Annotated in this window: 44 protein-coding genes, 1 tRNA gene and 1 pseudogene (1 of these 46 running past the window's edge); 17 read left to right on the top strand and 29 right to left on the bottom strand. The window is 57.0% G+C overall.

Features of this window, described 5'->3' with window-relative positions; genetic code table 11:
- On the top strand, positions 1-1266 hold the 3' portion of the coding sequence (locus tag CKW32_RS25560; protein WP_032884939.1) for an ATP-binding protein. Its footprint begins 48 nt before the window's first position; the window shows 1266 of its 1314 coding nt (coding positions 49-1314); its start codon lies beyond the left edge, outside the window; the stop codon is at positions 1264-1266.
- A gap of 140 nt (positions 1267-1406) precedes the next feature.
- Here CKW32_RS25560 and rimK read toward each other — a convergent pair whose 3' ends face one another.
- From rimK to CKW32_RS25545, 3 genes are read right to left on the bottom strand one after another with little or no spacing between them, the layout of a single operon-like run.
- Positions 1407-2312 carry a 30S ribosomal protein S6--L-glutamate ligase gene (gene rimK, locus CKW32_RS25555; protein ID WP_003171022.1) on the bottom strand — a complete coding sequence of 302 codons (906 nt, stop codon included), beginning with the start codon at positions 2310-2312 and terminating at the stop codon, positions 1407-1409.
- The gene (locus tag CKW32_RS25550; RefSeq protein ID WP_177326413.1) at positions 2309-2758 is read right to left on the bottom strand and encodes an ATP-dependent zinc protease; all 450 of its coding nucleotides are present in this window, start codon (positions 2756-2758) and stop codon (positions 2309-2311) included. The genes rimK and CKW32_RS25550 overlap by 4 nt, the downstream gene beginning before the upstream one ends.
- A 46-nt stretch (positions 2759-2804) precedes the next feature.
- Complete coding sequence (locus CKW32_RS25545) at positions 2805-3584, bottom strand: EAL domain-containing protein (protein WP_095186288.1); 780 nt, start codon at positions 3582-3584, stop codon at positions 2805-2807.
- Positions 3585-3700: 116 nt separating this feature from the next.
- Here CKW32_RS25545 and CKW32_RS25540 point away from each other — a divergent pair, with 116 nt between their 5' ends.
- The gene (locus CKW32_RS25540) at positions 3701-4108 is read left to right on the top strand and encodes an RNA-binding S4 domain-containing protein (RefSeq protein ID WP_032884944.1); all 408 of its coding nucleotides are present in this window, start codon (positions 3701-3703) and stop codon (positions 4106-4108) included.
- A 63-nt stretch (positions 4109-4171) separates the two neighbouring features.
- On the opposite strand, the gene CKW32_RS25535 is transcribed toward CKW32_RS25540, so the two are convergent.
- Positions 4172-4975 carry a phosphatase PAP2 family protein gene (locus CKW32_RS25535; RefSeq protein ID WP_095186287.1) on the bottom strand — a complete coding sequence of 268 codons (804 nt, stop codon included), beginning with the start codon at positions 4973-4975 and terminating at the stop codon, positions 4172-4174.
- Positions 4976-5101: 126 nt separating this feature from the next.
- On the opposite strand from CKW32_RS25535, the gene hslO reads away from it, so the two are divergent.
- Both hslO and CKW32_RS25525 read left to right on the top strand, forming a co-directional pair.
- On the top strand, positions 5102-6004 hold the full coding sequence (hslO, locus tag CKW32_RS25530; RefSeq protein ID WP_032884948.1) for an Hsp33 family molecular chaperone HslO: 903 nt from the start codon (positions 5102-5104) through the stop codon (positions 6002-6004).
- Between the two features lie 179 nt (positions 6005-6183).
- Entirely contained in the window at positions 6184-7725 is a 1542-nt protein-coding gene (locus tag CKW32_RS25525; RefSeq protein ID WP_032884949.1) for a phosphoenolpyruvate carboxykinase, read from the top strand.
- A 57-nt stretch (positions 7726-7782) separates the two neighbouring features.
- Here the strand turns inward: CKW32_RS25525 and CKW32_RS25520 are convergent, their stop codons facing one another.
- The 3 genes from CKW32_RS25520 to CKW32_RS25510 all read right to left on the bottom strand — a co-directional run bounded on the left by CKW32_RS25520 (position 7783) and on the right by CKW32_RS25510 (position 9794).
- Positions 7783-8646: a DMT family transporter gene (locus tag CKW32_RS25520; protein ID WP_241089534.1), complete on the bottom strand. Its 864-nt coding sequence runs from the start codon at positions 8644-8646 to the stop codon at positions 7783-7785.
- 108 nt (positions 8647-8754) lie between these two features.
- Positions 8755-9111, bottom strand: a complete 357-nt coding sequence (locus tag CKW32_RS25515; protein ID WP_095186348.1) for a DUF1493 family protein — start codon at positions 9109-9111, stop codon at positions 8755-8757.
- A 269-nt stretch (positions 9112-9380) separates the two neighbouring features.
- The gene (locus tag CKW32_RS25510; protein ID WP_177434319.1) at positions 9381-9794 is read right to left on the bottom strand and encodes a hypothetical protein; all 414 of its coding nucleotides are present in this window, start codon (positions 9792-9794) and stop codon (positions 9381-9383) included.
- Positions 9795-10051: 257 nt separating this feature from the next.
- Between CKW32_RS25510 and CKW32_RS25505 the strand changes: the two genes are divergently transcribed.
- From CKW32_RS25505 to CKW32_RS25495, 3 genes are all read left to right on the top strand, one after another.
- Positions 10052-11227, top strand: a complete 1176-nt coding sequence (locus CKW32_RS25505) for a tetratricopeptide repeat protein (RefSeq protein WP_095186285.1) — start codon at positions 10052-10054, stop codon at positions 11225-11227.
- Positions 11228-11450: 223 nt separating this feature from the next.
- Positions 11451-13388, top strand: a complete 1938-nt coding sequence (locus CKW32_RS25500; protein ID WP_095186284.1) for an ATP-dependent DNA helicase RecQ — start codon at positions 11451-11453, stop codon at positions 13386-13388.
- A 23-nt stretch (positions 13389-13411) separates the two neighbouring features.
- The gene (locus CKW32_RS25495) at positions 13412-13843 is read left to right on the top strand and encodes a thioesterase family protein (RefSeq protein WP_032884953.1); all 432 of its coding nucleotides are present in this window, start codon (positions 13412-13414) and stop codon (positions 13841-13843) included.
- Positions 13844-13909: 66 nt separating this feature from the next.
- Here CKW32_RS25495 and CKW32_RS25490 read toward each other — a convergent pair whose 3' ends face one another.
- The 4 genes from CKW32_RS25490 to CKW32_RS25475 form a co-directional block, all read right to left on the bottom strand.
- The gene (locus CKW32_RS25490; protein WP_032884954.1) at positions 13910-14389 is read right to left on the bottom strand and encodes a glycine zipper domain-containing protein; all 480 of its coding nucleotides are present in this window, start codon (positions 14387-14389) and stop codon (positions 13910-13912) included.
- Between the two features lie 206 nt (positions 14390-14595).
- Positions 14596-16944, bottom strand: a complete 2349-nt coding sequence (locus CKW32_RS25485) for an FdhF/YdeP family oxidoreductase (protein ID WP_095186283.1) — start codon at positions 16942-16944, stop codon at positions 14596-14598.
- Positions 16941-17780 (bottom strand): formate dehydrogenase accessory sulfurtransferase FdhD, encoded by an 840-nt coding sequence (gene fdhD, locus CKW32_RS25480; RefSeq protein ID WP_032884958.1) that lies wholly within the window; start codon positions 17778-17780, stop codon positions 16941-16943. The genes CKW32_RS25485 and fdhD overlap by 4 nt, the downstream gene beginning before the upstream one ends.
- A 97-nt stretch (positions 17781-17877) precedes the next feature.
- A complete protein-coding gene (locus tag CKW32_RS25475) occupies positions 17878-18765 on the bottom strand; it encodes a LysR family transcriptional regulator (protein ID WP_032884960.1) in 888 nt (295 codons plus the stop codon).
- A gap of 132 nt (positions 18766-18897) precedes the next feature.
- On the opposite strand from CKW32_RS25475, the gene lysM reads away from it, so the two are divergent.
- Positions 18898-19338 (top strand): peptidoglycan-binding protein LysM, encoded by a 441-nt coding sequence (gene lysM, locus CKW32_RS25470; protein ID WP_095186282.1) that lies wholly within the window; start codon positions 18898-18900, stop codon positions 19336-19338.
- A gap of 109 nt (positions 19339-19447) precedes the next feature.
- On the opposite strand, the gene yrfG is transcribed toward lysM, so the two are convergent.
- The gene (yrfG, locus tag CKW32_RS25465; RefSeq protein WP_032884964.1) at positions 19448-20110 is read right to left on the bottom strand and encodes a GMP/IMP nucleotidase; all 663 of its coding nucleotides are present in this window, start codon (positions 20108-20110) and stop codon (positions 19448-19450) included.
- Positions 20111-20197: 87 nt separating this feature from the next.
- On the opposite strand from yrfG, the gene nudE reads away from it, so the two are divergent.
- Together nudE and cysQ are read left to right on the top strand one after the other, a co-directional pair.
- A complete protein-coding gene (nudE, locus tag CKW32_RS25460; protein ID WP_032884966.1) occupies positions 20198-20764 on the top strand; it encodes an ADP compounds hydrolase NudE in 567 nt (188 codons plus the stop codon).
- Positions 20761-21597: a 3'(2'),5'-bisphosphate nucleotidase CysQ gene (gene cysQ / locus CKW32_RS25455; protein WP_032884967.1), complete on the top strand. Its 837-nt coding sequence runs from the start codon at positions 20761-20763 to the stop codon at positions 21595-21597. The genes nudE and cysQ overlap by 4 nt, the downstream gene beginning before the upstream one ends.
- A 127-nt stretch (positions 21598-21724) precedes the next feature.
- On the opposite strand, the gene CKW32_RS25450 is transcribed toward cysQ, so the two are convergent.
- From CKW32_RS25450 to rfbB, 7 genes are read right to left on the bottom strand one after another with little or no spacing between them, the layout of a single operon-like run.
- Positions 21725-22180, bottom strand: a complete 456-nt coding sequence (locus CKW32_RS25450) for a YiiD C-terminal domain-containing protein (RefSeq protein ID WP_032884968.1) — start codon at positions 22178-22180, stop codon at positions 21725-21727.
- A gap of 26 nt (positions 22181-22206) precedes the next feature.
- The gene (locus CKW32_RS25445) at positions 22207-23583 is read right to left on the bottom strand and encodes a sigma-54 dependent transcriptional regulator (RefSeq protein WP_032884969.1); all 1377 of its coding nucleotides are present in this window, start codon (positions 23581-23583) and stop codon (positions 22207-22209) included.
- Positions 23580-25388, bottom strand: coding sequence for an ATP-binding protein (locus CKW32_RS25440; RefSeq protein ID WP_032884970.1), 1809 nt, complete (start codon positions 25386-25388; stop codon positions 23580-23582). The genes CKW32_RS25445 and CKW32_RS25440 overlap by 4 nt, the downstream gene beginning before the upstream one ends.
- A 36-nt stretch (positions 25389-25424) precedes the next feature.
- The gene (gene rfbD / locus CKW32_RS25435; protein ID WP_095186281.1) at positions 25425-26294 is read right to left on the bottom strand and encodes a dTDP-4-dehydrorhamnose reductase; all 870 of its coding nucleotides are present in this window, start codon (positions 26292-26294) and stop codon (positions 25425-25427) included.
- Positions 26291-26836: a dTDP-4-dehydrorhamnose 3,5-epimerase gene (gene rfbC / locus CKW32_RS25430; RefSeq protein WP_032884972.1), complete on the bottom strand. Its 546-nt coding sequence runs from the start codon at positions 26834-26836 to the stop codon at positions 26291-26293. Before rfbC ends, rfbD begins: the two co-directional genes overlap by 4 nt.
- Positions 26833-27705: a glucose-1-phosphate thymidylyltransferase RfbA gene (gene rfbA / locus CKW32_RS25425; protein WP_032884973.1), complete on the bottom strand. Its 873-nt coding sequence runs from the start codon at positions 27703-27705 to the stop codon at positions 26833-26835. The genes rfbC and rfbA overlap by 4 nt, the downstream gene beginning before the upstream one ends.
- Entirely contained in the window at positions 27702-28784 is a 1083-nt protein-coding gene (gene rfbB / locus CKW32_RS25420) for a dTDP-glucose 4,6-dehydratase (protein ID WP_095186280.1), read from the bottom strand. The genes rfbA and rfbB overlap by 4 nt, the downstream gene beginning before the upstream one ends.
- Positions 28785-29101: 317 nt before the next feature.
- Here rfbB and CKW32_RS25415 point away from each other — a divergent pair.
- The 3 genes and pseudogenes from CKW32_RS25415 to CKW32_RS25405 all read left to right on the top strand — a co-directional run.
- Positions 29102-29717: pseudogene (locus CKW32_RS25415) on the top strand (aminotransferase class III-fold pyridoxal phosphate-dependent enzyme); the annotation flags it as partial.
- A gap of 122 nt (positions 29718-29839) precedes the next feature.
- The gene (gene aguA, locus CKW32_RS25410; protein ID WP_095186279.1) at positions 29840-30946 is read left to right on the top strand and encodes an agmatine deiminase; all 1107 of its coding nucleotides are present in this window, start codon (positions 29840-29842) and stop codon (positions 30944-30946) included.
- A 234-nt stretch (positions 30947-31180) separates the two neighbouring features.
- On the top strand, positions 31181-31396 hold the full coding sequence (locus CKW32_RS25405) for a hypothetical protein (protein WP_032884982.1): 216 nt from the start codon (positions 31181-31183) through the stop codon (positions 31394-31396).
- A gap of 90 nt (positions 31397-31486) precedes the next feature.
- Here CKW32_RS25405 and CKW32_RS25400 read toward each other — a convergent pair whose 3' ends face one another.
- On the bottom strand, positions 31487-33556 hold the full coding sequence (locus CKW32_RS25400; RefSeq protein WP_095186278.1) for a TonB-dependent siderophore receptor: 2070 nt from the start codon (positions 33554-33556) through the stop codon (positions 31487-31489).
- A gap of 410 nt (positions 33557-33966) precedes the next feature.
- Between CKW32_RS25400 and CKW32_RS25395 the strand changes: the two genes are divergently transcribed.
- Entirely contained in the window at positions 33967-35259 is a 1293-nt protein-coding gene (locus CKW32_RS25395) for an OprD family porin (RefSeq protein WP_032884986.1), read from the top strand.
- A gap of 73 nt (positions 35260-35332) precedes the next feature.
- Here CKW32_RS25395 and CKW32_RS25390 read toward each other — a convergent pair whose 3' ends face one another.
- The gene (locus CKW32_RS25390; RefSeq protein ID WP_095186277.1) at positions 35333-37462 is read right to left on the bottom strand and encodes a M48 family metallopeptidase; all 2130 of its coding nucleotides are present in this window, start codon (positions 37460-37462) and stop codon (positions 35333-35335) included.
- A gap of 584 nt (positions 37463-38046) precedes the next feature.
- On the opposite strand from CKW32_RS25390, the gene CKW32_RS25385 reads away from it, so the two are divergent.
- On the top strand, positions 38047-40317 hold the full coding sequence (locus CKW32_RS25385) for a hypothetical protein (RefSeq protein WP_095186276.1): 2271 nt from the start codon (positions 38047-38049) through the stop codon (positions 40315-40317).
- A 258-nt stretch (positions 40318-40575) separates the two neighbouring features.
- On the opposite strand, the gene drt3b is transcribed toward CKW32_RS25385, so the two are convergent.
- The 3 genes from drt3b to CKW32_RS25365 form a co-directional block, all read right to left on the bottom strand.
- The gene (drt3b, locus tag CKW32_RS25380) at positions 40576-42462 is read right to left on the bottom strand and encodes an antiviral reverse transcriptase Drt3b (protein WP_095186275.1); all 1887 of its coding nucleotides are present in this window, start codon (positions 42460-42462) and stop codon (positions 40576-40578) included.
- 38 nt (positions 42463-42500) lie between these two features.
- The gene (gene drt3a / locus CKW32_RS25375; protein ID WP_095186274.1) at positions 42501-43835 is read right to left on the bottom strand and encodes an antiviral reverse transcriptase Drt3a; all 1335 of its coding nucleotides are present in this window, start codon (positions 43833-43835) and stop codon (positions 42501-42503) included.
- 455 nt (positions 43836-44290) lie between these two features.
- Positions 44291-45262 carry an integrase domain-containing protein gene (locus CKW32_RS25365; protein ID WP_095186272.1) on the bottom strand — a complete coding sequence of 324 codons (972 nt, stop codon included), beginning with the start codon at positions 45260-45262 and terminating at the stop codon, positions 44291-44293.
- Between the two features lie 1110 nt (positions 45263-46372).
- On the opposite strand from CKW32_RS25365, the gene CKW32_RS25355 reads away from it, so the two are divergent.
- Positions 46373-46720 (top strand): hypothetical protein, encoded by a 348-nt coding sequence (locus tag CKW32_RS25355; RefSeq protein WP_041475665.1) that lies wholly within the window; start codon positions 46373-46375, stop codon positions 46718-46720.
- Between the two features lie 31 nt (positions 46721-46751).
- On the opposite strand, the gene CKW32_RS25350 is transcribed toward CKW32_RS25355, so the two are convergent.
- The 5 genes from CKW32_RS25350 to CKW32_RS25330 form a co-directional block, all read right to left on the bottom strand.
- Entirely contained in the window at positions 46752-48071 is a 1320-nt protein-coding gene (locus CKW32_RS25350; protein WP_095186271.1) for an integrase arm-type DNA-binding domain-containing protein, read from the bottom strand.
- Positions 48072-48243: 172 nt separating this feature from the next.
- Positions 48244-48319, bottom strand: a tRNA-Thr gene (locus CKW32_RS25345).
- A 121-nt stretch (positions 48320-48440) separates the two neighbouring features.
- Complete coding sequence (locus CKW32_RS25340; RefSeq protein WP_032884988.1) at positions 48441-49817, bottom strand: HlyD family type I secretion periplasmic adaptor subunit; 1377 nt, start codon at positions 49815-49817, stop codon at positions 48441-48443.
- Complete coding sequence (locus CKW32_RS25335; RefSeq protein WP_032884989.1) at positions 49807-51960, bottom strand: type I secretion system permease/ATPase; 2154 nt, start codon at positions 51958-51960, stop codon at positions 49807-49809. The genes CKW32_RS25340 and CKW32_RS25335 overlap by 11 nt, the downstream gene beginning before the upstream one ends.
- Positions 51961-52005: 45 nt before the next feature.
- Complete coding sequence (locus tag CKW32_RS25330) at positions 52006-53358, bottom strand: TolC family outer membrane protein (RefSeq protein ID WP_032884990.1); 1353 nt, start codon at positions 53356-53358, stop codon at positions 52006-52008.
- A 346-nt stretch (positions 53359-53704) separates the two neighbouring features.
- Here CKW32_RS25330 and CKW32_RS25325 point away from each other — a divergent pair.
- Positions 53705-57671: retention module-containing protein (locus CKW32_RS25325; RefSeq protein WP_143499440.1), on the top strand; the 3967-nt coding region annotated here is incomplete at its 3' end.

Genomic DNA, 57671 nt, shown 5'->3' with positions numbered 1-57671 from the left:
TGGCTGGTGCTGATCGTCGTTCTGTTTTCCAAAGCGCTCACGCTGGTTTATCTGCTGATGAACGAAGATGTGCTGGTGGATCGACAGTACAGCCACGGTGTGGCTTTGACGCTGCGCGCCTATTGGGCCGCCGATCCCGAGAACCGCGAGAAGATTGCCAAGGCCGCCACTCTGGTACGCGTGGCGGGTGCAGGTGTGCCGGAAGGCGAGCAACATTGGCCTTATAGCGAGATTTACCAGCGCCAAATGCAGGCCGAACTGGGTGAAGACACCGAAGTACGGCTGCGTATGCATGTGTCTCCTGCATTGTGGGTACGTGCGCCGAGCCTGGGTGAGGACTGGCTGAAAGTGCCGCTGTACCCTCATCCTTTGCGGGGGCAGAAGATCTGGAACGTGCTGGGCTGGTTCTTGGCGATCGGGCTGCTTTCCACAGCATCCGCGTGGATCTTTGTGCGCCAGCTCAACCAACCCCTTAAACGATTGGTGTTTGCCGCCCGGCAATTGGGTCAGGGGCGTAGCGTGCGCCTGCCGGTCAGCGATACACCAAGTGAAATGACCGAGGTATACGGCGCGTTCAACCAGATGGCAGAGGATGTCGAACAGGCCGGGCGCGAACGCGAGTTGATGCTGGCCGGTGTCTCTCACGACCTGCGCACGCCGCTGACACGCTTGCGACTGTCCCTGGAGTTGATGGACAACCATACCGATCTGACCGACGACATGGTCCGCGATATTGAGGATATGGACGCGATTCTCGATCAGTTTCTGGCGTTTATCCGCGATGGCCGCGATGAGGTGGTTGAGGAAGTCGACCTGACGGATTTGGTGCGCGAGGTGGTTGCGCCCTATAACCAGAACGGCGAACAAGTACGGATGCGCCTTGAGCCGATCCAGCCGTTTGCGTTGCGACGTGTGTCGATGAAGCGCCTGTTGAACAATTTGATTGGCAACGCCTTGCATCACGCCGGTTCTGATGTGGAAGTGGCGGCGTACGTTTCGGGCGACAGCGCCGCACCTTATGTGGTGCTGAGTGTGATGGACCGTGGCACGGGGATCGACCCGGCGGAACTGGAGGGCATCTTCAACCCGTTTACTCGTGGGGACCGTGCACGCGGTGGCAAAGGCACGGGGCTTGGGCTGGCGATCGTGCGACGAATTGCCTCGATGCATGGTGGCAATGTTGAGTTGCGTAATCGCGAAGGCGGCGGCCTTGAGGCGCGGGTGCGTTTACCGTTGGGCTTGATGTTGCCCAGAGACGCGGTCTAACAAACAACGCAGATCAAAATGTGGGAGGGGGCTTGCTCCCGATTGCAGTGGGTCAGCTACCAATAAGCTGGCTGATCCACCGCTATCGGGAGCAAGCCCCCTCCCACATTTGGTTTACGTGTGCCACAGACTGCGTTTTATCAGCCCTTGCCCTTGGTCCTGGTCATATTCGGCCCACCATTCTTCTCTAGATGCTGAATGATGATCCCCGCCACATCTTTGCCAGTGGTGGTTTCGATACCTTCCAGGCCCGGGGATGAATTGACTTCCATCACCAGCGGCCCGTGGTTCGAACGCAGGATATCTACCCCCGCCACGGCCAACCCCATCACCTTGGCCGCCCGCAGCGCGGTCATGCGCTCCTCAGGGGTGATCTTGATCAGGCTGGCGCTGCCGCCGCGGTGCAGGTTGGAGCGAAACTCTCCAGGTTTGGCCTGGCGCTTCATCGCCGCAATTACCTTGTCGCCCACCACGAAGCAGCGGATATCCGCACCCCCTGCCTCCTTGATGTATTCCTGCACCATGATGTTCTGCTTGAGGCCCATGAATGCCTCGATCACCGACTCCGCCGCGGTTGCGGTTTCACACAGCACTACGCCAATGCCCTGTGTGCCTTCCAGTACCTTGATTACCAGTGGCGCGCCGTTGACCATCTCGATCAGGTCCGGGATGTCATCGGGTGAGTGGGCAAACCCGGTGACCGGCAGGCCGATCCCCCGGCGCGACAGCAGTTGCAGCGAACGTAATTTGTCCCGCGAGCGCGCAATGGCCACGGACTCGTTCAAGGGGAACACCCCCATCATCTCGAATTGGCGCAGCACCGCGCAGCCATAAAACGTCACCGAGGCGCCGATCCGCGGGATTACGGCATCAAAGCCTTCCAGCGGTTTGCCTCGGTAATGGATCTGCGGCTTGTGGCTGGCAATGTTCATATAGGCACGCAACGTGTCGATCACCACCATTTCGTGGCCACGTTCGGTGCCGGCCTCGACCAGGCGGCGGGTGGAATACAGACGCGGGTTTCGCGACAGCACAGCAATCTTCATGCAGCACCTGGGGCAGAAATAGTAGAGACCGGGAACACCGGCTTGTCTTGAACGTACTTGATGCCGGGGTTGACCACCAACTGGCCGTCAATCAGCGCCTTGGAACCCAGCAGCAAGCGGTAACGCATAGCCTTGCGGCAGGCCAGGGTGAACTCCACCCGCCATACCCGATCACCCAACGCCAGGGTGGTGCTGATCACATAGCGCACCTGCGCATGGCCGTTAGAGCTCTTGATGGTTTTCATCGTCACCAAAGGCGCTTCGCAGCGGCGGTGGCGCAGTTGCACAACACTGCCCAGATGTGCGGTGAAGCGCACCCACTTCTCACCGTCGCGCTCAAAGGGTTCGATATCGGTGGCGTGCAGGCTTGAGGTGCTGGCACCTGTGTCGATCTTCGCGCGCAGGCCTGCCACTCCCAAGTCGGGAAGTGCCACCCACTCACGCAGACCCACAACGGTCAAATGGTCAAATGTCTTCAATATGGGTAACCGGTCAATTAGCCCAAGCTTTCGGTGAAACCTCGGCCAGGGCTTTGAATGCGGGCTTGGCGAACCAGTAGCCTTGCATGAGAAATATTCCACAGTCAGACAGAAAGTCTCGCTCTCCGGCACTTTCAATGCCTTCGGCGATGACAGTAACGTTCAACTGCTCACAGATTGTGACAATCCCCCGGACGATCACCTGACGGACACGATCCTGGTCCACATCGCGGATCAGAGCCATGTCGAGTTTGATCAAGTCAGGTTGGAAATCGGCCAGTAGATTCAGCCCCGAATAGCCCGCTCCGAAATCGTCGATGGCGGTCTTGAAGCCGAATTCGCGGTATTCACGCAGAATATTCGTCAAATGGCGATAGTTATCTACATGCTCGCTTTCCAGCGTCTCGAAAATCAGTCTGTTCAGCGGGAAATTGTGCGCGCGAGCCGCCTCCAGGGTGCTGCGGATGCACAACTCCGGACGGTACACGGCGTTGGGCATGAAATTGATGGAAAGATGGGTTTGCATCCCCATGGCTGCTGCGCCGGCAATTGCCTGGGTGCGGCAGCGTTGGTCGAAGCGGTAGCGATTGCTTTCGTTAACCTGGTTCAGCACCGACAACGCACCTTCGCCTTGTGTACCGCGCACCAAGGCTTCGTGGGCAAAAATCGAATGATCCCGAAGGTCTACGATAGGCTGGTAGGCAAACGCAAAATCGAAACCCAGGGGCTCGCTTTGCTGGCAGCCTGCGCAGCGCTGGTCAGGCGAGGTGAGTGAAGTGGGAAAGTCGGTCACGGCGTATCCTCGCGAAAACAGGGTGCTACCTGGCGTATCTTAGGTGAGCCTTGAGGTTTATGCGTCGAAGGGTTTCAACGGTAAAGTTGCGACATTTTTCAGAGCGAGGAATTCAAGTGGCTCAAAAGCAGGAAGAGGAAGAAAAGGTTCGCCTGGACAAGTGGCTGTGGGCCGCGCGTTTCTATAAAACCCGTGCCCTGGCCAAGGCGGCGATAGAGAGTGGCAAGGTGCACCATCGTGGCGAGCGCTGCAAGCCGGGCAAGGAGCCACGCGTCGGCGATGAGTTTCAGATTCGTACCGGTTTTGATGAAAAGACCATTGTGGTCCAAGCACTTTCCATCGTGCGTCGTGGCGCACCTGAAGCTCAGGCGCTCTACACCGAGACCGACGCTAGCATCGCCAAGCGCGAAAATGCTGCGGCGATGCGCAAGGCGGGGGCTTCAGGCCTGACCACCGATGGTAAGCCGAGCAAGAAGCAACGCCGCGATCTCTTCAAGTTTCGCGGCAGTGGCAGTGATGACTGATTGCGCAGAACCCCAGCCGAATGAGGGAGGGAGCCAGCCCCCTCGCTCATTCGGCCTGCAGCGTTAAGGGGATGTGCGCACGACGCTCAATCCTCCGATCACCGGTAGCTTGCCAAGTAACCCGAAGATCGGTGTTGTCACGTGTAACAAAGCGCCCGACACCTTTGCCGAAAACGGCGTGTAATAGCCCCAGCCCAACGCCAACAGCGCCAGCAGCACTCCGCCGATGTAATCGTCCTGCCCCCAATGCGCACCTGCCACCAGCCGCGGCATCATAAACAACAGCGCCAGGCCCCAGATCACCAGCACTTGGCCGATGCGCTTGGCGAACACCGTCATGAACATCCCCCAAATCAACAGCACAGACGCATGATCCCCAGGGAAGCTTTGGCTCGAACGGTCCTTCAGCTCCCAGGTCTTCTCCAGCCCAGGAAAGTAATCACTCATCTGAATGGCCCCGCCGATCACCATCGACGGGCTGCTGTGCTGCCAGCCCATCTGTGCCGCAAGTTTGGAAAACAGCATGCGGATAAACAACAGCAGCAACAAAATGCCGACAAAACCTAACAGCGCCTGACGCACCTGCACGGCCTTGAACACCCATTCGCCGCGAACCAGCAGCGACAGCAGGATCACCCCGACCACCGCATCAAACGGTCGCAAACTGGCCACGGCCCAAATGTGCAGCCACGTTGCGTTGGTTGCCAGTGGGTCATTGAGCAGATGAAACAGCCACTCGTCGAAAATCACACAGAGCATCTGGCCCGTGGGCCACAGCCAAAAACACAGCAGCGCGATAGCGAGTAGATTGCACAGAGCCCATCGCCGGAGGTTCCACTTGGCTTGGAACAAACCCGGATTGTTCATAAACTGTCCCTCTTCGCTCTATTTAAACTCTCTGTTTCCAGGAGAAATTCGCACCAAAACGGTGCTAAAGCGTTTAATTCTATAAACCTTGTAATCAATTTGTCATCAATTCAGATACCCAGACCTATGACTGATCTACCGGATACCGACTTCACCCAACGCTTCATCTTCGACGAGAGCGACGCCCGCGGCGAAATGGTTTCGTTGGAACTCAGCTACGCCGAAGTCCTCGCCAAGCACCCCTATCCTGAGCCGGTCGCGCAACTGCTTGGAGAGCTGATGGCCGCTGCGGCGTTGCTGGTCGGCACCATGAAGTTTGACGGTTTGCTGATCCTGCAGGCCCGCTCCGAAGGCCCGATCCCGCTGCTGATGATCGAGTGCTCCAGCGAACGTGAAATCCGCGGCCTGGCCCGTTATGACGCTGATCTGATTGCCCCGGACGCCATGCTGGCGGACCTGATGCCCAATGGCGTCCTGGCGCTCACCGTCGACCCGACCGTAGGCCAGCGTTACCAGGGCATCGTCGACCTCGACGGCGAAACCTTATCGGATTGCTTCACTAACTATTTCGTGATGTCCCAACAAGTCGGCACCAAGTTCTGGCTCAACGCAGACGGCAAACGCGCCCGTGGCATGCTGTTGCAGCAATTGCCGGCCGACCGCATCAAGGACGACGACGATCGCGCTGAAAGCTGGCGGCACACCATCGCTCTGGCCGACACCCTGAAAGCCGAAGAGCTGCTGGGCTTGAACAACGAAACCATCCTGCATCGCCTCTACCATGAAGAACCTGTGCGCCTGTTTGACGCGCAAACCTTGCGCTTCCATTGCAGTTGCTCCCGCGAGCGTTCAGGTAGCGCATTGGTCAGCCTGGGTCTGGAAGATGCGCAAAATCTGGTGGTGGAACACGGTGGCAATATTGAGATCGACTGCCAGTTCTGCAACCAGCGCTACCTGTTCGATGCGGCCGATGTCACTCAATTGTTCGCTGGCGCAGGCATCGACACGCCATCCGACACCCGCCACTAAAACGTTTAAGCACAGGTAAATCACCTGACAAATGCCGGATTAGAGGTGTTCTGACGGGAGGGCCCTACTCTTTTTGGGCTTTTCTGGCATAATCCGGCCCACTTTTTTCGCGGTAGTAGTGCGCAACTTTCTACTACAAAACGTTTGGAGCACTCGGCCATAGGCCGACGGGGAACCTCATGACGCAAGCCAATAACGCCGTATACACCGATCTGAGTGTTGACGATCTGGTCAAAGAAGCCCTGCAGCGCGGTGAAGGCGTGCTTGCCGATACTGGCGCACTGGTCGTAGAAACCGGTCATCGCACCGGTCGTTCGCCGGTCGACCGTTTCATCGTTGAAGAGCCTTCCACCCAGGACGCTATCGCCTGGGGCCCGATCAACCGCAAGTTCCCGGCCGACAAGTTCGATGCCCTGTGGGCTCGCGTCGAGGCTTTCAACAACGCGCAAGAGCACTTCGTTTCCCACGTTCACGTAGGGGCTGCCGAAGACCACTACCTGGCTGTGAAAATGACCACCCAGACTGCCTGGCAGAACCTGTTCGGTCGTTGCCTGTTCATCAACCCGGCCCAGTACAACCCAGCCGGCCGTGACGAATGGCAAGTGCTCAACGTGGCTAACTTCGAGTGCGTGCCAGAGCGTGATGGCACCAACTCCGACGGTTGCGTGATTCTCAACTTCGCACAGAAAAAAGTACTCATCGCTGGCATGCGTTACGCCGGTGAAATGAAGAAAGCCATGTTCTCGGTGCAGAACTTCCTGCTGCCGGCTTCCGACGTACTGCCGATGCACTGCGCCGCCAACATCGGCGAAGCGGGCGACGTGACCCTGTTCTTCGGCCTGTCCGGCACCGGTAAAACCACCCTGTCGGCCGACGAAAGCCGTTACCTGATCGGTGACGATGAACACGGTTGGGGCGAAGGCGTGGTGTTCAACATCGAAGGCGGTTGCTATGCCAAATGCATCGACCTGTCCGAGAAGAACGAGCCAGTTATCTGGAAAGCCATCAAGCACGGCGCAGTATTGGAAAACGTCGTGATCGACGACGCCAAGCACGCCGACTACGCCGACGTGAGCCTGACCCAGAACAGCCGCGCCGCTTACCCGCTGGAGCACGTTGCCAAACGTTCCGAGAAGAACCTGGGCGGCGAGCCAAACGCAGTGATCTTCCTGACCTGCGACCTGACCGGCGTACTGCCACCAGTGTCTATCCTCAGCGAAGAACAAGCGGCCTACCACTTCCTGTCCGGCTACACCGCATTGGTGGGTTCGACTGAGATGGGGTCGGGTAGCGGCATCAAGTCGACTTTCTCCACCTGCTTCGGCGCGCCATTCTTCCCACGCCCAGCCGGCGAATACGCAGAGCTGCTGATCAAGCGCATCCGCGGCTTCGGTTCCAAGGTCTACCTGGTCAACACCGGCTGGACCGGCGGCGGCTACGGCGTTGGCAAGCGCTTCAACATCCCGACCACTCGCGGTGTGATCGCAGCGATCCAGAGCGGCGCGTTGATCGGTGCTGAAACCGAACACCTCGACACCATCAACCTCGACGTGCCATTGGCCGTACCGGGTGTTGAAACCGGCCTGTTGAACCCACGTAACACCTGGGCTGACAAGGCCGCTTACGATGAAGCAGCGAAGGCGCTGGCGGGGCTGTTCATCGAGAACTTCAAGAAGTTTGAAGTGAGCGATGCGATCAAAGCTGCGGGTCCTAAGTTGTAAGATTCGCGTGTTGTGAAAAAGCCGCCTCTTGTGGGCGGCTTTTTTATGCGCGAAAGGTCAGTCGGCGATGTGCAGAACTACTGCTCCGATCAATACCAATACAACCCCCAGCACCTGCACCGCAGTGAGCCGCTCCTTGAAAAACACAAACCCCAGAATCGCCGCAATCCCACCTGACAACGTACTGATCACCGTCACCACCGAAACCGACCCCGCCATCGCACCCCATGAAAACGCCGAGAACCCGCCGAGGTTCATCAAGCTCGCGCCGGTCAGCGTCGCACAGTTTTTCAGTGGCGGGATTTTCAGGCCGTCTTTGATCTTCAGCACCATCATTACCAGTACGCACACGCCCACCAGATAACCCAACCAAAGCATGGTGATCGGTCCCAACGCGGGCAGCGTGTAGCGGCCTTGCAGCCAGAAACTGGCGCCGTACAACAGTGCGGCGAGCATGGCGTAGGCGATGGATAGGCGGGGGTTGTTGTGGGGTACGCCGTTGTCCTTGTGGATGCTGGAGAGGATCACGCCGATGACGCATAGGGCAATGCAACCGAGTTGTATAAGGCTGATGTGCTCGCCGCTGGCCCAGGACAATAAGGTAGTGACCACGCCGTACGATGTCACCAGTGGTGCAACGATGGCGGCTTTGCCCATGGCGAAGGCTTTGGACAGCGCGAGAGCGCCGGACACGGTGAGCAGCGCGGCTGCGATGCCCAGCAGCCAGGCGCTTAGCGGGGCGTCGAGGGATTTGAAGAGAAAGGTCGGCAACATGACCAGTAGCAAGGTCATGATCAGGAAGCCGAGCGCCTGGCCAAAGTAAACGGCGCGTTTAACGCCGACAGCCCGGGCATTGAGGCCCACGAGGAAATCCGTGCCACCCCAGAGCAGGGCGGCCAGCAGGCCCATTGTTACGTCCATGTATCGTCCTTTCTGAAGACTCAATTTCCTTAACAGCCCCGCTTGCCGGCAATGGCGACCTCAAGACCGCCATCGCCGGTAAGCCGGGCTCTTACAGGGGGCTGCGTGTTAGCTCAGGTTTTCCAGCGTCTGCGTGTCCCAGCTGTGAGTCTTGATGGCTAGATAGAGCATGCCGATGGTCAGTGGAACCTTGTTGCCGCGCCCCTTGGCCCGACGCTTGAGGAACACATCAAAGACCGGCGGGTTGAAGTAACGATAAGTGTCGTAGTCGCCCAGGTCGAGTGCGAATTCCTGCTCCAGCGCTTCCATCAGTTGCTTGGCTTCACTGCCGTCACAGCCCAGGTCGAAATTGAGTGAGGTTTGCAGGCGGATAGTCTTGTGTTTCGGCAGGCCGATTTCTTCGTGCAGCAGTTGCAGGAGTTGCTGCATGACGGGGTCTTCGGGGAAGTCGGGGGCGAGGTTCATGGTGGGGGCACGCAGGAGTGGGTGAAGAGGGAGGTCGCGTTTCAAGCGGAATTTGTTTCGGGTGATGAAGAGTGCCAAGCCTATCAAGAATAGGAATACAGGCAGGAGGGGCATTTTAAGGATTACTGCTACGTAGGGTAGTAGGAATGCCAACGTAACGCCTGTCGCGAGCAACGTGATAGCAAATCGCTTTCTGAGTATTGGGGTTGTGATTTGGTGATTCAAAACAAGGTATAGCGCCACAAAGGCGACAATTTGAACGCAGATAGTCATGGCTTCTGACATTCCATGGCTTCGAGGGGATAGCTGCGAATAATACTTTTGGTGATCGCACCCACAGTGGTGGCAGCGGCGCGCGCTATTGGTTTTGAAAACGGGTGAATTGGCGCACTGAAAAGTCCCGCTAACGCTAGAGCGATAAGGGGCCCGCGTTCATTGAGCAAATCTGCCTGCTGCCGGTTCAGCGGCTTAGCGATTGCGACAGTCATTTTGCAAGGCAAATCACCGGGTAGCATTTTTCCGTAGAGATCCGCCAGCCGATAGCGAACTTCGGTTGCGCGGGTGCCGGCTTCCAAGAAGCAGAGGTTTGCCAGTGCTTGTCGATGGGCGGGTAGAACGCTAAACCGAATCACCGCGAAGGTGATGCCGTAGTGGCCAATGTATTGAGTCCTTTCGATGTTCACAGGTTTCTGCCGGGAAAGTTGAGGCCGCGCTATTTTCATTCAGCGACGGGTAACTTCTGTAGAGGGTTAAGCGGGTGTCTGGAGCAGTTTGGGAAGGAGATGTCGTAACCTGTGGAAATTTCCTACGACTGTTTCAGGCATTTGTGGCTTGGCATCACATTTTCTACAAAAACTCCGCCAGTGGCCTGAATTAAGCGTATGTTTCACCGCAAAATCTTGTAGGGCGATTTCCGCCCACTACTTAAAGGGAGTTAAGCATGGGTTTGCTTCGTGTCGCTTCGGCGATGTCATTGTGTGCGTTGGCTTTTTCCGTCCAGGCCGAACAGTTGCCGATTGAAGTGCTAAGCGCCGTGGTCAAGGATCAGAAAATCGCCGACGCCGAAGTGCTGCTGCAACGCAACGGCGCGCAGAATGTGGTGGGGCGCACCAACGCCCAGGGCCAAGTGACGCTGACCAGTGAGGCCGCCGATGACGCGAGCAACCTGCTGATCATCAAGAAGCCCGGCTACTCCAACCTGGTGGTGAAGTGCCCATGCGCGGGCATGACCTACGCCATCAGCCCGGTGATGGAAAACCTCGATGGCCTGCGTGTGGTGCTGACCTGGGGCAAGACCCCGAGTGACCTCGACTCCCACATGATTTTCCCCGGCAATAACATCTATTTCGAGAACCAGAAGGGTACCGACGCCGAGTTGGATGTGGATGACACCGACAGCTACGGCCCGGAAACCATCACCCTGCAGAAAAAGCACTACGGCGAAAGCTACGTCTATGCCGTGCACGACTACAGTAATGGCGGCAACCCAGGCTCGCGCCAATTGTCCGACAGCGAAGCCAAGGTGTTCGTGTACATGGGCCAATCGCTGGTGCGCACCTACTACGTGCCTAAGAACCGCAGCGGCAACCTGTGGACGGTGTTCCGCATGACCGGCAGCGGCGACTTCCAGGACATCAACACCTTCAGTGGCGTGACAGTGAATGCCGCCAATGTGCTGAACGAAGTCAAACCGCTGCTGGATGACAGCGTCGCGGTCACCGCAGTCACCGTTAGCTCTTCCGTACAGACTGATGCGAAGAAGCTGAACCTGAAAGGTGAAGCGGCTTACCAGGCAGGCAATCTGGATCAGGCGATTGACTACTTCCGTCAGGCCATCGATCTGGATAACAGCTTCGGCAAGGCTTACGGCAACCTCGGCCTGGCGTATCAGAAAGCCGGTAACACTGCCGAGTCGATCTGGGCCAACCGCAAGGCTATCGCCCTTGCCACCGGCGCCAATGCTGCGACCGTGCGTGCAGGTGCCTACTACAACATTGCGCGGATCTACGAAGCGGCGGGGCAGTTCCAGGATGCGCTGCGTCACTACCAGTTGGCCAAGGAACAGAAAGCCAACTCGGTGTATGACACGGCGATTGAGCGGGTGCAGAACCGCTGATTCAGCTGTAGCGCAGTTCTAAAGATGTGGGAGGTGCTTGCTTCCTCCCACATTTGGATCGGTGTGTTTCCTACTGCATCATCAGGTATTCCCACTTCGGCCCTGGGCCATCTCCCAGCCTGTGTATCATCCTGTCTCTTTTTCCATGCGACCTTTCTCGATCCGCTGAGCTTACTGGGCTACGTTTTTAAGCCACCTTCAGCGGTCAATGGAGTGACAGCCTATGCACGACACCCTCCAGCAGGTCTTTGGTTATCCACAGTTTCGTTTGGGTCAGGAAGAAACGGTCAGCGCCGTTCTGGCCGGTCGTTCGGCGGCTGCAATTTTCCCTACTGGGTCGGGTAAATCCCTGTGTTATCAGCTGTCAGCAGTGTTGCTGCCGCACCTGACGCTGGTGGTCTCGCCACTGTTGGCATTGATGCAGGACCAGTTGGGCTTTTTGCAGCGCCATGGCATTTCGGCGGGCAGTATCGATTCGGCCCAGAGTCGTGACGACGCCAATGACGTGATGGCCCGCGCCCGTTCCGGTGAGCTGAAAATCCTGATGATTTCCGTGGAGCGCTTGAAGAACGAGCGCTTCCGCAACTTCCTGCAAAGTGTGCAGATCTCGCTGCTGGTGGTGGACGAGGCGCACTGCATTTCCGAGTGGGGCCATAACTTTCGCCCGGACTACCTGAAGCTGCCGGACTACCAGCGTCAGTTCAAGATCCCACAAGCGCTGCTGCTGACGGCTACAGCCACGCCCAAGGTGATTGCCGATATGCAGGCGAAGTTCGCCATAGCGCCGGGTGATGTGGTGACTACGGGGTTCTATAGGCCGAACCTGAACCTGTTGGTCGAACCGGTCAGCGGCGCGGACAAACGCCGTCGCCTGGTGCAGTGGATGAGCGAACGGGCCAACCAGCCGAGCATCGTCTACGTCACCCTGCAAAAAACCGCCGAGCATATTGCCGAGCATCTGAACCGCAATGGCATACAGGCCGAGGCGTATCACGCCGGCTTGCCCCACGACAGACGTGAGGGTATCCAGCAGCGCTTCATGGGCGGGCGCTCCAATTGCATTGTCGCCACCATCGCGTTTGGCATGGGAATCGACAAGAGTGACATCCGCAATGTGGTGCATTTTGACCTGCCCAAATCCATCGAGAACTACAGCCAGGAGATAGGCCGCGCCGGGCGTGATGGACAGCCCTCGGACTGCCTGGTGTTGGCCAACCGTGACAGCCTCAATGTGCTGGAAAACTTTGTGTACGGTGACACGCCTGAGCAGGAGGGGATCCGCCGGGTGCTGGAGGATTTGCAGGCGGCGCGCAGTGAAGGGCAGTGGGAGTTTTTACTGAGGTCGCTGTCGGACCACAGCAATATCCGCGAGCTGCCACTCAAGACCCTGCTGGTGCAGTTGGAGCTCAAAGGCGTGATCGCGCCGCGCTACGCGTTTTATGCCGAATACCGCTTCAAATACCTGATTGAGCCCGAAGCGTTACTGGCGCGGTTTTCCGGTGAGCGGCAGCAGTTTGTCGCAGCGATTATTCAAGTGTGCAAGCGTGCTAAGACCTGGGCGACGGTGGATTTCGACGCGCTGTATCAGCAGCACAATGCCGAGCGCAATCGTGTGGTGAAGGCGCTGGATTACTTCCAGGAGCAAGGCCTGATCGAGCTGGAAAGCAAGCAGATGACAGAGGTCTACAGCCTGCTGAATACCGAATTTGATCCACAGGTGTTAAGCGCCGAGTTATACACAGGCTTTAAGCACCACGAGGTGACGGAAGTGGCGCGGATTCACGCCATGCTCGATCTGTTTGCCACCGATCACTGCTTGGGCCAGCGCTTGGCCCATTATTTTGGTGATGAAAAAGCCCCCCATCGCTGCGGACATTGCTCGGTCTGTCACGGCCATGTGGCGCACCTGCCATCACCGCCGGGCTTGCCGCCGCTTGTGGATAAAAATTTCATGGAGCTGTGCGGTGATTTTATCCACAGGCATCATGAGCACACGGGCCAACTGCCGGGTGCCGAGCGACTGACGCGCTTTCTCGGGGGGATCAGTGTGCCGTTGTTTACCAAGCTGAAGGCGCGGGGCATTCCCGGTTTTGCTGCGCTGGAAGACTATCCCTATGCCGAAGTACGCAGTTGGGCCGAAGTCCATTTGAATGACCTGTAAACCCACTTTCACCAGAGGTGCCCATGCCTGATTCAGTGCCACAGCGTGCCGATTACCCTCACTTCCAGCCGATCATCACGCGCTGGCACGACAATGATGTGTACGGTCACGTGAATAACGTCACCTACTACAGCTTTTTCGACACGGCGGTGAATACCTACCTGATCGAGCAGGGCGGGCTGGATATTCATGGCGGCGAAGTGGTGGGGTTCGTGGTGAGTTCGGCGTGCGATTACTTCGCGTCGATTGCCTTTCCCGAGCGTATCGATATTGGCTTGCGAGTGGGCAAGTTAGGCAATAGCTCAGTGCAGTATGAGTTGGCGGTGTTCAAGACCGGCGAAGAGGAAGCCTGCGCGGCGGGGCGCTTTGTGCATGTGTTTGTGGATCGGGGGTCGAATCAGCCGGTGACCATTCCGGGAGTGTTGCGCGAGGCGCTGCAGCGGTTGGTGGTCTGACGGCAAAAACCAATGTGAGAGGGTGCAAGCTTGCTCTCACATTGGTTTTGCGGCGTTTTTTAGAGATTACCGGTGACGGTAGTGATGCTTGTTCTTGCGATGCCCATAGGCATGGCCGCGGCCGCGATGGTCATCACGGTCATAGCGACGGTTGTCGCGCCCACGATCACGACGATCATCGTCATCGCTCTTGTTGCCCATGTAGTTGCCCAGTGCACCGCCCGCGCCACCGCCTGCAGCCGAGCCGATCAGTGCACCTGTGCTACCGCCGACACTGCGGCCTACGACGTTGCCGCCGGCTGCGCCCAGGGCGCCGCCAATAGCGGCTTCGCCACGGCTGCGCTTGTCAGCGCCGACCGCACTACCACCTGCGCCACCGAGGGCCGCGCCGATGGTCGAACCGGTGTTGCCGCCCAACTGCTGGCCGACGACAGAACCTAGAACCCCGCCCAATGCGCCGCCTACACCGGCTTCGGTGGTGCCACCGGCCATGGCTGCGCCACTGACCAGGCCAAGGGACAACAAGAGAATCGAGGAGAACTTCATTCGGGAAACCTCAAGAGGATGACGGCGCGATCCTGAGGCTGTATTGACATTGTGACAATAGAATTCCGACCAGTAACACGAGTTGTACACAATCCTCTAAGTTACTGTTTTTAATCGGGAACTTAAGTGGTTTTTGAGAGTCTTTAACTACTTCGGAACGGCCGCTTTTATGCAAAAGCGGCCTTTTTTGTGTCCGAAATGATCAGTCAGGCTGTACGGGCCATGATCAGGCCATTATCGCTTGCGGCTTCCAAGCGGATCGCCACGAACTTCGATGTTGGCGTATGGCTGCCGTCCCCGGTGCTTTCCAGCGGCACCAGCGGGTTCACTTCCGGATAGTAAGCGGCTGCCTGCCCCGCCGGGATATCAAACGCGAGCAACGTGAAGCCCTTCACACGACGCTCACGGCCATCTTCCCACAGCGACACGATGTCAGCCTTCTGCCCCGGCTTGAAGCCCAGGCGGATGATGTCGGCTTCGTTGACGAACAGTACGTCACGCTGGCCTTTCACGCCGCGATAGCGGTCATCCAGGCCATAAATGGTGGTGTTGTACTGATCGTGGGAGCGCATCGACTGCATGATCAGATCCGGTACCCGGCCAGTGGCGTGGGTGCGTTCGTGGATCAAGTCTTTGGGCAGGATGTTCGGGCGGAAGTTGGCGCGACCCGAAGGCGTGTTCCAACGGCGCGCGCCGGCGGAGTTGCCTAAGTAGAAGCCACCTGGGTTTTTGATCTTGTCGTTGAAGTCCTTGAAGCCTGGAATGGTATCGGCAATCAGGTCGCGGATACGGCTGTAGTCGGCCACCAGCCAGTTCCAGTCGACCGGCTTGCTGCCCAGCGTCGCGGCGGCAATGCCGGCCAGGATTGCTGGCTCGGACTTCATCAGCTTCGACAGGGGTTGCAGTTGGCCATTGGAGCCGTGAACCATGCTGAACGAGTCTTCCACCGTGACCGCCTGCGGGCCGTCTGCCTGGATGTCGATGTCGGTACGGCCCAAACACGGGAGGATCAGCGCGTCCTTGCCGTGCATCAGGTGGCTGCGATTGAGCTTGGTGCTGATCTGCACGGTCAGGTCGCAATTACGCAGTGCTTCGAAGGTGCGCGGGCTGTCCGGGGTAGCTTGGGCGAAGTTGCCGCCCAGGCCGATAAATACTTTGGAGCGGCCTTCAAGCATCGCGTGGATCGCTTCCACCACGTTGTGCCCGTTGGTACGCGGCACCTGGAACTGGAAGCGACGCTCCAGGGCGTCGAGGAACGCCACCGGTGGACGTTCGTTAATGCCCATGGTGCGGTCGCCCTGCACGTTGCTGTGGCCGCGCACCGGGCACAAACCGGCGCCTGGGCGGCCGATGTTGCCGCGCAGCAGCATCAGGTTGGCGATTTCCTGGATGGTCGGTACCGAGTGGCGGTGCTGGGTGATGCCCATCGCCCAGCACATGATCACGTTTTTGCCTTTGGCGTACATGCGTGCCGCTTGCTCGATCTCCACCAGTGGGAGGCCGGATTGCGCGACGATTTCATCCCACGAGGTGTCGTCGATCTGGCCCAGGTAATCGAGCACGTTGGCCGTGTGTTCGTTGAGGAAGTCGTGGTCGAACACGGCTTCCTTGCCTTCGGCCTGCGCCTGGCGTTCCCACAGCAGCAGGAACTTGGCCATGCCGCGCAGGATAGCCATGTCGCCACCCAGCGCTGGGCGAAAGTAGGCGGTATTGGTCGGCTTGTCGCCGTTGGTGAGCATTTCCAGCGGGTGTTGCGGGTGCTGAAAACGTTCCAGACCGCGCTCTTTCAGCGGGTTGATACACACCACCTGGGCGCCGCGTGTAACCGCTTCACGCAGCGGTTCGAGCATGCGCGGGTGGTTGGTGCCGGGGTTCTGGCCCCAGACGAAAATCGCATCGGCATGTTCGAAGTCATCAAAGGTCACGGTGCCTTTGCCGACGCCCACGCTTTGCGCCAAGGCCACGCCGCTGGCCTCGTGGCACATGTTCGAGCAATCCGGAAAGTTGTTGGTGCCGTAGGCGCGCACGAACAGCTGGTACAGGTACGCCGCCTCGTTGCTGGCCCGGCCCGAGGTGTAGAACTCGGCCATATCCGGGCTTGGCAGTGCGTTGAGGTGCTGGCCGATGAGGTCGAAGGCTGCTTCCCAGCTGACGGGTGTGTAGCGGTCGGTTTCGGCGTCGTAGCGCATCGGCTCGGTCAGGCGGCCCTGGTATTCGAGCCAGTAATCGCTCTGTTCCAGCAGCGCAGTGACGCTGTGTTTGGCGAAGAATGCAGCGTCTACACGACGTTTGGTGGCTTCCCAGTTGACCGCCTTGGCGCCGTTTTCGCAGAACTTGACCATGCCGCTTTCCGGCGAGTCGCCCCAGGCGCAGCCCGGGCAGTCAAAGCCGCCGTTCTGGTTGGTCTTGAGCATCATGCGCAGGTTTTTCAGCGCGTTGTCGCTGGTCAACCACGCCTGTGCCACGCTGATCAGCGCGCCCCAGCCGCCCGCAGGGCCTTTGTAAGGCTTGTAGCGCGGGGTTGGGGTTTGGTCGGCTTGATGATGATTGCTCACGGCTGGTTCTCCATCGCAGGGCTGTAGACCCGCGGCGCACTTTTCTGCGGCAGGTGGATGAGATTGAGGTTGTGCCGGCGGGCCCATTGCAGGGCCAGGCCGGTGGGCGACGACAGGCTGACGAGGGTCTGGATGCCTGCGCGCAAAACTTTCTGGATCAATTCGAGGCTGCAACGACTAGTGACAATCGCCAGGCCGCCATCGGTCGGGATCTTTTGGCGGATCAACGCACCGATCAATTTATCGAGCGCGTTGTGCCGGCCAATGTCTTCGCGGCCCATCAACAGTTCGCCTTGGCTGTTCATGAACACCGCCGCATGCACCGCGCCGCTGTATTGGCCCAGAGGCTGAAAGGCGCTGATGCGCTGGCGCAGACCATCAAGCCATTCGGCGGGTGGCAGTGGTGCGCCGGGCAGGACCTTAAGGTCCGGCAAGGCTTGTTCCACCGCTTCTACACCGCACAAACCACAACCGCTGGTGCCCGCCAACTGGCGACGTTGTTGCTTGAGATTCCAGAACGCGCGGCTGGAAATCTGCACCTGAGCGTACTGGGTCGAGCCTGAACCGCTGAGTTTGAGATCATAGATGTCGCTAACGTCGGCGATAATGCCGCTGCCGATGCTGAAGCCGACGATAAAGTCTTCCAGGTCTGTCGGCGTGACCAACATGACTGCCTGGCTGATGTCGTTATAGGCGATCGCCAACGCCACTTCTTCCGCCAACGCAGTGCTGGCGACCTCTGTGTGTTCGAGATTGCAGTATTGGTAGCTCTGGCTGGCGGCGGGCGCGGGCGTTTCAGAGGCGGGCGCCGCGCAGACTGGGCGCTTGGCGTTCATGGGGCAGTACCACCGGCGGATTGGTCAGTGTTTAGACTAGGCGCGACAAAGCGTCGCGTCTAATTGCCAGTACTGATCTACCGATAGATGACGTCGATCAAGACGCGTTTTGCGATTTCTGAAACAGCGCGAAACATGCCTCTGCCAGCGCGGAGCGCGGTGCGCTGCGACGCATGATCAGCCCCAGGCGCGCAAGGGTGTGGGCATCCTCGATAGGTTGCAGGCGCAGGTGCTCGGTGAGCGCATCCAGGCCACCGTCCAGTGGCATGACCGCGCAACACAGCCCGCCGTGTACCGCTTGTAGCAACTGATGGACGGCATCGGTTTGCAGCAGCGGTTGGGGATTGAGTCCACGGCTGTGGAAGTTGTGGTCGATGGACTGGCGAAAATGCATGCCACTGGTGAGCATGCCCAGGGGCAGTTCGGTCAGGGCCTCCCAGCTCAACGGCTTGTCGCCAAAGCTGAAAAACCGCTGGTCATAGAGCAGGCCCATGCGCGTTTCGCCCAAGGCCAGTGAGTCAAAGCGTTCATTATCCAAACGCTCAAGATAGGAGACGCCCAGGTCCAGTCGATTACTCGCAAGTTGTTCAAGGATCTGTTCGGAGCTCAAGGCCGAGAGCTCAAAGCGCAGGCTCGGGTGCTCTTTATGCAGTTGTTGCATCAACGCCAACGGATCAAAGCTCGACAGCGGCACCACGCCCAAACGCAACGTACCCACCAGGTTGCCGCGACAGGCAGCAGCTTCAGCCTGCAAGCCGTCATACGCCGCCAGCACTGTTCGGGCCCACGCCAGCACCCGTTCACCGGGTGCGGTGAAGCCTTCGAAGCGCTGGCCGCGATTGACCAGGGGCAAGTCCAACTCTTCTTCCAAGCTACGCAGGCGCATCGACAGGGTGGGCTGGGTAATGTGGCAACGAGCCGCTGCCTGGCCGAAGTGCCGGGTTTCGTCGAGGGCGATCAGGAATTTCAGCTGTTTGATGTCCATCTTCGCTCCAGGGCTTATTCCAATGGCGGGGGGATTCTAGCGCGTTTGGGTCTTTGGCCGGGCTGGAACCCAAATCTGTAGGACTGGTCTAGTCTTTGGCATCTGGAAATCAACTACCAAGGAGCGCGTACGATGAGTCTTTTTAGCTTTGTTAAGGAAGCAGGCGAGAAGTTGGCCAAGCTGTTGACCCCGGGCAACGCCAACGCAAGCGATGATCTGAAAAAGCACATTGAAGAAGTCGGGCTGGGTAATCCCGATGTTCACGCGACTGTGGAGGGTGACAAGGTCACGCTTACTGGAACCGTTGCCAGTCAGGAAGAGAAAGAAAAAATCATTCTGGCGGCGGGTAATATTGCCGGTGTGGCCAGTGTGGATGACCAGATCACCGTATCCGGCCCGGCAGTTGCCGCGGCCCGTTTCGTGGTGGTGAAAAAGGGCGACACCCTTAGCGCAATATCCTTGGCGGTCTACGGCAACGCCAATCAGTACAACAAAATCTTCGAAGCTAACAAACCGCAGTTGTCGAACCCGGACAAGATTTACCCAGGGCAGACGCTGCGTATTCCTGAGTAATACACGGGCGAAAATATGGGAGGGGGCTTGCCCCCTGATAACGGAGTGTCAGTCAAAGCTTCCTTGACTGACACACTGCTATCGGGAGCAAGCCCCCTCCCACATTTGGTCAGAGCCCGACAATGAGATCGCGGTAGTCACCGACTGCTGCAAACTCGCCAGTGTCCTTCGGCCCTTTTTTGCTGTCCGGCTCTTTTACCGCCAGCAAATGGCCCACGCCAAACGCCTGGGCGCTGCGCAGGATCGGCAAGGTGTCGTCGATAAACAGGCTGCGCGAGGGATCAAACTGAATGTCGGCCTGCAAGGCATCCCAGAACTGCGGGTCTTCCTTTGCGAAACCGTAGTCGTGGGAGCTGATCAATCGCTCGAAATACGGCGCCAGTTCAATGCGTTCCAACTTCAACGACAGCGAATCACGATGGGCGTTGGTGATCAGAATCACGCGCTTGCCGGCCTGTTTGATCGCCGCGAGAAAGGTATCCGCATCCGGGCGAAGGGCAATCAGGTGAGCGGTTTCCAGCTTGAGTTCACGCACTGGGATCTTCAGTTCTGTGCTCCAAAAATCCAGGCAATACCATTGCAACTGTCCGGCGTTACGCTCGAACAGAGGCTGCAACTCCATCTCGGCCATGGCCCGGCTCACCCCGTGCAGCTCGGCGTAGCGCTGGGGCAGGTGCTCCATCCAGAAGTGGTTGTCGTAATGCAGGTCGAGCAGGGTGCCGTCCATGTCCAGCAGGACAGTGTCGATGGCGTGCCAGGGCAAAGAGGGCATGGTGCGGTCTCATGTAAGTAAAGATATCCGACACAGACAATCGGAAAAGCCACGGTATAGTAACCCGATCACGCCAAGGAGCCGCTCATGCGCCAGAAACCCACCGTCCTCGCCCGCGAAATAGTCGCCAGTAGCCGTTTGTTCCGCGTGGAGGAAGTGCAGTTGCGCTTTTCCAATGGCGTTGAACGGACCTACGAGCGCCTGGTGGGGCGTGGTGCCGGCTATGGCGCGGTGATGATCGTGGCGATGATCGATGAAGAGCATGCCTTGCTGGTGGAAGAGTACTGCGGCGGTATCGACGAATATGAGTTGTCCTTGCCCAAAGGCCTGATCGAACCGGGTGAAGACGTACTGGCTGCCGCCGATCGTGAGCTCAAGGAAGAAGCCGGCTACGGCGCGCGACAATTGGAACACATTACCGAGCTGTCGCTGTCGCCCGGTTATATGAGCCAGAAAATCCAAGTGGTATTGGCCACTGACCTGTATGAAGAAAGCCTTGAAGGCGATGAGCCCGAGCCGATGCGCGTGGATCGGGTCAATCTGCGCGAGCTGTCACAGTTAGCGCAAAACGAGCAATTCAGTGAGGGTCGCGCTTTGGCGGCGTTGTACCTGGTACGAGATCTGTTGATCCAGCGTGGAGCGTTTACCGCATGAGCGAACTGTTTTTAGGCCACCCGTTTATCGCCCCTGTAATCGAGCTGGCTCGCCAGGCGGGTGAAGTCATCCTGCCGTACTGGCGCGCCGATGTGGCGGTGACTTCAAAGGCCGACGATTCGCCGGTCACGGCAGCAGACCTGGCCGCCCACCACCTGATTCTCGCTGGCCTCACCGCGCTGGACCCGAGCATCCCCGTGCTGTCCGAAGAAGACGCTGATATCGACCAGAGCGTGCGCGCAGGCTGGACACGTTGGTGGTTGGTGGACCCGCTGGACGGCACCAAGGAATTCATCGCCGGCAGTGAAGAGTTCACCGTCAATATCGCCCTGATTGAACACGGCCGCGTGGTGTTCGGTGTGGTGTCGATGCCCACCAGTGGCCGTTGCTACTTTGGCGGCGCAGGTTTAGGCGCGTGGCGATCCGATGTGAACGAAGCGCCCAGGCAGATCCAGGTGCGCAAGGCACCGGCGGCGGGTGAGGCATTCACGGTGGTTGCCAGCCGTCGGCATACCAGCCCCGAGCAGGAGCGTTTGCTGGACGGGTTGAGCGCAGGCGTGGGTGAGTTGAAGTTGGCGAATATCGGCAGCTCGTTGAAGTTCTGCCTGTTGGCCGAGGGCAGCGCCGACTGCTATCCACGCTTGGCGCCGACTTCGCAATGGGATACGGCTGCGGCACAAGGCGTGCTCGAAGGTGCGGGGGGCGAGGTGCTGGAGTTGAGTGGTGAGCCGTTCAGCTACCCGGCGCGGGAATCGTTGTTGAACCCGTTTTTTCTGGCGTTGCCGGCGAAGGCTGCGTGGCGTGAGCGGTTGCTGACCTTGGCAAGATCTTAAAACCATCGCAGATCAAAATGTGGGAGGGGGCTTGCCCCCGATAGCGGTGTATCAGTCAATACAGCAGTGACTGAACTACCGCCATCGGGAGCAAGCCCCCTCCCACATTTGTTTTGTGTATTGGCTTCTAGCGGTGCAGGACGTATTGGCCAGTGAAGGCTACCGCTCTTTCGTCACTGCCCTCATTCACGATCCACGTGTCCAACGCCAACCGGGCCCGGCCATACCGCTTGTAGGTCGCGATAAAGCGCTTCCATACCTTTTCCTCCGGCGCCGCGCATATTGCGGTCGCGTCTTGCGTCACCGGCAGCGGATAACTGATCTGCCCTTCCTGAATCACGATATGCCCGTCTTCAATCCCTTCCTCACGCAGTTGCAGGTGCAGCCAGCCCCAACCCGCCAGCACCGCGCCGCAGTAGAGACTGCCGCCGAACATGGTGCTCTTGTGGTTGATATTGGCCTGCAGGGGCAGGTGCAGCCGCAGTTGCCTGTCTTGCCAGTCGAGCACCTTGAGGCCCATTTCCCGGGTCAGGGGGATGTCGTGGTGCAGGACGGATTCCAGGTAACGGCTGTCGCGGCTCATGGGGACCTCTCGGTGGGTGGGCAGGGTCATTCGTCGTCGGCGCTTTGGTTGGCGAAGTTCAGGCCATGCTTGCGCAGTTTGTCGTGCAAGGTCTTGCGCGGTACGCCGAGGGCTTCGGCGAGGCTGCGCATGGAGCTGTGGGGACGGGTCAGTTCGGCAGCGATCAGGCTTTTCTCGAACTGCTCGACTTGCTCGCTCAAGCCACCCGGTGTGGAGGTCAGTACGCTGCTGGCGGGGTTGTCCGGCGTGCTGTCCAGTGCCAGTTCCAGGCCCAGTGCAAAGCGCTCGGCGGCGTTCTGCAATTCCCGCACATTGCCCGGCCAGCTGTGACGCAACAGCAAGGCCCGCTGACCCGGCTGCAGCTCATGCAGCGTCAGGCCATGGCGGCTGCTGGCTTCGTCGGCGAAGTGCTGGAAGAGCATCAATGCATCTTCACCGCGCTCGCGCAGCGGCGGAATGCGCAGCGGCGCGACGTTGAGACGGTAATACAAGTCGGCGCGGAAACGGCCCTGGTCGGCGGCCTGGCGCAGGTCCTCCTTGGTGGCGGCGATAATGCGGATATCCAGCGGGATCAGTTGATTGCCGCCCAGGCGTTCCACCACGCGCTCCTGCAACAGGCGCAACAGTTTTACCTGCACATCCAGGCTCATGCTTTCGATTTCGTCGAGGAACAAGGTGCCGCCGTTGGCAAACTCGAACTTGCCGATGCGGCGTTTCTGCGCCCCGGTAAAGGCGCCGGGCTCATGACCGAACAGTTCGCTTTCCACTACGGATTCCGCCAGGGCACCGGCGTTGATCGCCACAAACGGACCGCTGCGTCGGTTCGACAGGTCATGCAGTGCACGGGCCACGACTTCTTTGCCGGCGCCGGTTTCACCGAGGATCAGCACGTCGGCCTTGGTCGCCGCCAACGCGCCGATCTGCTCGCGCAGGCGCAGCATTTGCGGTGAGTGCCCAACGAGTCGCGTGCTCAGTTGCTGGCGGTCGCTGAGGGCCAGGCGCAGGCTGCGGTTATCCAGCACCAGCCGGCGTAAGGCCAGGGCGCGGCGCACGCTGTCGAGCAGCGAGTCGCTGGCGAAGGGTTTTTCGAGGAAGTCATAGGCACCCGCGCGCATCGCCTGCACCGCCAACGGCACGTCGCCGTGGCCGGTGATCAGCAGCACCGGCAGGTCTGGATCCTGGCCGTGCAGTTCGGCCAGCAGCTCCAGGCCGTCCATGCCGGGCATGCGGATGTCGCTGACCACTACGCCCGGCCAATCCCGCGACAGGCGCGCGGTGAGGCCGGTGGCTTCGCCCAGGGTCAGGACTTTCAGCCCGGCCAGGTCCAGGGTCTGGCACAGGGCCTGACGCAGGTGTGGATCGTCGTCGATCAACACCACCTGAATCTGGTTATCGATACTCATACACTGCGGTCCTCGGACGGTTGCAGACTGACGCCCGGCGAGCCGGCACGCAATTTCAGGGTTAACAGCGCGCCACCTTCCTTGTGGTTAGCGAACGACAGTTCGCCGCCAAAGGCACGCATCAAGGTGTCACAGATCGCCAGGCCCAATCCCAGGCCTTGGGTGCGGGTCTTGGTGGTGTAGAACGGTTCGCTGGCGCGGCCCAACGCCTCCATGCAAAACCCAGGGCCATTGTCGCGAATGTACAGGTTGACGCCTTGGGCGGTGGTTTCGGCACTCAGCCACAGTTTACGCGGCGGGCCTTTTTCGGTGAGGGCGTCCAGGGCGTTGGCCAGCAAGTTGCCCAGCACTTGGCGCAGCCGTGTTTCGCCGGCCTGTACCCACAGGGTCGCTTCCGGCAAATCGCGGATCAGCTCCACTTCCATTGACCGCCGACGTTTGGCCAGCAGCGCCAGCGCGTCGTCCAGCGCCGGTTGCAGTGCCACGCTCTCCGGCGCATGCCGGTCGCGCCGGGCGAAGGCGCGCAGGTGGGCGATGATCGAAGCCATGCGTCCGGTCAGTTCGCTGATCAACTTAAGGTTGCCCCGCGCATCGGCGGTGCGTTCATGGTCCAGCAGGATCTCGGCGTTTTCCGCATAGCTGCGAATTGCGGCCAGGGGCTGATTGAGTTCGTGGCTGATACTCGCCGACATGGTGCCCAGCGCCGAGAGCTTGCCCGCTTGCACCAAATCATCCTGGGCGCGCACCAGTTCCTGTTGGGCATGTTCGCGTTCCAACACTTCTTGTTTAAGGCGGCGGTTCAAGCCTTCCAGGTCGCTGGTCCGCTCGATCACACGGGCTTCCAGTTCGCGACGCGCCTTGGCTTCAAAAGCGATGCGCTCCAGGTAATGCCGGCGTCGTTGCATCATCAAACCGAGCAGCAACATCAGCACCAGAAGCGTGGCCCCACCCACGGCGACCACCGTGCGCACCGGGCGGCTGATCAATGATTGGGGCGCGAGGATTTCGACGTTCCAGCCGGTCTCGGCGATGGCAGTGGATTGGCGCAACCATGCGGTGTTGCTCAGGCTCAGCGGCTGTGGATCACGGGTCGGGTAGGGCTGGATTGCAGTGATCGCCTGTCGTTCTTCAGCGGTCAGCGGCCGAGTGGCGCGGAAACGCCATTGCGGGCGTGAGGTGAGGATCACCACGCCGTTGTGGTCGGTTACCAGCAGTTGTTCAGGCGTGTTGCCCCACAGGCTTTCGGTATGGTCCAGGTCGACCTTGACCACCAGCACGCCGATGATCTTGTCGCCCTCGCGCACGGCGGCGGCGAAGAAATAACCGCGTTTGGCCGACGTAGTACCCAGGCCGAAAAACCGCCCGAGGCGCCCGGCCATGGCTTCGCTGAAGTACGGGCGGAACGAGAAATTGCGCCCGACAAAGCTGTCCTGTTTATCCCAGTTCGAGGCGGCGAGGGTCTTGCCGGTGGTGTCCATCAGGTACATCACTTCAACCCCGGCCTGGGCGGCGACGTCCTTGAGCAGCAGGTTGGCGTTGATCTGATGGGAGCTTACATTCGGCGCATCCAGCACGGTGCGCAGCGCGGGCAAGTCGCCGAGGATCTGCGGCAGCACTTCATAGCGGTGCAGGGTGCCCAACAGGTTGGCGACGTAGAGGTCGAGGGTCTGGCGATTCTGCCCGGCCAGTTCGCTGCGGTAATAGCGCTCGGCCAAGTGCTCCAGCGGCCACAGCAGCGGTGCCAGGCACAATGCCAGCAGGGCGAGGCTGCGCCAGCGGGGTCTTCGCGGAAGGGATGGAGTCATGGGAGTCGTGCGCCTATGGGGACAGGCGCATTATGCCTAGTGCTGCTGTGCAAGACACTCGCGCAATGCGTCTTGCCAGTGTGGCTGGCTGACGTGCCACTGTTGCTGCAAGCGGCTGCAATCGAGGCGTGAGTTCAAGGGGCGCTTGGCGGGCGTCGGGTAGGCGCTGGATGGGATAGCCTCCAGTTCGGCACAGGCTTTGCCATCGGCGTGCAGGTGCTCGCCAATCGCCTGAGCGAAGCCGAACCACGATGTTTCACCTTGGGCGGTGAGGTGATAAATACCCCATTCTCCCGCCTCGCCGGCCAGCCAGCGCTCGATCAGTGCGCGGGTGCTGCCGGCAATGGTCCCGGCCCATGTTGGCGCGCCGATCTGGTCAGCCACGATGCGCATCTGCGGTTTCTCTTGCAGCAGGCGTTGCATGGTCAGGAGGAAATTCTTGCCCTGGTTGGAGTAGACCCAACTGGTACGCAGGATCAGGTATTGACCGCCCGCCGCCGCAATGGCCTGCTCGCCCGCCAGCTTACTCTGGCCGTAGACGCTCAACGGGTTCGGCGTGTCGGCTTCGGTGTAGGGCGCAGGCTTGCTGCCGTCGAACACATAGTCGGTGGAGTAGTGAATCAGTGGAATCCCCAGGGCCTTGGCTTCCTGCGCAAGGATGCCGGGGGCGATGGCGTTGATGGCGAATGCGGCGTCTGGTTCGCTTTCGGCTTGGTCGACTGCGGTGTGGGCGGCGGCGTTGATGATCAGGTCGGGGCGATGGGCGCGGATCTGCTCGCGGATCTGGTCCGGTTTGGCCAGGTCGAGCTGGTTGCTTCCGAGCACCATCAATTCGCCCAGCCCCTGAAGGTGCGCTTGCAGTGCCTGGGAGACTTGGCCATGTTGGCCGGTAATCAGGATCTTCATGGGAACAGATCGGCGTCCATCAGCAGTTTGCCCGCCTGGTCCTTGGCGGACAGTTGCGGCGGCTCGTTCAGCTCCCAGTCGATAGCCAGCGTCGGGTCATTCCACAGGATGCTGCGCTCGGCGCTCGGCTGGTAGTAGTCGGTGGTCTTGTACAGGAACTCGGCGTAGTCGCTCAGCACCACAAACCCATGGGCAAACCCTTCCGGTACCCACAACTGGCGACGGTTCTGTGCCGACAGACGTACGCCCACCCATTGGCCGAAGTTCGGCGAACTGCGGCGAATGTCTACGGCGACATCGAGCACTTCGCCAGCGGTGACACGCACGAGTTTGCCTTGGGTGTGCTCCAGTTGGTAATGCAGGCCTCGCAGCACATTTTTTTGTGAGCGCGAGTGGTTGTCCTGGACGAACTCGCGCCTGAGCCCGGTAGCCTCTGCAAAGGCTCGGGCGTTGAAGCTTTCGTAGAAAAAGCCGCGTTCGTCACCGAATACTTTTGGTTCGAGGATCAATACACCGGGAAGTGAGGTGTCGATGATATTCACTGGTTGTCTCCCGCCAGGGAATACAGGTACTGGCCATAACCGGTCTTGCCGAAGTATTTGGCGCGCTCCAACAAATGGTCGCGGTCGATCCAGCCGTTGCCGTAGGCGATTTCTTCAAGGCACGCCACTTTGAGACCTTGGCGACGCTCGATGGTCTGCACGTACTGCGACGCGTCCAGCAAACTGTCGTGGGTGCCGGTATCCAGCCAGGCGAAACCTCGACCGAAGCGCTCCACCTGCAAGTCGCCGCGCTTGAGATAAGCGTTGTTGACGTCGGTGATTTCCAGTTCGCCACGGGCGGAGGGTTTGACCGCCTTGGCGATGCTGACCACGTCGTTGTCGTAAAAATACAGGCCGGTGACGGCATAGCTGGATTTCGGTACAGCGGGTTTTTCTTCGATGGACAGGGCGCGGCCTTCGCTGTCGAAGTCGATTACACCGAAGCGCTCCGGGTCTTTAACCCAATAGCCAAACACCGTGGCACCTTTGCCGCGATTGACCGCCGCATGCAACTGCTCGCTGAAACGCTGGCCGTGGAAAATGTTGTCGCCCAGGATCAGGCACACGGGGTTGTTGCCGATGAACTGCTCGCCAATCAGGAAGGCTTGCGCCAGCCCGTCCGGCTTCGGTTGTTCGGCGTAGCTGAACGTCACGCCAAACTGGCTACCGTCACCCAGCAGGTTGCGGTATTGCGGTAAGTCCGCCGGCGTGGAAATCACCAGAATTTCTTTGATGCCTGCCAGCATCAGTACCGAGATCGGGTAGTAAATCATCGGCTTGTCGTAGACCGGCAGCAGTTGTTTGGAGACACCCAGGGTGATGGGGTGCAAGCGTGTGCCGGAGCCACCGGCCAATACGATTCCTTTCATGCAATCAGATCCCTCGTGTCGGTATTGCCCAATCGTTCACCTTGATAACTCCCATCCTGAACCCTGCGGCACCATTCCAGGTTATCGAGGTACCACTGCACGGTTTTGCGCAGCCCGGTTTCAAAGGTTTCTTCGGGTACCCAGCCCAGTTCGCGTTCGATTTTGCTGGCGTCGATCGCGTAGCGTTGGTCGTGGCCCGGACGGTCTTTCACGAACGTGATCAGGTCGGCGTATTTCTCCACACCGGGCGGAAGGTGGGGTGCCAATTCCTCCAGCAGGCTGCAGATGCTGCGCACAACATCGATGTTCTTCTGCTCGTTGTGGCCGCCGATGTTGTAGGTCTCGCCGACTACGCCGTGCGTCACGACGGTGAGCAACGCTCGGGCGTGGTCCTCGACAAACAGCCAGTCGCGCACTTGCAAGCCATCACCATAGACCGGCAAAGGCTTGCCCGCGAGAGCGTTGAGGATCACCAGCGGAATCAACTTTTCAGGAAAGTGGAAGGGGCCGTAGTTGTTGGAGCAATTGGTCAGCAACACGGGCAGGCCGTAGGTGCGTTGCCAGGCGCGGACCAAGTGGTCGGACGCGGCTTTGCTGGCAGAGTAGGGCGAGCTGGGCGCGTAGGGCGTGGTTTCGGTGAACAGATCGTCCACGCCGTGTAGGTCGCCGTAGACCTCGTCGGTAGAAATATGGTGGAAGCGAAACGTGCTCTTGTCTGGCCCGGAAAGGGTTTGCCAGTAGCCGCGGGCGGCTTCCAGCAGGCTGTAGGTGCCGACGATATTGGTCTGGATAAAATCCGACGGGCCGTCAATCGAACGGTCGACGTGGGATTCGGCGGCCAGATGCATGATCGCTTGAGGCTCGAAGCGCGCGAGCACTGCGCTGACGGTGGCTTGGTCGATGATATCGGCCTGTACGAACTCATAGCGGCTATTGGCCGCGATACTGGTCAGCGATTCCAGATTGCCGGCGTAGGTGAGTTTGTCCAGGTTGAGCACTTCGTGCTCGGTGTGCTGAATCAGATGACGTATCAAAGCAGAACCGATAAAACCGGCGCCACCGGTAATGAGAATGCGCATGACTGGGGCCCTTTTCCTTAGGCGGACGTTTAGCGAATGGAGCATAGCTTGTGTTGTGGCGCTGGTCAGGACCGTGTGCATGTGGGGGTTGCGCAAGCCCCCTGAACAATGGCGATATACACGTCTAAAAAACGGCCTTTCTGGCACGTTGCAGTCATTGGCAGCCAGCAAGACCTCAATTACAAAGTCGACAGCTCCCGCGGCCGGTTTGTTCTGAAAATCTGCCGGGGCGACTACGCCGCTGTGGAGTTGCAGCCCCAGCTCGCAGCCCTCAACACACTGCAGGGCGTGCGCGTACCCAAGGTCATCAGGGCGCTGAGCAGGTTTACGGGTTGGTTCGCGCTCAGGGCGGCGTCTGCATCGCCGATGAAGTGCAGGTGGGCTATGGCCGCATGGGGCATTTTTTCTGGGGCTTTGAAGAGCAGGGCGTGGTACCTGACATCATCACCATGGCCAAGGGCATGGGCAACGGCCAGCCGTTGGGTGCAGTGATTACCCGGCGGGAAATCGCCGAGGCACTGGAGGCTGAAGGGTATTTTTTCTCGTCGTCGGGGGCAGCCCAGTGAGTTGCCGCATCGGCATGGCGGTGCTGGACGTGATGGAGGAAGAAAAACTGTGGGAAAACGCCAAAGTTGTCGGAGGGCATTTCAAGGCGCGGTTGGAAGCACTGATTGATCGCCATCCCTTGGTGGGCGCGGTTCACGGTTCCGGTTTTTATCTTGGCCTGGAATTGGTTCGCGATCGACAAACCCTGGAACCGGAGACCGAAGAGACCACGTTGCTGTGTGACCGCCTGCGCGCGTTGGGGATTTTCATGCAACCTAACGGTGACTACCTGAACATCCTCAAGATCAAGCCGCCGATGGTTACGTCTAAACGCAGCGTGGATTTTTTGTCGACATGTTGTCGAAGATACTCAATGAGCAGCTGTAATTAATCGATTGTTATCGGCTATTACCTGTCATATTTATCGATCATGCTTTTTGATCGCTTTTAAAGCCGATTTTTATCCGTTATAAAGTCGGCCTTTTCCCCCATTCGGAGTCCTGATCGCCATGACCACCCTGCACAGCACCCCCCGCGCCGATGGCTTCCATATGCCCGCCGAATGGGCACCACAGACGCAAACCTGGATGGTCTGGCCAGAGCGCCCGGACAACTGGCGTCTGGGTGGTAAACCGGCGCAGGCGGCTCATGTGGCAGTGGCCAAGGCCATCGCGCGTTTTGAGCCGGTGACCGTGGCGGTTTCTCCCGGCCAGTACGAAAACGCCCGCGCTCGTTTGGACGTGCCGAATATTCGTGTGGTGGAAATGTCCAGCGATGACGCCTGGGTACGCGACACTGGCCCGACGTTCGTGATCAACAACAGCGGCGAAGTGCGAGGCGTGAACTGGGATTTCAACGCCTGGGGTGGTTTTGATGGCGGCCTCTACTCGCCGTGGAATCGCGACTCGCAGGTGGGTGGCAAGATCCTCGAAATCGAGCGAGCACCGCGTTATCGCACCGAAGGTTTTGTGCTGGAAGGCGGTTCGATCCATGTCGATGGCGAAGGCACCCTGATCACTACTGAAGAATGCCTGCTCAACCGCAATCGCAACCCGCACCTTGACCGTGCCGAGATCGAAGCGGTGCTCAGCGCCAACTTGGCTGTGGATAAGATCATCTGGCTGCCAGACGGCCTGTTCAACGACGAAACCGACGGCCATGTGGATAACTTCTGTTGCTACGTGCGTCCAGGTGAAGTGTTGTTGGCGTGGACCGACGATGCGCAAGACCCGAACTACGCCCGCTGCCACGCGGCGATGGACGTGCTGCAAAGCAGCACCGACGCTCAGGGCCGCCCATTCACAGTGCACAAAATGCCGATCCCAGGGCCGTTGTATGCCACTGAAGAAGAATGCGCAGGTGTTGACCCGGTGGACGGCACCCAGGAACGTAATCCGACCGTGCGGTTAGCCGGTTCCTACGTCAACTTCCTGATCGTCAACGGCGGGATCATCGCGCCAAGCTTCGACGACCCGCTGGACAACGAAGCCAAGGCCATCCTGCAGAACCTGTTCCCGCAACACGAAGTGGTGATGGTGCCGGGCCGTGAACTGTTACTGGGTGGCGGTAATATCCACTGTCTGACCCAGCAGCAGCCCGCCCCGCACAAAAACTGAGTGCAGTTGTAACAGCGCCTTTCCGGCGGCCGGGTGCTACTCGGTTTCAGCGTCTGCAGCAAGCCCGCGGCCCAGTAAGGCCGCGGGCTTTTTTGTGCCCATAAGCCCGCAAGCACGCGACATTGGCATAGCTCTTGTATCGGTGTTGCCTCAGTGGCCCAAGGTGATAACTGCACAGTTCTGTCATAAACCTTGAGTAAGTTAGCCGCTCAAGCAGTAGGAGAGAGCGCTGAAATGAACGCCGATATCAACCCGATCTACACGCGCACCTTCCACCCTTTACGGGTTAACAACGATACGATCCATGCGCTGGGGCACTGGTTGAAGGAACACGGCGCGCGGCAGGTCCGGCGGCAATCGGATCTGCGCAGCGTGATGAGTGAACGCTACCCGGTAGGGTTGTTCAGTGATGATGAAGTGCACGCGTTGTGTGACCTGCTCAAAAACTGAACAACACGGCCGCCAAATGTTTGAGCGAGCCAGCTGCGGCGAGGGGGCTCGCCTGCGTTGTGCGGCGAAGCAGCCCCTCCCACACTTAAATTAAAAGCTGTAAGTCCCCGTCACCACTAGGTTACGCGGCTCCCCCGGCTGAATCTGCGCCACACTGGTTGCTGATTCGTAGTAAGTCTTGTCGGTAATGTTGTTCAGCGCCGCCCGCACGTCCCATTCTTTATGGCGGAACCCGACCAGCGCATCCCAACTGCCATAACCCGGTAGGACCACGGTGTTGAGACTGTCGGCATAACGGTCGCCCACCAGCGTCAGGCCGGTTTCTGCGTACCAGCCCATTTCCGGTTTCCAGGTGATAAACAGGCTGGCATTGCGCTTGGCGACGTCGCTGACGCGCTTGCCTTCAAAGCCATTGTTGTCTTTCTCGACCTTGGCATCCTGCACGCCAACACCGCCGCGTACATACCAATTGCCGACGATCTTGCCGGTGGCCGTCAGCTCCACGCCACGCGAACGCTGAAGGCCGCTGAGCAGAATGATGGTGCGGTCAAGCGGGTCGTTGGTGCGGCGGTTGTAGAGTTCCAGTTCGTACACCGCCAGAGTGGTGCTCAGGCGGTCGTCGAGCCAGTCACTCTTCACGCCGATTTCTTTCTGCTTGGTCAGCTCGGGGCTCAGGTCGTTGACGCTGCCGGCGGCGTTCGGGGTGATGCCGATCAAACCACCCCCTGCCGGTGAGAACGTCTTGCTCCACGAGGCATAGAACGAGTGGTTTTCCAGAGGCGTCCACACCAGGCCGAAACGTGGGCTGGCCTTGCGGCTGTCGACCCCCTCCTGAACATTGAGCAGCTTGTTTTTGGTGCTCACTTCAAACACGTCGTAACGCACGCCGGCCAGCACTTGCCATTGATCATTCAGGCGCAGTTGGTCCTGGACGTAAATGGCGCGGCTTTCGACTTCGGTGTGGTTGTTGCTCGACACGCTCATCCGCCCGGTATGGCTCAAATGACGATTCGGCTGGTTGAGGTCAATGGCCGGCACGGTCAGGCCACCACTGTATAGCTTTGGATCACGACGTTGGCTGCCCAGCTCAAGGCCCGTGAGCAGGCGGTGTTCCAGGCCATAGGTACTGAAACTGCCTTCGAGCTCGACGTTGTTGAAAATGTTGAGGGTGGTCAGGTCCTGTTGCCAGCGTTGGCGCGTCACGCGGTTGTTCGCAGGGTTGTAGCCGGTTTGGTAGGTATTGTCGAAATCGCTGTCGAGCTTGAACACGCCCAGCGTCTGGCGCAGTTGCCAGTTGTCGTTGAGCTCGTAGGTGAGCTTGGAGCGCAGGGACTGGGTTTTGTCGTCGATGTAATCGCGGCTGTCGCCGTAGGTGGTGCTGCGGCTCACATCCGCTGGGCGCCCGTTGACGCCGGGCACGCCGCGATCAGGCGTGCGGTTGTAGCGGCTGTATTCGTATTGCACCAGCCAGTTCAGGTCAGGCGTGAGCTGCCAGCTCATGGACGGTGCAAACAGTTGGCGACTGCCGCTCACGTCGTCGCGAAAGCTGTTGTTGTCCTGGTTGCCCATGTTCAGGCGCAGGCTGATGTTATCGGTGGGGTCCGTGCTCAGGTCGGCATACAGGCTGCGCAAATCGTTGCTGCCGCCTTGCGCCTCGATGCTCGATTTGTGCCCGGCCGTTGGCAACTTGCTCACGCGGTTGACGATCCCTCCCTGACCGCCTCGCCCGTAAAGCACTGCTGCCGGGCCTTTGAGCACTTCAATGCGCTCGATGTTATGCAGGTCGCGCACGTACTGGCTGTCGTCGCGAATGCCGTCCAGGTAGAAGTCATTGCTCGCGTCAAAACCACGGATGCGCACACTGTCGAAACGTGTATCGGCGCCGCTGCTCACGTTGGGGATGCCGCTCAACGCCTGGCCCAGGTCGTTGGTGCCGTAGGACCGCAGGTTCTCAGTCTTCACCGAATCAATTGCCTGAGGCACATAACGCACGGGAGTGGCGGTGCGTGTGGCGGTGCTGGTTTCCTTGATGCGCGGGTCATCTTCGTCAACTTCGGCGCTGATCGAGGTCTCGGGCAAGGTGGTGGCCGCACAGGCAAAACCGGCAGACAGCAGAAAAGAAAGCCCAAGAGTCATGGGTGTCAGGCGAGGGGCAGGCATTGGGAAAAGTATCCAAAATGTTTGGGAGGAGAAAACGCGCTAATGGTAATGCTTTGCATTTGCGCGCGTTATCTATTGCCAAACGTATCCACTTTGATATGTGTTACTGGATGTGTTTTCTTCTTGTATGCGACGAGAATTTTGTCGTTTTCAGACAGGCTATAGGCCTTTGCTTAGAATTATTTCGCCTAAATACAGACGATTCGCGAAATTGACACATAGTTCAACCCGCGACTAGGATTGCGCCCAACGCCTGTGGCTAACCGCCATGACTCATCTAATAAAAAAAGGCCCGCGGCATGTTCAGTCGTCCGCGGGCCTTCTTTTTTCCGGAAAAGTCGACACCAGAAAAGCGACATGGAGCCTGGTGTCACAGTGCGTACTCAACCAGAAATAAGGAATACAAGAAAATGTTGAAGCAACGGATGAGTCTGATCGCTCTGGGGATTTTGAGCGCATCGGCAGCAATGGCAAACGACCAGGAGCAATCCAAGGGTTTCGTTGAAGACAGCCACCTGAACATCGCAGCACGTAACGCTTACATCAGCCGTGACTACAAAAACGGCAAGCAAGACAAAGCTGAATGGGGCCAGGGCTTCATCGGCAAGTTTGAGTCCGGCTTCACCCAAGGCACCGTTGGTGTGGGTGTGGACGTGATCGGTCAGTACGCTATCCGTCTGGACGGTGGTAAAGGCCGCAGCGGCGCGGGCGGTATTAACTTCTTCAAGCAAGGTGACAGCGGCGCAGCAGCCGACGACCTGGCCAAGGGCGGCGCCGCGGTGAAATTCCGCGTATCGAACACCGTGCTCAAGTACGGCGATCAAATGCCGGCCGTTCCTGTGCTGCAGTACGACAACTCTCGTCTGTTGTCGGAAACCTACACCGGTACCTCGATCGTTTCCAAAGAGATCGAAGGTCTGCAACTGGACGCAGGTCGCTTCACCAAGGAAGCCCAAAAAGGTGCTGAAGGCACCGACAGCGGTAACCTGAAGAACATCAGCTACCTGGGCGGCAGCTACAAATTCACCGAAAGCCTGTCGGCTGCGCTGTACGCTTCCGACATGCAAGACGTGCTGAAGAAGCAATACGTCAACGTCAACTACGTGCTGGCCCTGCCAGAGAAACAGTCGCTGACCTTTGACTTCAACGGCTACAAAACCAAGCTGGACAGGAGCTTCGCCGAGCAACGCGGTAATGGCGACGCGCGCGACAACAAAATCTGGAGCCTGGGCGCTACATGGGCTGTTGGTGCGCACAGCTTCACCTTGGCCCATCAGCGCAGTACCGGCGATACCGGTTACCTGTATGGCGGCTACCGTGACAATACCGTGGACACCGGCATCGGCGACGGCGGCAACACCATCCTGCTGGCCAACTCCTACTGGTCCGACTTCAACGGCAAGGACGAGCGCTCCTGGCAAGCCGGCTACGGTCTGGACTTCAGCACCTTCGGCGTGCCTGGCCTGACCTACAACGTGGCCTACGTTCGCGGCACCAACATTGACGACGGCAGTGGCCGTGGCAACGGCACCGAGCGCGAGATCTTCAACCAGTTCAAATACGTCGTTCAGAGCGGCCCAGCCAAAGACTTGAGCCTGCGTGCTCGTGCCTCGTGGTTGCGCGTTTCCAGCAATGCCGACAAGTACAACGTAGGCGGTAACGAAATCCGTCTGTTCGCCGACTACCCGATCAACGTTTTCTAACTGATCGCACGTCACGCCTGATTCCAGGCGATAAAAAACCCCGACTGGTTCGGGGTTTTTTTATGTGCGCGTATCAGTCCTGGCGGCTCTGCAAAATCGTGCGCGCCAACGCGGCATTCTTGTAGTCGAGCATCAAGGACAACCCTTCATAGGGCTCTATCTTTTTATTGTCGATACAGAGCTGTGCCATCAGCAGCAGCACTTGGCGTTTCTTTTTATTAATTCGCACACCGGGAACGCCGAACGCTGTCTTGCGCGTTGCAGGTAATGGCGCCTCGGGCGTCAATTGAAGCGTTATCCAAATGCCCTGGACGAATTGCAGCGAAATCTCTTCGATATGTTCGATGGGCAGCGGCTGCGCCAGGTTATTGAACACAAAATGTTCCGGCGTCAGGCGCAATGCGGTCTGCGGCGCCCGCATGAATCGGCGGATCCCCAGCCACAGCAGGGCCAGCCCAATAACACCCAGGCAAGCGCCCGCGCCGACTGCCGACAGCGGCGTGCCTTTCAAACGCTCCGGGGCGAGCCAGACCCGGCTCAAGATAAACAGTGCAGCCAACACAAAGGGCAGGCCCGACAGCGCCATCAGTACCCCGCGCCACTTTCCTCCTTCATGCAATCTACGATCACCTTCGGTCGAAGCGGCCAGGGTTTCCAGCAGATGGGTATGCGCGGTGTTCTCTGACTCGGCCACTTCCATCACGTCGCCAGACAGCTGCGCGCGCAGGGCCTGTGGTGCGCTGAAGCAGGCATCTATCTGAGCATTCGCCGCGTCGCTATCCACCGCGCGGGTTGCGCTGCGCAGGGCATCGTCCAGCGAAACGTTGAGCGCCTGCAGGCGTTCGCCGTTGGAGGGATGGGAGTCAGTTGGGTGCGGTTGATGAATCGCCAAGGCTTCGGGCGGCAGTTGCAATTGGCACTCACGCAAGGTCGCGAGCACGGCGTCGGGCAGATCTGTCGCCGAGGCAGCGTCACACAATGCCAGCAGTGAGTCCTCTATGTGCGGTTGCAACACCGACACCCGCAACAGCGCTGACGCCGCAGCTGTACTGCCTACCAGTCGCGCACCAGCCGCATCCGCCAGCAATTCGCGCTCACGGCTCCAGTGGTTAACTGCGTCATCAAAGCGCTGCATGAAAAACACACCGAACATGAACGACGGCCGCATCAGCCATCCCTGGATAACATCGCTGGCCAGCATCGTGTTCAACAGCGCTTCCAGGCTGCGATTGACCCCGTCGTAGATCGGCAAAAAACGCAGGCTGTATTCCGTGTCTTTCCCAGCAAAGTGCGCCAGCTCATGGCCGATCACCGCGCCGACTTCCTCGCGACTCAACAGGCCCAGGAACAACAGCGGCACATGCAAGGTGCGCCCCTGCAGCGAAGTGTTCGCCGGTTGCACAGTGGCCTCGCTGGACGTCACGTAAAAGCCCTGAGCCAGGCTCACCACAATATGGTCCGGTGGCAGCGCGCCGAGTTTGCCCGCCACTTCGTTCACATGGCGCCACAACCCCGGCGCCTGCTCGGGCGTCACCACCTGCCCGAACATCTCCAGCGGTTCAGGCGTGAACATCCCCAGCATGTGGCGCAACTGTTTAAGCAACTGCCAGATCGAGTACAAGCAAAACGCCGCAATGACCCCTAGCACCGCCATCAGCTTGACCTCGCCACTACCCAGCCGGCCGATATGCCACATCGCCAAGCCTTCGTAGCTCAACGCCAAGGCGACGGTCGCCGCCATTGCCACCACATGGCTCACCAGCACGTAGGGCAACGATCGGCTGCCGATGGAGAACACCTGCAACAATGTTTCGCGCGATTGCTGCGCACGTCGTCCCGCCCAGTGCGTAGCAAGCAATGCGGTTACACCAATCAAAGCGGCGACCAGTCCCAGGCCTATCACCCAGAGCGCGATGACGCGCCGTGCATGATTGACGCGTTGCGCAGTGGGCAATTCAGCTTCGTTTCTTTCCAGTCGAGCGATGGCTTCCTGAACGCTGATCAGCCCCTCTGGCGCATCAGCGGTGGGCACAGGTTGCATGGCCGCCACCTCTTGCAACTGTTGTTTATAAGTAACGAGGTGGCGCTGGTAATCAATCGACGCCGCAGTAGCGGACTCCGCCCGCTCGCGCTCCCAGCCACCCAGGGCTGTCAGCAGCAACGGGAAAATCACCAGTAGGAAGATCAACTTCAAAGCGTTCATAGAGGTCCGTTCACAACGCGAGGGAATTGGTTATACCGAAAAAGCGGAAACGACGGGATAGGGGCATTTTGATCTATTGCCCGCCGATGGCAGGTTCAGGCTGATCAGGGTGGAACTCCAGAAACAACAAAGCCCCTGCATTTCTACAGGGGCTTTGTCTTATATGGCGCGGTCGTCGTCTAAAAGCTAGGTGCGGCGGTGGGCTTGGCTGAACGGCAAGCCGAATCGGAGAGCGGGGCAGTGGTGTGCGCTTTAAGAACACTCCCTCTTTATCTAACTACCCAACCCCAAAATCGATGGTATCCATAAGGTTTTGGCGGAGTTCACGGAACGCCAAAACGAAAAAACCCGCCAGAAGGCGGGTTTTTCGGGGATTCCAGAGATTTTGAAAGCCTTCTCTGGACCTTGTATGGTGCGGCACCAAGAGTCGAACCGACAGATAACTATTTGTTATTTAATGTGATTTTAGGTGTGTTACACAGCCTCTACCCCAAAGTGTACCCTGAAGATTAGAATAAGCGCTGAGCGCGTTGGAAATTGTCCCCGCGCTAAAATGTCAATTTTTAAGCGAGTGGATGAGACAAATGGACAGGTCTAAGAGTTTAGAGAGCGGAAGCAGTTTGTCCGACGCCTCTGATGAATTTGGTTTATTTTCTCATCCCCTAAACGACATTGACAGGGATGTCCTGAAAGCGGCGTTAATTGCAGAGGGTGAAAAGAGTCAAGAGAGGTTCCCCGAACTCTGTGATTCGTTGTTGTCACAGTTTAGAGCCTCATATCCGCCGCATATTATTGCAATGCTTAGCGCTTACGGCCTTCAGGTGCAGGTTGGAGACGAGGGAGTATCGCGAGAGTCTATGATGCCGGACGTCCAACAGCACCATGTGGAAATCCTCCAGGCATTGGCACTTACTATTCCACACGGTGAATGGGGACAGAGACCAGCGAAACCGTTGGAAATTCAAAAGGTGGTTGAGAATGTGAAGGCTCTTGCTGACGCGTTCATTCATCGTCGATTTCTTTCGATGGTGGAGGAACGAGACGCCTCCCAGCAGACAATACTCATGCTCCAAGAGCGGCTAAGAGCTCATACGCAATTTGTAAGGAATTGGGGTTATTTCGCTGCTGTTTCCAAGATATCAAAGGAACTATATAGTCCTCTAGATCAGGATGTAAAAAAGTTTTTTGGGTTTAGCGCTACTGATCTTATCGACGTGTCGGTTGCAATCTTGAAGCGTTTGGAGGAACGCTCAAGTAAGAGGATGCAGCTTCTTCAAAAGATATTTAGATCGAAAACAAAGGAAAAATTAGTTAAGCGGTACTTTGCTATTTATCCTTATGTAGAAGGAAACCCTTCAGAGTTTCTTAAAGGTTTGCCGAAAGATATTGATCTGATAGGTGTGGCTGGAATTCTACAAGCACACTCCGACATGGTTTTACCATCATTAGCGAGTGTCGAAGTAGAAAAAATTGCAGAGCTGACGAAGCGATCAGAAGATGTTGTTTTGCTCATTCTGAACCGTCTTTCTCTAATGCCGGGGGATCTTGATCGGGAAAATATTCCTAATTTCTTTCTCAGTAATCCAACGTGGATTGCGCCGGGAATTAATATCGCAGGTGGATTTTTCTTTCCAGTTCCGCAAGTCATATTCAGTAATATCCACGCTGTGATGAGATCATTGTTAGACGACGCAGGCTTGCTAGAAAAACTGAAAAAGCGCCGAGCAATTTATCTAGAGGAGAAAATTAAGGATGTAATCGAGGGTGTCTTTCCGACCATTAAGTTTGCGTTAAATGCCAAATGGGTAGTAGGTCAAGATAGATTTGAAACAGATTTTCTTGGCCAAGTCGACCGTGCGATACTTATTGTTGAAGCAAAATCTGCGGCTCTTACTCCCCAAGGTTTACGTGGTGCCCCTGATCGAGTGAAACGGCATGTGCGAGATCTTATCGTCGAACCCGCGGAGCAATCGCATCGTCTCGAGCAAATCTTGTGGAAGGCAAAGTCAGGTGATGCTGATGCTTTAAAACTCACAGCACAACTGGGTTTGGTCGCTGAAAAAGTAGACACCATTATTCGTATCTCTGTAACGCTCGATGACTTTTCGGTAATTTGCAGTGCTGAGGCGGAGTTAAAACGTGCTGGATGGGTGCCAGAGGATCTCCCCTTGGCTCCTACTCTAAATATTGCTGACCTAGCATGTGTTGCCGAAATTCTTAACGAGCCAGCATACTTCCTTCATTATTTTGCAGAGCGTGAACGAATTCAAAAGTCTACGCAAATGATGGGGGATGAGATGGACTATCTCGGCCTTTATCTTGAAACAGGCTTCAATTCCGCAGTCCTTGAAAGCGAGGATACTTGCGTGGCTATAGTTGGTATGTCTCGTTCGGTCGATCACTTTTATAATAGCGCAGACGCAGGCGTTCGAGTCCGAAAACCAAAAGTTAAGCTGCATCCGCATCTTGAGCGTATCGTATTAGAAATACAGCGGAAGGGTGTTGAAGCTTGGACCACTATGGTTATTGATATGCTTAGAATCGGTGATTTTGGGCAACAAACTCAGATCTTCAAAGAGTTGGAAAATCTTAAAATAAGTGTTCAAAAAAACTACCAAGATCCTTATCACCTATCATCGATGATTATCGAGCCGCCAGCGCACCGAGAAGCAAGTGTGGTTTTTTACGTGTATCCAAAAGCTATTTCAGAGCGGCGAAATGAATCGGTTTCGGAGATTGCTAGTAATGTTCTTGAGGACGGTGGGAAGAAGCGATGTGTTGTTGTGGGGCGTATGATTGAGGAGTGGACTAGACCCTATCAGTTTCTGATCGTCGCTACTCCACCTGTTAATTAATCACTGGGGAGTTATGGAGTGCTAGTCGAGGCGGCTTTGTGAGAGGGTCAAAGTGAAAAGAGAAGTTTGTGTGTGTGAGCGTTCTGGAGATCTGAAAACGCCTCGTTAGCTTTTGATGAACGCCTAATCATCTGCCCATGAGGCTCGCTCTTAGCATACCGACGCAATCCTGTTACAGGACAGAGGCCGCCGAAAGCTATGCATTACTGTGAAAGCTAAGACGCTTCCCTTCTCACTTTGACTATAATTACATTAACTTTATTCATAAGCAGGGCGCAAGTCTTTTTTCGCTAACAAAGATCGTAAAGATGAGACCCCTTGCCAAACGGTAAATCCATTGCTTTTTGAAAGCAGCCGAGCTTGCCCCAATGCATCCCCTTGACTGAGTAGCCGCCCCTGACTGATTTTATGCACGTTATTGTAAAGTGCTGCTCTGTCCGCCTCGTCTATATATGGGCAGCCGATTATATCCACGAACAGCATAAATGCGTCGGTATTTTTGTTTAGGCGTGCTGCGTTATTCATTATGATATGGTCGGCGCTTTTTATTGCTGCCTGCTTTATCGGGCGTAGATCTCGTCTGTTTTTTGAAAAATATAATGCTGCTATTATAGAAAAATAGTCGTTCATCGAACTGCTATTTTCATCCGTTACGCTAAAAAGCACCTGCAAATCGATTTTTGTTAGCTTTTGTTTGTCTGAGCAGATGGAATCAGCGGCTACGGCGATGTTTAATACGTCTGCAGTGCTTGCATGCTTCTTTGACTCTATTATCGCCTTACGGGTGATATCGAGAATTTGAGACTCAAATGCTGGACGAGCAAGCCCAACACTTCTAGCTAATTCGTCCAACTCTAGAAAAATCCTGGCCATTTTATTGGAAGTGGCGGCCCTGATATCCATTAGATAAAGAAACTCTGAAACTGTTAAGACTGCTTGAAATGTCGACTCAAATTTGGTGGAGATTACGGACGTCTCGCCTGGACTTGGTTTTGAGCGGTATCGAATGGTATTCATTTTTCTTGCAATAATTGCTAGAGCAGGGGATGCTAAGTCGGCGTATTTTACTTGGTTGGTTCGTGCTACAGATCTAATCTCCGTGATGATTTTTCGTGATTGTTTTTTCAACTCTCCTATCGCTTTCGATTGTTCAGCTTCTGTCTGAACAGAACCTAAAGCAGATTTGAAAAGATTAATGAAGTCTAGAACTTCAGTTTGGATCTTATTTCTGGCGATAGTTAGATTTGTTATTAGCGGGCGCTCAATAATTTTTTTCTTGCTTTCATTCAAATAAAGATTATATTTTTCCAGCTCTTCAGCTATCACTCGTTCGATTGTTTGGAGGTCTTCAAGGTCATTTGAAAAAATAAAATAATCGTCAACGTAACGTTTTATCGTAGTTTTTGACTGGACTTTTTTAGAGATTGCGATGTCTACGCTTTGAAGTATGATTTCCGCAAATATTCTACAAATTTCCGGGCCTATAATTATTCCGTTAGTCTCGCCCCAGTTGAAGTTTCCTACGAGTTTGTCGAATTCGCTCTCGAAGAATTCTAATCCTCGATTATCTTTGGCAAAAGTTTTCCCCCTCATGCTCCAGGCAATAGAGTGGGTGTAGATAGATGAAAAGCATTTTGCAATGTCTAATTGAACCATGTATTTGTATTCTTGCTCTAATAGTTCGTACTCGCGTGACGAGAAAAATTTATAAATCTGAGCATATGTTTTGTACGAAAAATAAGTTGATGCATATGGTTTTTCTGGCTCAAAAGATCCTTCGACCAGTTCCGGTGCAAATTCATTCAAGGATTCATCTATATAACGACTGTCATAGAATTTTGATGCGACTCGGTAAGGATGTCTTAGGGAGTACGCGCTTCTAGTACAAAGGTGGGATATGTAAATGTCATACTTTCGGTAAAATTCGCTAGCCCTAAGCTGGGTCGCAGGATGAATGATAGATAGCGTTCTGGTTTTTTGGTCGATTTTACCAATCTTTAAACTTGCAGGAATGGTCTCCCCTTTTGTTGATAAGATTTTTGATATTAGTGGTGTCTGATTTGTGTTGGATTTTGCGAATTTATAAAGTTTTTCATTTGTAAAATACAGAGGTAATTCATAGGGTAGGACGTCTGTCAGAAGCATCCGCGCACAGTCTCTGTCTTTAATTTTCTTTATTTTTTTTAGACATGATTCCAGCACCTAGTTATTTCTATCACATCTCTGGCACTAAATTTGGTTCTGCGCCGTTTGATGAAGCCTGATACGAACGAGTACTTTGTTATTGCGTTTGTCTCTTCTTTTGATATCCCCAGTCTACGCAATGCAGGCCTCGCGAGATTTGAAAAAAAAGTATCAAGTGCAGATAGCGAATTACTTGAGGTCGCTTCCTGAGAATCATCATGGCTGTAGAGCGAATGCGTGTAGGCTAGCCCAGTATATAGTCCTCTTCGGCTTGGATCGCTTGGAAGTAGTTGGTTTCCAGTTAAATATGAAAGCCTATTTTTTAATAGATTTATATTCTTGTTGGACTTAAAGTCTTGTAGAGACAAGAAAATCTTCTGCTTGAGTTTAGATATCTTGCTATCCGAGAGCAGGAGAGTTACTTTGTTTTCTTTTTCATCATTCCGTTTGCCAATTAGTATTTTGTATCCGAGGTATTCCGGAGCCGGAGACACAAGTGAGCTATCAGATTTTGCACACTTGCAAGAGCGTTCGCATGGACATTTTTCTGGATGGCCACAAATATCACTGCAAGTGCATTTTATACTGAAAATATTACTTTTTGATTCATTGGTTTTAAGTCGATATTTTGATAAGCAGCTTTGCACTTCTCGCTTAAGCGTGACTTCGCCGCAGGTTGCAAATATTACAATGTCGTCAACATACCTAACGGCGAGATAAACTCCAGGAATATTTCTAAGCTCTAGGTCTAGCTGATTTAGATATATTTCAGCTAAGGTGCTGGTGATAATTACACCTCTAGGTAGTCCGCTTTTCTTTAATTCGGGTTTTATTGAATAGGCATGAGAGAAAAAATTGTCTAGAAGCTGCAGTGTTTGGAATGATACATGGCCATCTCTGGCTATTTTGTTCATTAAGCTGGTTCTATGAATGCTCTCGAAACATGATCTGATATCTAACCTGTAGACTGTTTTTGGAGAAGGATCTCTGAGAGCTTGGATGACTAGTTTTACGATGTTGTCTCTACTCGGGCTCTTTATATGATATGCGCGTCTTAAATTGTCATTTATTTTTCTTAAGGTTAACGCTTCGTCTAGGCTTTTAGTCCTGACAGTTGTTCTCTTTTTTTTACTTTTCTTAGTTAAGAATGTGCTGAGTTTTATGAAGTTCATTTGATTCTGGGCAATGCGTAGCTCCAGAGAAATCAGATATTTAGACCATTCATCGTTGGTTTCCAGATGATCATTGTTATCAGGGGTTAGCCCGAATTGTTTTCTACGCTTTCGCATCCAGTTTAGGTTTTTTGCTGTGAAATCCTGAGTAGGCGAGTTCATAGTCTTCCCTGAATAGCAGCGCAAATTGAAATTTGAAAGGCTAAATACAATTTACTATGCGACTTGATTCTGATATGGCGGCTTCAGCAGAAGCTATCAGAGATGCTGTCGCTGCGTCTATAGTCATCGCTTGACTGTCTAGACAGACAGAAAGAGGACTTAATTTTCACGTCTTGATGGCTTAGATCCGAACCATGACTTGCCAAGCCGTAAGACGATCAACTGGACAGTGAGCCAGAAGTAATATCGTGTTGGCTCTGCACGATCTCGTAACTCCTGGTCCATAAACCATGCAAGATGTTTTTGCTGCCATGTCCATGGATTGTTACGTTTCCAGCGATTAGAAATTGCGGTTTGAATAGTCACAGCCTGACGAAGGTGGCGCCGACGGGTCGTATGAGATCCGGAGAGCACGCCGTTCAAAAATACCTCCATATCGAAAGGATTTGCCATCTTCAGCCACCGATATACGCACGGACCACATCGATGCGACTGTGCCCAAGCTCATAGCTGATTTGTGCTCGGGCTTCCCCATCAAGAGGTCGGTGGTGCTGGAGGCACCTGCCTCCGTTGATGGGCGCTAGGTGATGGGTGATCTGCTCATAGCGTTCGCACGCATGGGCTGCGCGCAGTTCGTGGAATCCTTTGAGTTTGTGCGTATGGAGGATATCTCGGGCGGGTCGGACGATTCCCTGCTGGAAATCGATGTAGCGTTCGTTCGGTGCAAGCAGGTTGCGGCTACCGTCGGGCGAGACCTGTTCGGTAAACCTCAGTGCGTCACGAATATGATCATCTACCGTAAGCCAACGAGGTGCTGACGCGCCTGAACGGCCACCTTTGGTGCCGTCCTGGATGTTGATCTTGCCGAATTGCTCAGCTTCACGTTTTAGACGGGGAAGGTCGGCCAAGATGGCCTCGCGCAAACGCATGCCGGTGGCGCGTGCCAACTGCACGATGGCGGCGGCACGGGGATACTGTTCGCGGAGTGCATCGACGATGCGCATCACGTGTTCGCGATCCTGGCCTTGTGGAACTGTCATGCGGATGGTGGTGCGCTGCATTTCCAACGCCTTGCTCGGACTCTGCACTTTCATGTACTGATCACCGCGAAGCGCTGCCATGGTTCGGTTGACGCTGGACAATCGATTTTGTGCGGTGGCGATCGCGAGATCGCCGCGCTCGACCAAGTGATGCAGATGCGCCGCGTAATCCGACAAGATCTGGCGATCTATCTGCCGTGCATCGTTGAGTCCTGGTCCGTCGTCTGAGCGACACCAGCGCACGAATGCCTGCCAACGATCACTGTGCGCTTTGACGGTCCCGTAATGTCCGCCGCCAAACATGTCCTGCAACGCCTGCGGTCCGGCGTAACTCAATTGCCGACCATAGCCAAAATTACGCCCATCCCGTCTACCGACCAATGCCATGACCAAACTCCTCTCGAAGCCACACTTGTAAAACCTTCCCCACGTCATCCCGCCACGAATGTTGAGTGTTATCAGGGATCAAGGCCCCTGCGACCTGTGAGGGTTGTCCACTAACGCGGGACTGGCGGCTCCTTACGACCGGGAACTTGGGCATCTCATGATCTGGCCTCCTGAACACTTCCGGGGAAGTGGGCGGGTGGAGGCTGCGCTGGCTGACGAGGCCAGTGCCGCGAGATCCTGAGTCGGGTGAAGGCAGTGAAGCGATGACCGTGGCATGCCTGACTGTCAGTCAGGTGCAGTCCATTCCGTGGGCTGCGGCACCATCATCGGTATCGCTGTTGCTGGTGACTTTTCGGTGTTTGTCACGCCGATTGTCACGAGGGGAAATGCCGCAAAGCCTTGTACGAGTTGGGCTGCAGCAGTGGTAGGAGCGCCCGTCTCTTTCCGGGAGAAAGAGACGGGCGCAGGTTGGCGCACGGGAATGGCCAAGCGGATAGTTTGCTGCAGGGCAGCTATGAAAGGGGATGAGTTGCCGCAGTGGGCACACTGGTAAAAGTAGGCATCCATCACATCGCTGTGACCGTGCGAGCCGCCGGACGCTAATCGCACTTTGGGAGAACCACCACGGTGTGGCGTAGCCTTAAAGGTTCTGGCTACCTGGGTTGCTGTCAACGACAGCGCTTTGCCCGATCTTTTCTACGCCTGTGGATAATTTGGGTCAAGGCTCGAATTGTAGGGGATTCTGCGGCTGTGGATGAAATTATCCACCGGTGGAAATCTGTGGTTTTCCACAGACAGTTGCGTGGGCTTTAGATTTTTAAGTGAGGTCCATCCAAACAGGGCGGCTTTGCAGCCATGTTTGGATGGACCTGCTTGGCCAAGCGGATCACTGAGATATGAAGACCGAGCGCTAACTCAGTTGCGCCACGTTTTGCTTTTAAGCGAGTGACGTTCGGTCCGGTCTGGTTCGTGAATTCGTGGGGGGTGACATGCTCCTGTCGATTTGCGGGAGAAATGCGCCTGCTTCGGGTGGAAACTGTCAGAGGGAGTTCTTAATCTGTGACTGGATGACATGGTGATCGGCACTGTGATCTCAAAAGGAGCATATCAATGAGACCGAATTTCTTTCTGGACGATGAAGATGAAGCCATCGCCAAGAGCTATTTCAAGAAGGTTAATAGCATTGGTTTTGTTTGTGTCGGTTTGGCGTTGACGATAATCACAATGCCTCATCCCGAGCGCGCTGCATGGTTTGTCTTCGCGGTAGCAATCATCTATGCGTTTAGCCACGGCGATGGTTACAGGAAGATTGTTGCCAGCTATTTGTTGCGTCATAAAGGGTTCGGCGGTGGTATTCGTTTGGTGTTGAAAGTAGCTCTCTTCGTGTTGGGCACAAGTCTGTTGTCTGGGATTGGGCTTCAGATCTTGACGCCTGAGGTTTTAGGCATCCTCCCATAGCAGGACTGTCTCAGTGACCTGGGTGGCGGATTCAATCATTGATCCGCTTCACCTTTATCCGGGTAACATTCGCCCCAATCTGATTAGCGAACTCATGCGGAGTGACATGCTCTTCACGGTTGGCTTCCAGGTACCGGCTCCACCAGTTCATGATCAGCCTGCGCTCCTCAATGAACTCGGCCTTGTGGATGTAAGCGGCGCGGACGTTGTTGCGCTCCTTGTGACTCATCTGCCGTTCAATGGCTGTCTCCGACCACAATCCTGACTCGATCAGTGCGCTGCAGGCCATCGAACGAAACCCATGTCCGCAGATATCAGTTTTGGTGTCGTATCCCATCGTCCGTAGCGCGTTGTTCACGGTATTTTCGGACATGGGTTTCCAGGGCTTGGCATCGCCTGCAAACACCAGGTCGAATTTGCCGGTGAGGGCGTGGATCTGTTCAAGCAGGGCCACGGCTTGCGGCGATAAGGGTACAAGGTGGATGTCCCCGGCCATCTTCGTACCCCTTGTTGAAAAGGGTACTCCGTCCAACGCTGGACGAGTGTCAGGTATTTCCCAGGTGCCGCGCTTGAGGTCGAACTCGCTCCAGCGTGCGAAACGCAGCTCGCTGGATCGTACAAACACATGCAGCGACAGCATCACCGTCAGACGGGTAAGTGCCCGGCCTTTATAGGTGTCGATCCGCTCCTGCAGTTCCGGCAGTCGCGATAAGGGTAGAGCGGGGCGATGTACTACCCGCGGGGCTTTGATCAAGCCTTCGAGGTCGTAAGCAGGGTTTGCGGTGATAAGCCGGAGGCGTTTTGCCTCGCGCATGATGCTCTGCAGGTAGTTTTGTACCCTTAAAGCAACGTCTATCGTTCCGCGCTTCTTGATTGCTTCCAAGGGCTGCATTAGGTCATGGGTGTCTAATTCGACAATGGCGCGGGCGCCGATCAGCGGCAACACGTGGGTTTTGAGGCGGCTCATCACAGTCTTGGAGTGGCCTGGTGCCCACTTGGCCGACATTTCCGTGTGCCAGTCCAGCGCAACGCTTTCAAAGGTTCTGCCTTTGATCACAGCTTCCGCCTTGGCTTGGTGCTTGGTCTCTATGGGATCAATGCCATCCGCCAGCATTCGCTTGACCTCCAAGCGCTTGCGACGGGCGTCGGCGAGGCCAATGACGGGGTAGTTGCCGAACGAGGTCAGTCCTTCCCGTCCGTCAGGTTTGACGTAACGGAGCCGCCAGCCTTTGCGGCCATTGGGTTGGACTAGGAGGTAGAGGCCATCGCCGTCGAAAAGCTTGTAGGCGCGGTCTGTAGGTTTTGCCAAGCGGCAAGCTGCGTCGGAGAGCGGAGCTGTGGTGCGCGACATAAGGGTACTCCCTTTTATCGAAGTGACCTGTATCCCAAACTCTACCCTTAAAACGGTTGGAATCCACCAGTTTCTGACGGAAACCGATGGAACGCCAAAACGAAAAAACCCGCCAGAAGGCGGGTTTTTCGGGGGTTCCAGAGATTTTGAAAGCCTTCTCTGGAACCTTGTATGGTGCCGGCACCAGGAGTCGAACCCGGGACCTACTGATTACAAGTCAGTTGCTCTACCAACTGAGCTATACCGGCGTGTTAGGGCGACGATTATAGCGACTGAAAAGGTTCTGTAAACCCCTGAAATCTGACTATTTTTGCGAAAACCCAAGTTTTCGCAAATCTCCCCACATTTCTACGCGTCACCCGCCAAGAATCAACGTTCGTGCATTGCCTCTGCACGGGATTTGATGATCGGTTTGAGCAGGTAGCTCAGGATGCTCTTCTTGCCGGTGATGATGTCCACCGACGCCACCATGCCGGGGATGATCAGCAAGGGCTTCTCATCGGTGCCCAGGTGGCTGCGGTCGGTGCGCAGTTTGATGATGTAGAAGGTGTTTTTCTTCTCTTCATCCATCACGGTGTCGGCACCGATGGTTTCGAGTTTGCCTTTGAGGCCGCCGTAGATGGTGTAGTCGTAGGCGGTGAATTTGATCATGGCTTCCTGGCCGGGGTGGAGGAAGGCGATGTCTTGTGGGCGGATTTTCGCTTCGACCAGGAGTGTGTCGTCCAGTGGAACGACTTCGGCCATGTCGCTGCCGGGCTGGATCACGCCGCCGACGGTGTTGACCAGCATCTGCTTGACGATACCGCGCACGGGCGAGGTGACCATGGTGCGGCTGACGCGGTCTTCCAGGCCTTTGGACGTTGCCTGAGCCTTGCTCAGGTTGGTGCGGGCTTCGTTCAGCTGGGCCAGGGCTTCGCTGCGGAATTTGCCGCGTGTTTCGTCGACCTTGCGCTGCACTTCGTTGATCGCCGCTTGGGCGCGTGGGATGGCCAGGGTGGTGCCGTCGAGCATGCCGCGGGTTTCAACTTCCGAGCGCTTGAGGCGCAGCACTTCTACCGGGGAGATTGCGCCTTGCTGTACCAGTGGCTCCGACATGCCGATCTCCTGGCGCAGCAGGTTCAGGCTGTTGCGGTATTGCTCCTGCTTGGAGCTGAATTCGCGCAGCTCTTGCTGGCGTTGCAGCAGTTGCTGTTGCAGCCCGCCAATCTCATCGGCCAGTTGCTGGCGGCGGCTAAGGTACAGCGACTCTTCGTTCGAGGCCTGGTTAGGCACGGCTTTGCGTGCGGCATCGGTGATGTTCAGCGGGCGGTTATCGACTTCCGCGCTGAGACGCTCCACGCGCAGTTCCATGGCCACTCGGTCGGCTTCGGTTTCGCCGACGTTGGAGGCAAATCGGGTGTCATCCAAGCGAATCAGCGGCGCGCCGGCTTCGACGATCTGGCCTTCGTGCACGTAAATCTGGGCAACGATGCCGCCCTCCAGGTTCTGGATCTTCTGGATGCGCGACGAGGGGATCGCCTTGCCTTCGCCCTTGGTCACTTCGTCGATGATCGCGAAGTGTGCCCACAGCAGCAGGAACACGAAGAAGCCGATCACGGCCCAGATGGTCAGGCGCACGATGCGTGGTGCGTCGTCGATCAGCGCCTTTTCGACTTCGGGCAGTGGTTGATCATCGAGCGAGTCGCTGCCCTTGAAGTAGCGGAAGATGACGTCTTTCCAACGGCCTGGGCCGGACTTAAGCAACACTGATCTGCCCCTTTTTCAGCGCTTCCATAACGGCCGCTTTTGGACCGTCTGCGAGGATCTGGCCACGGTCGATCACCAGCAGGCGATCTACCAGGCTCAACAGCGAAGCACGGTGGGTGACGAGAATCACCGTCTTGTTTTCGATCACCGACTGCAAGCGCTGTTTGAGGCGCTCTTCACCGGTGTTGTCCATAGCGCTGGTGGGTTCGTCCAGCAGCAGAATCGGCGGGTTCAGCAGCAGCGCACGGGCCAGGGCAACGTTCTGGCGTTGACCGCCGGAGAGGTTCTGCCCGCGCTCGCCCACTTGCAGCTCGTAACCTTGTGGGTGCAGCCTGGCGAACTCATGCACGCCGGCGAGTTCTGCGGCTTGCAGCACCATCTCATCGTCCACGTAGCGCGCGCCCGAGACCAGGTTGTCGCGCAAGGTGCCGGCCAGCAGTTGGATGTCCTGGGCGACGTAGCCGATGTTGTGGCGCAATTCGCTGACGTCGATCTGGCGGATGTCTACGCCGTCCACCAGCAACGAGCCGGAGTCCGGCTGATACAGGCCGACCAGCAGCTTGGCCAGCGAGCTTTTGCCCGAGCCGCTGCGGCCGATGATGCCGATTTTCTCGCCGGGACGAACATTCAGGTTGATCCCGCGCAGAGCCAGGGTTTGCTGGTTCGGGTAGGTAAAGTCGACCTCGCGGAACGTCATCGCGCCTTGCAGGGTTTTGCGGCTAAGCGGGCGTTCGTCGAAGTTGCGTTCCTGCGGCAGTTCCATCATCTGGTCCACCGAGACCATCGTCACCTTGGCTTGCTGGTAGCGCGTCAGCAGGCCCGACAGCTGGGCCAACGGGCCAAGCGCACGGCCGCTGAGCATGTAGCACGCCACCAGGCCGCCCATGCTGAGGGTGCCATCGATGATTTGGTACACGCCGAAGATAATCATCGCCACGCCCGCCACTTGCTGGATCAGCAAAGTGATGTTCATCGCCAGGCCGGACAGCACTTTGACTCGCAGCTCCAGGCGGCTGAGGGTGCCAATGGTTTGTTCCCACTGGTACTGACGTTCGCTTTCGGCGTTGTTGACCTTTACCGCGTCCAGCCCGGCGAGGGTCTCGATCAGGCTCGATTGACGCTCGGCACCCAGGGCCATGGTGCGCTCAAGTGTTGCCGTGAGCGGTTTTTGCAGGAAGTGGCCGATGCCCAGGGCGAGTGGGAAGGCGACGATGGGAATCCACACCAAGTGGCCCCCCAGCAGCGCGATCACGCCGAGGATGATCAGGGTAAAGGGCAAATCGATCAGGCTGGCAAGGGTCAGGGAGGTGAGGAAGTCGCGCATCCCCTGAAACTCGTGGATGTTGGAGGCGTAGCTGCCGACGCGCGCCGGGCGCATTTTCATCGACATACCCACGATGCGCTCGAACAGCGTCGCGGAAATGATCAGGTCGGTTTTCTTGCCCGCCAGGTCCAGGCACAGACTGCGCATGCTCTTGAGCAGCAGGTCGAACAGGTAGGCGCCACAAATACCGATGGCCAGCACCCACAGGGTGGCGGTGGCCTGGTTCGGCACCACGCGGTCGTACACGTTCATGACAAACAACGGCGCAGCCAGAGCGATCAGGTTGATCACCAGGCTTGCGGCGATAGCGTCGGCGTACAGCCAGCGGGAGCGTTTGAGGGTGTCTTTGAACCACGAACGTGCGCGGGGGATCAGCGTGCCGCTGGTGACGTCAAATTTATGCTGCGGTTGGGCGAAGAAAACCCGACCGCTGTAATCCTGAGTCAGCGCCTCACGGGTGACCTGGACTTCGCCGCCGTCGCTTTCGCTGAGCAGCAGGCGGGCGGTATCACCCTCCCATCCCAACAGCACCGCACTGCGTCCTTCCTTTAATAGCAACAAGGCCGGCAATGCGATGGACGGGATCTGCTCCAGCTTGCGCTGCAGCAAACGCCCCTGCAAACCCGCCCGGGCTGCTGCGCGCGGCAGCAAGTCCGGGCTCAGGCGCTGCCCCGCCAAGGGCAGGCCGGTGGTCAGCATGGCCCGGCTTGCAGGCTTGTAATGCAGCGAACAGAGAGCCAACAACCCATCTAGCAATGGGTCGTCATGCTGAGCGCGCGGGTCATGGTGAAGTGGCGCCAAACCTATTTCGGAATCCAAGCTGACTCTCTCTTAAACGGTTGTGTGGTCCAACGCCGTCAAGAATCAGTTCATCCCTGGCAGGTTTACCGACGGTTTAATATCGTTTTGCACAACTGATGCCATCGGAGCGACTACGCCCTGACTTCTCAGCAATTGGCCCATATCGGCCTTGATACGGTACTGGGTGTAAACGTAGAGGCTTTTGATCTGCGCCAAACGTTGCTGAGCGGTGAACAGTTCGTTCTCGCTGTCGAGCAAGTCGAGCAGTGTACGCTCACCGAGGCTGAACTGCTGCTGGTACGAGGTGCGCACTTTGGTGCTGCGGTCGACGTACTGCTGCGCGATCGGCACTTGCTGGCTGGCGTTGTTGTAAGCGTTCCACGCCAGGCCCAATTCTTCGTTCAACTGACGCAAGGCGTTGTTGCGGATATCCAGCGCCTGGGTGGCCTGGGAAGCCTTGGACTGCAGGCTGGCCTTGTCGCTGCCGCCGTTATACAGGTTGAACTGCATGTTCAGCATCGCGGAGTAGCCATTGTCATGGCCCTCTTCGCCGCCGATGTTGTTGTTGGCCGAACGTTGCAGCACCGCATCAAAGCGCGGGTAGAAGGTCGACTTGGCGGCTTCGTACTGCTTTTCGGCAGCGGCGATGTCCGATTCGGCCGAGCGCAGCACCGGGCTGTCAGCAATCATCTGGCGGCGCGCGTCTTCCAGGCTGGCTGGCAGCAGGGTCACCACGCCCAGTGGGCGTTCCAGTTGGTCGGGCTCTTTGCCGACAACGCTGAGGTAGTTGGTGTTGGCGTCAGCGAGGTTGGTCTGCTCGGTGATCAGGTTGTTTTGCGCCTGAGCCAGTCGGGCTTCAGCCTGGTCCATGTCCGCCATTCTTCCGACGCCACGGCTGGTGCGCAGTTTGATCTGGTCAAAAATGCGTTCGTGGCTCTTCAGGTTGTCTTCTGCCAACTGCACCATCTCGCGACGGGTCAAGACATCCAGATAAACCTGAGCAACGGTCAGTGCAGTGCGCTCGGAAGTATTGAGCAGCGCATACCCACGGGAATTGGCGGTGGCTTGTTGGCGGCCGACTTCATTGATGGTGCCAAAGCCCTGGAACAAATTTTGTTGCAGGCGGATGGTCGATTCGCCGCGGTTCAGGGTTTTCCAATCGTGGCTGTTGCTGGCGGCGCGGGTCGAGGTGTTGTCTGAGCTTTCACGGCCATAGCCGCCCAGCAGGTCGACTTTAGGCAGGTAACCGCCCTGGGCCTCTCTGACCTGATAGTCAGCAGCAATGCGCGCATTGATTGCGGCCTGGATCTCCGGGTGGTTTTTCACGGCATCTTGCATGGCTTCGGGCAGGGTCTGAGCCTGGACGAAACTGGCGGCTAGAGCAAAAGGCACAGCTTTAAGAAGGTGCAAACGCATTCTGATGTTTCCCCGGGGATTGGTTGCCTGAAAAACCGCAACAAACTTGGAATATTGCATTGGAGTGGCAACTCGAAATGCCCGTTTTTCTAGGGCGCCGGAGGGCGCAAACAGAAAGTCGCGAGGCCGTTTAAATATCAATGTGACATTACCGGGCGGATTGTTTAGGATGACGCCCAATAGGTCAATACCTTGACGGAAAAGTAATTCTCCTGACGGAACAACAAAATATTGACGCCAAATTTCTTACTTAGAAACTACGTACTCCAGCTATTGAATCGGCACCCATGAGACGGCCGGTCACCTTGATGGATACCCCCTGACGGTAATACACGGAGAGTCTTTTATGAGCAGCGTTGCGGTCGTCAAAAGCATTGTCGGTCAAGTGTTCGCAGTTTCCCCGGAAGGGATTCGCCGCCTGCTTGTAGAAGGGGATCGCCTGTTTGCAGGGGAGCAGGTCGATACCGGTGCTTCGGGTGCCGTGTCGCTGGAACTGGCCGACGGCCGCGTCATCGACCTGGGTCGCGACACTCAGTGGAGCGCGAACGCTCCTGACTCGGTCACCGACCTCAGTGCTGCGACTGCTCAAGCTGCACCGTCCGTTGCAGAACTGCAGCAAGCCATCGCTGCCGGCGCTGACCCTACCCAAGACCTCGAAGCCACCGCTGCCGGCCCGACCTCCGCAGGCGCAGACGGCGCCGCGGGTGGCGGTCACAGTTTTGTTGTGCTGGAAGCCACAGCAGGCGTGGTTGACCCCACCATTGGTTACCCAACGACCGGCTTGAATGCCGGTGACGCCGTAGGCACGACCCAAACCGGTGCCGACAACAACGGCGTAGATCCGCGCAACGTAACCATTACCCTGACCGCCACGCCGAGCATCACCGAAGCCGGTGGCGTAGTCGTTTACACCGTATTCATCACCCAGGCACCGACCAGCGACCTGACCGTCACCTTGTCCAACGGCCTCTCCGTTGTGATCGCCGCGGGCCAGACCTCGGGCGTGTTGAACGTCACTTTCGCCGGTAATGACACGCCTTACCTGGACGCCTCGTCGATCTCCGCCACCATCGCCGGCACCTCCGGCGGCGGCAACCTGATCATCACCACCGACCCGGCGCCAGCAGTCACGCAGATCGCTGACACCATCGACACCACCACCGTCACCCTGACCGCGACCCCGTCGGTGAATGAAGGCGGCCAGATCGTCTACACCGCAACGGTGACCAACGCGGCGCAGACCGACGTTGTGATCAAACTGTCCAACGACCTGACCATCACCATTGAGGCCGGTAAAACCACCGGCACGGTCACTGCCGATACGCCTGCCAACCTGGCTGATGGCAAGAACCTGGCCGTCAGCGTCACGATCACCGAAGCGACTGGCGGTAACTACGAAAACCTTGCAATCAATCCTGAGCCGGCCACTTCCACGGTGGTCGCTGTGGATGATCCAAGCGTGTTGGTCGCCGATACCAACACTATCGTCGAAGATAGCGTCGCGACCGGCAATGTGCTGAGCAACGACAGCGACATCGATAACCAGTTGGCTGTCGCTACCTTCAAAGTGGGCAACACGACCTACAACGCCGGCCAGACTGCTGACATCCAAGGCATTGGTTCCATCACCATCGGTGCTGATGGCGCATACGTGTTTACCCCGGTCAAGGATTACAGCGGCGAAGTGCCGCAGATCGAATACACCACCAACACCGGTTCCAGCAGCACGCTGACGATCACAATCACACCAGTCAACGATGCGCCGCTGATCGACGTGACGGGCACGACCCTGGTCGAAAACACCGCAGTCGCGGGCAGTGTGGCGGGTACGTTTGTTATCAGCGATGCAGAAGCGCCGGCTGGCCAACTGACCGTCACGTTTACGGGTGACAACAACAAGGATGGCTACTACGCCATCGTCGACAACACCGTTGTGCTGACGCAGAAGGGCGCGGACTACGTCAATGCCGGCAATCAACTGCCGAAGATCGACCTGACGGTTACCGATCCCGAAGGCCTCAACTCCAACGCTGCTGGCCAGCCGACCGTTACCCTGGTCAACGATGTGCCCGTGATTGAAATCACGGCTAACACCATTGTTGAAGAAACGGCGGCGGCGGGCACCGTCGCTGGTACCTTCGTTGCCAAAGACGAAGAAACCCCGCGCGATGGTTTGACCATCAGCTTCACCGCAGGCACCAACGCTGACGGCTACTACGCCATCTCCGGCAACAACGTAGTCCTTACCGAAAAAGGTGCTGACTTCGTTAACGCTGGTAACCAGCTGCCGAAGATCGACCTGACCGTCACTGACCCTGAAGGCCTGAATTCCACCGGCACCGGTCAACCGACCGTAACGCTGGTTAACGATGTTCCGGTAATTGCTGTCACGCCGACCACCATCGTTGAAAACACCGCTGAAGCAGGCACTATCGCCGGTACCTTCGTCGCGAAAGACGAAGAAACCCCGCGCGAAAACCTGAACATCAGCTTCACCGCTGGCACCAACGCAGACGGCTACTACGCCATCTCCGGCAACAACGTTGTGCTGACCGAAAAAGGCGCTGACTTCGTTAACGCTGGCAACCAGCTGCCGAAGATCGACCTCACCGTCACCGACGTTGAAGGCCTGAACTCCACTGGCACCGGTCAACCGACCGTGACCCTGGTCAACGACGTACCAGTAATTGCTGTCACGCCGACCACCATCGTTGAAAACACTGCTGAAGCAGGCACCGTCGCTGGTACCTTCGTTGCCAAAGACGAAGAAACCCCGCGCGATGGTTTGACCATCAGCTTCACCGCAGGCACCAACGCTGACGGCTACTACGCCATCTCCGGCAACAACGTAGTCCTTACCGAAAAAGGTGCTGACTTCGTTAACGCTGGTAACCAGCTGCCGAAGATCGACCTGACCGTCACTGACCCTGAAGGCCTGAATTCCACCGGCACCGGTCAACCGACCGTAACGCTGGTTAACGATGTTCCGGTAATTGCTGTCACGCCGACCACCATCGTTGAAAACACCGCTGAAGCAGGCACTATCGCCGGTACCTTCGTCGCGAAAGACGAAGAAACCCCGCGCGAAAACCTGAACATCAGCTTCACCGCTGGCACCAACTCAGATGGCTACTACGCCATCTCCGGCAACAACGTCGTGCTGACTGAAAAAGGTGCTGATTTCGTTAACGCGGGCAACCAGCTGCCGAAAATCGACCTGACTGTTACTGACGTTGAAGGCCTGAATTCCACTGGCACCGGTCAACCGACCGTGACCTTGGTTAACGACGTCCCAGTAATTGCTGTCACGCCGACCACCATCGTTGAAAACACCGCTGAAGCAGGCACCGTCGCCGGTACCTTCGTCGCCAAAGACGAAGAAACACCACGCGATGGTTTGACCATCAGCTTCACCGCTGGCAGCAACGCTGACGGCTACTACGCCATCTCCGGTAACAACGTCGTGCTGACTGAAAAAGGTGCTGACTTCGTTAACGCTGGTAACCAGCTGCCGAAGATCGACCTGACCGTCACTGACCCTGAAGGCCTGAATTCAACCGGCACCGGTCAACCGACCGTAACGCTGGTTAACGATGTTCCGGTGATTGCTGTCACGCCGACCACCATCGTCGAGAACACCGCCGAAGCAGGCACCGTCGCCGGTACCTTCGTCGCGAAAGACGAAGAAACACCACGCGATGGTTTGACCATCAGCTTCACTGCTGGCACCAACGCAGATGGTTACTACGCTATCTCCGGCAACAACGTGGTCCTGACCGAAAAAGGCGCCGACTTCGTTAACGCTGGTAACCAGCTGCCGAAGATCGACCTGACCGTTACTGACGTTGAAGGCCTGAATTCCACCGGTACCGGTCAACCGACCGTGACCTTGGTTAACGACGTCCCAGTAATTGCTGTCACGCCGACCACCATCGTCGAGAACACTGCTGAAGCAGGCACCGTCGCCGGTACCTTCGTCGCTAAAGACGAAGAAACCCCACGCGAGAACCTGAACATCAGCTTCACCGCTGGCACCAACGCTGACGGTTACTACGCCATCTCCGGCAACAACGTGGTCCTGACCGAAAAAGGTGCTGACTTCGTTAACGCTGGTAACCAACTGCCGAAAATCGACCTCACCGTCACCGACGTTGAAGGCCTGAACTCCACTGGCACCGGTCAACCGACCGTAACGCTGGTTAACGACGTTCCGGTGATTGCTGTCACGCCGACCACCATCATCGAGAACACCGCTGAAGCAGGTACCGTCGCCGGTACCTTCGTTGCCAAAGACGAAGAAACTCCGCGCGAAA

The sequence above is a fragment of the Pseudomonas sp. Irchel 3H9 genome (assembly GCF_900187495.1).
Classification (GTDB): Bacteria; Pseudomonadota; Gammaproteobacteria; order Pseudomonadales; family Pseudomonadaceae; genus Aquipseudomonas; species Aquipseudomonas sivasensis.
This window is presented reverse-complemented; position numbering and strand designations above follow the sequence as displayed.

Excerpts from the sequence above, each read along its gene's own strand:
- rimK (WP_003171022.1), bottom strand. The coding sequence starts at position 2,312 with ATGAAGATTGCTGTGCTGTCGCGAAACCCGCGTCTGTATTCCACCCGC.
- CKW32_RS25535 (WP_095186287.1), bottom strand. The coding sequence starts at position 4,975 with ATGAACAATCCGGGTTTGTTCCAAGCCAAGTGGAACCTCCGGCGATGG.
- hslO (WP_032884948.1), top strand. The coding sequence starts at position 5,102 with ATGACTGATCTACCGGATACCGACTTCACCCAACGCTTCATCTTCGAC.
- CKW32_RS25525 (WP_032884949.1), top strand. The coding sequence starts at position 6,184 with ATGACGCAAGCCAATAACGCCGTATACACCGATCTGAGTGTTGACGAT.
- CKW32_RS25520 (WP_241089534.1), bottom strand. The coding sequence starts at position 8,646 with ATGGACGTAACAATGGGCCTGCTGGCCGCCCTGCTCTGGGGTGGCACG.
- CKW32_RS25515 (WP_095186348.1), bottom strand. The coding sequence starts at position 9,111 with ATGAACCTCGCCCCCGACTTCCCCGAAGACCCCGTCATGCAGCAACTC.
- CKW32_RS25505 (WP_095186285.1), top strand. The coding sequence starts at position 10,052 with ATGGGTTTGCTTCGTGTCGCTTCGGCGATGTCATTGTGTGCGTTGGCT.
- CKW32_RS25500 (WP_095186284.1), top strand. The coding sequence starts at position 11,451 with ATGCACGACACCCTCCAGCAGGTCTTTGGTTATCCACAGTTTCGTTTG.
- CKW32_RS25495 (WP_032884953.1), top strand. The coding sequence starts at position 13,412 with ATGCCTGATTCAGTGCCACAGCGTGCCGATTACCCTCACTTCCAGCCG.
- CKW32_RS25490 (WP_032884954.1), bottom strand. The coding sequence starts at position 14,389 with ATGAAGTTCTCCTCGATTCTCTTGTTGTCCCTTGGCCTGGTCAGTGGC.
- fdhD (WP_032884958.1), bottom strand. The coding sequence starts at position 17,780 with ATGAACGCCAAGCGCCCAGTCTGCGCGGCGCCCGCCTCTGAAACGCCC.
- CKW32_RS25475 (WP_032884960.1), bottom strand. The coding sequence starts at position 18,765 with ATGGACATCAAACAGCTGAAATTCCTGATCGCCCTCGACGAAACCCGG.
- lysM (WP_095186282.1), top strand. The coding sequence starts at position 18,898 with ATGAGTCTTTTTAGCTTTGTTAAGGAAGCAGGCGAGAAGTTGGCCAAG.
- yrfG (WP_032884964.1), bottom strand. The coding sequence starts at position 20,110 with ATGCCCTCTTTGCCCTGGCACGCCATCGACACTGTCCTGCTGGACATG.
- nudE (WP_032884966.1), top strand. The coding sequence starts at position 20,198 with ATGCGCCAGAAACCCACCGTCCTCGCCCGCGAAATAGTCGCCAGTAGC.
- cysQ (WP_032884967.1), top strand. The coding sequence starts at position 20,761 with ATGAGCGAACTGTTTTTAGGCCACCCGTTTATCGCCCCTGTAATCGAG.
- CKW32_RS25450 (WP_032884968.1), bottom strand. The coding sequence starts at position 22,180 with ATGAGCCGCGACAGCCGTTACCTGGAATCCGTCCTGCACCACGACATC.
- CKW32_RS25445 (WP_032884969.1), bottom strand. The coding sequence starts at position 23,583 with ATGAGTATCGATAACCAGATTCAGGTGGTGTTGATCGACGACGATCCA.
- CKW32_RS25440 (WP_032884970.1), bottom strand. The coding sequence starts at position 25,388 with ATGACTCCATCCCTTCCGCGAAGACCCCGCTGGCGCAGCCTCGCCCTG.
- rfbD (WP_095186281.1), bottom strand. The coding sequence starts at position 26,294 with ATGAAGATCCTGATTACCGGCCAACATGGCCAAGTCTCCCAGGCACTG.
- rfbA (WP_032884973.1), bottom strand. The coding sequence starts at position 27,705 with ATGAAAGGAATCGTATTGGCCGGTGGCTCCGGCACACGCTTGCACCCC.
- rfbB (WP_095186280.1), bottom strand. The coding sequence starts at position 28,784 with ATGCGCATTCTCATTACCGGTGGCGCCGGTTTTATCGGTTCTGCTTTG.
- aguA (WP_095186279.1), top strand. The coding sequence starts at position 29,840 with ATGACCACCCTGCACAGCACCCCCCGCGCCGATGGCTTCCATATGCCC.
- CKW32_RS25405 (WP_032884982.1), top strand. The coding sequence starts at position 31,181 with ATGAACGCCGATATCAACCCGATCTACACGCGCACCTTCCACCCTTTA.
- CKW32_RS25400 (WP_095186278.1), bottom strand. The coding sequence starts at position 33,556 with ATGCCTGCCCCTCGCCTGACACCCATGACTCTTGGGCTTTCTTTTCTG.
- CKW32_RS25395 (WP_032884986.1), top strand. The coding sequence starts at position 33,967 with ATGTTGAAGCAACGGATGAGTCTGATCGCTCTGGGGATTTTGAGCGCA.
- CKW32_RS25390 (WP_095186277.1), bottom strand. The coding sequence starts at position 37,462 with ATGAACGCTTTGAAGTTGATCTTCCTACTGGTGATTTTCCCGTTGCTG.
- CKW32_RS25385 (WP_095186276.1), top strand. The coding sequence starts at position 38,047 with ATGGACAGGTCTAAGAGTTTAGAGAGCGGAAGCAGTTTGTCCGACGCC.
- drt3b (WP_095186275.1), bottom strand. The coding sequence starts at position 42,462 with ATGCTTCTGACAGACGTCCTACCCTATGAATTACCTCTGTATTTTACA.
- drt3a (WP_095186274.1), bottom strand. The coding sequence starts at position 43,835 with ATGAACTCGCCTACTCAGGATTTCACAGCAAAAAACCTAAACTGGATG.
- CKW32_RS25365 (WP_095186272.1), bottom strand. The coding sequence starts at position 45,262 with ATGGCATTGGTCGGTAGACGGGATGGGCGTAATTTTGGCTATGGTCGG.
- CKW32_RS25355 (WP_041475665.1), top strand. The coding sequence starts at position 46,373 with ATGAGACCGAATTTCTTTCTGGACGATGAAGATGAAGCCATCGCCAAG.
- CKW32_RS25350 (WP_095186271.1), bottom strand. The coding sequence starts at position 48,071 with ATGTCGCGCACCACAGCTCCGCTCTCCGACGCAGCTTGCCGCTTGGCA.
- CKW32_RS25330 (WP_032884990.1), bottom strand. The coding sequence starts at position 53,358 with ATGCGTTTGCACCTTCTTAAAGCTGTGCCTTTTGCTCTAGCCGCCAGT.